General features: G+C 62.6%; 59 protein-coding genes and 1 pseudogene (2 of these 60 cut by a window edge). 43 read left to right on the top strand and 17 right to left on the bottom strand.

Annotation, left to right across the window (positions count from 1 at the left end; all coding sequences use genetic code 11):
* The 16 genes from trpS to V8P77_RS04955 form a co-directional block, all read left to right on the top strand.
* Nucleotides 1-84, top strand: the 3' end of a protein-coding gene (trpS, locus tag V8P77_RS05030; protein WP_335911090.1) for a tryptophan--tRNA ligase. It extends 981 nt beyond the left edge of the window; the window shows 84 of its 1065 coding nt (coding positions 982-1065); the start codon falls outside the window, past its left edge; its stop codon occupies nt 82-84.
* A 129-nt stretch (nt 85-213) separates the two neighbouring features.
* A complete protein-coding gene (locus tag V8P77_RS05025) occupies nt 214-705 on the top strand; it encodes a universal stress protein (RefSeq protein WP_003544884.1) in 492 nt (163 codons plus the stop codon).
* 162 nt (nt 706-867) lie between these two features.
* The gene (locus V8P77_RS05020) at nt 868-1434 is read left to right on the top strand and encodes a NifU family protein (protein WP_012755783.1); all 567 of its coding nucleotides are present in this window, start codon (nt 868-870) and stop codon (nt 1432-1434) included.
* A gap of 87 nt (nt 1435-1521) precedes the next feature.
* On the top strand, nt 1522-2184 hold the full coding sequence (gene tsaB, locus V8P77_RS05015) for a tRNA (adenosine(37)-N6)-threonylcarbamoyltransferase complex dimerization subunit type 1 TsaB (protein WP_335911082.1): 663 nt from the start codon (nt 1522-1524) through the stop codon (nt 2182-2184).
* Nucleotides 2181-2681, top strand: coding sequence for a GNAT family N-acetyltransferase (locus V8P77_RS05010; RefSeq protein ID WP_335911080.1), 501 nt, complete (start codon nt 2181-2183; stop codon nt 2679-2681). Before tsaB ends, V8P77_RS05010 begins: the two co-directional genes overlap by 4 nt.
* An 83-nt stretch (nt 2682-2764) precedes the next feature.
* Nucleotides 2765-3193 carry a Fur family transcriptional regulator gene (locus tag V8P77_RS05005; RefSeq protein WP_003544875.1) on the top strand — a complete coding sequence of 143 codons (429 nt, stop codon included), beginning with the start codon at nt 2765-2767 and terminating at the stop codon, nt 3191-3193.
* Nucleotides 3194-3220: 27 nt separating this feature from the next.
* Nucleotides 3221-4018, top strand: a complete 798-nt coding sequence (olsA, locus tag V8P77_RS05000; protein ID WP_335911078.1) for a lyso-ornithine lipid O-acyltransferase — start codon at nt 3221-3223, stop codon at nt 4016-4018.
* 60 nt (nt 4019-4078) lie between these two features.
* The gene (gene miaB, locus V8P77_RS04995) at nt 4079-5500 is read left to right on the top strand and encodes a tRNA (N6-isopentenyl adenosine(37)-C2)-methylthiotransferase MiaB (protein WP_335911077.1); all 1422 of its coding nucleotides are present in this window, start codon (nt 4079-4081) and stop codon (nt 5498-5500) included.
* 18 nt (nt 5501-5518) lie between these two features.
* Entirely contained in the window at nt 5519-6568 is a 1050-nt protein-coding gene (locus V8P77_RS04990) for a PhoH family protein (protein WP_335911075.1), read from the top strand.
* Nucleotides 6568-7083 carry an rRNA maturation RNase YbeY gene (gene ybeY / locus V8P77_RS04985; protein WP_335911073.1) on the top strand — a complete coding sequence of 172 codons (516 nt, stop codon included), beginning with the start codon at nt 6568-6570 and terminating at the stop codon, nt 7081-7083. The genes V8P77_RS04990 and ybeY overlap by 1 nt, the downstream gene beginning before the upstream one ends.
* Nucleotides 7080-8225, top strand: a complete 1146-nt coding sequence (locus tag V8P77_RS04980; RefSeq protein ID WP_335911071.1) for a hemolysin family protein — start codon at nt 7080-7082, stop codon at nt 8223-8225. The genes ybeY and V8P77_RS04980 overlap by 4 nt, the downstream gene beginning before the upstream one ends.
* 80 nt (nt 8226-8305) lie before the next feature.
* A complete protein-coding gene (lnt, locus tag V8P77_RS04975) occupies nt 8306-9910 on the top strand; it encodes an apolipoprotein N-acyltransferase (RefSeq protein WP_335911069.1) in 1605 nt (534 codons plus the stop codon).
* 152 nt (nt 9911-10062) lie between these two features.
* Complete coding sequence (locus V8P77_RS04970) at nt 10063-10479, top strand: helix-turn-helix domain-containing protein (protein WP_020048186.1); 417 nt, start codon at nt 10063-10065, stop codon at nt 10477-10479.
* 177 nt (nt 10480-10656) lie between these two features.
* Complete coding sequence (gene metK / locus V8P77_RS04965; RefSeq protein ID WP_335911065.1) at nt 10657-11910, top strand: methionine adenosyltransferase; 1254 nt, start codon at nt 10657-10659, stop codon at nt 11908-11910.
* Nucleotides 11907-12608: a tRNA (guanine(46)-N(7))-methyltransferase TrmB gene (gene trmB / locus V8P77_RS04960; RefSeq protein ID WP_335911064.1), complete on the top strand. Its 702-nt coding sequence runs from the start codon at nt 11907-11909 to the stop codon at nt 12606-12608. Before metK ends, trmB begins: the two co-directional genes overlap by 4 nt.
* Nucleotides 12609-12842: 234 nt before the next feature.
* A complete protein-coding gene (locus V8P77_RS04955) occupies nt 12843-13109 on the top strand; it encodes a DUF2277 domain-containing protein (protein ID WP_335911063.1) in 267 nt (88 codons plus the stop codon).
* A 54-nt stretch (nt 13110-13163) separates the two neighbouring features.
* On the opposite strand, the gene V8P77_RS04950 is transcribed toward V8P77_RS04955, so the two are convergent.
* Together V8P77_RS04950 and V8P77_RS04945 are read right to left on the bottom strand one after the other, a co-directional pair.
* A complete protein-coding gene (locus V8P77_RS04950) occupies nt 13164-13421 on the bottom strand; it encodes a BQ00720 family protein (RefSeq protein ID WP_003544838.1) in 258 nt (85 codons plus the stop codon).
* Nucleotides 13422-13468: 47 nt separating this feature from the next.
* Nucleotides 13469-13894, bottom strand: a complete 426-nt coding sequence (locus tag V8P77_RS04945) for an Hsp20 family protein (protein ID WP_335911061.1) — start codon at nt 13892-13894, stop codon at nt 13469-13471.
* A gap of 280 nt (nt 13895-14174) precedes the next feature.
* Between V8P77_RS04945 and V8P77_RS04940 the strand changes: the two genes are divergently transcribed.
* On the top strand, nt 14175-15119 hold the full coding sequence (locus V8P77_RS04940; RefSeq protein ID WP_335911059.1) for a nucleoside hydrolase: 945 nt from the start codon (nt 14175-14177) through the stop codon (nt 15117-15119).
* A gap of 41 nt (nt 15120-15160) precedes the next feature.
* Here the strand turns inward: V8P77_RS04940 and grpE are convergent, their stop codons facing one another.
* Nucleotides 15161-15793, bottom strand: a complete 633-nt coding sequence (gene grpE, locus V8P77_RS04935; RefSeq protein ID WP_018244488.1) for a nucleotide exchange factor GrpE — start codon at nt 15791-15793, stop codon at nt 15161-15163.
* 111 nt (nt 15794-15904) lie between these two features.
* Nucleotides 15905-16993 carry a heat-inducible transcriptional repressor HrcA gene (gene hrcA, locus V8P77_RS04930; protein ID WP_012755759.1) on the bottom strand — a complete coding sequence of 363 codons (1089 nt, stop codon included), beginning with the start codon at nt 16991-16993 and terminating at the stop codon, nt 15905-15907.
* A gap of 128 nt (nt 16994-17121) precedes the next feature.
* Here hrcA and rph point away from each other — a divergent pair, with 128 nt between their 5' ends.
* From rph to hemW, 4 genes are read left to right on the top strand one after another with little or no spacing between them, the layout of a single operon-like run.
* Nucleotides 17122-17841, top strand: coding sequence for a ribonuclease PH (gene rph, locus V8P77_RS04925; RefSeq protein WP_011650181.1), 720 nt, complete (start codon nt 17122-17124; stop codon nt 17839-17841).
* Nucleotides 17838-18263 (top strand): VOC family protein, encoded by a 426-nt coding sequence (locus V8P77_RS04920; protein WP_335911048.1) that lies wholly within the window; start codon nt 17838-17840, stop codon nt 18261-18263. Before rph ends, V8P77_RS04920 begins: the two co-directional genes overlap by 4 nt.
* Nucleotides 18264-18908 (top strand): RdgB/HAM1 family non-canonical purine NTP pyrophosphatase, encoded by a 645-nt coding sequence (rdgB, locus tag V8P77_RS04915; protein ID WP_335911047.1) that lies wholly within the window; start codon nt 18264-18266, stop codon nt 18906-18908.
* Nucleotides 18909-18917: 9 nt separating this feature from the next.
* Nucleotides 18918-20120 (top strand): radical SAM family heme chaperone HemW, encoded by a 1203-nt coding sequence (hemW, locus tag V8P77_RS04910; RefSeq protein WP_335911046.1) that lies wholly within the window; start codon nt 18918-18920, stop codon nt 20118-20120.
* Nucleotides 20121-20177: 57 nt separating this feature from the next.
* Here the strand turns inward: hemW and V8P77_RS04905 are convergent, their stop codons facing one another.
* From V8P77_RS04905 to mutM, 5 genes are all read right to left on the bottom strand, one after another.
* Nucleotides 20178-21260 (bottom strand): saccharopine dehydrogenase family protein, encoded by a 1083-nt coding sequence (locus V8P77_RS04905; protein ID WP_335911045.1) that lies wholly within the window; start codon nt 21258-21260, stop codon nt 20178-20180.
* Between the two features lie 137 nt (nt 21261-21397).
* Complete coding sequence (gene dnaA / locus V8P77_RS04900; RefSeq protein ID WP_017958684.1) at nt 21398-22948, bottom strand: chromosomal replication initiator protein DnaA; 1551 nt, start codon at nt 22946-22948, stop codon at nt 21398-21400.
* A gap of 859 nt (nt 22949-23807) precedes the next feature.
* Nucleotides 23808-24086, bottom strand: a complete 279-nt coding sequence (rpsT, locus tag V8P77_RS04895) for a 30S ribosomal protein S20 (RefSeq protein ID WP_003544819.1) — start codon at nt 24084-24086, stop codon at nt 23808-23810.
* A gap of 192 nt (nt 24087-24278) precedes the next feature.
* Entirely contained in the window at nt 24279-25052 is a 774-nt protein-coding gene (locus V8P77_RS04890; RefSeq protein WP_335911042.1) for an enoyl-CoA hydratase, read from the bottom strand.
* A 39-nt stretch (nt 25053-25091) separates the two neighbouring features.
* The gene (gene mutM / locus V8P77_RS04885; RefSeq protein WP_335911040.1) at nt 25092-26012 is read right to left on the bottom strand and encodes a bifunctional DNA-formamidopyrimidine glycosylase/DNA-(apurinic or apyrimidinic site) lyase; all 921 of its coding nucleotides are present in this window, start codon (nt 26010-26012) and stop codon (nt 25092-25094) included.
* Nucleotides 26013-26161: 149 nt separating this feature from the next.
* On the opposite strand from mutM, the gene ubiE reads away from it, so the two are divergent.
* The 10 genes from ubiE (at nt 26162) to V8P77_RS04835 (ending at nt 36792) form a co-directional block, all read left to right on the top strand.
* Nucleotides 26162-26938, top strand: coding sequence for a bifunctional demethylmenaquinone methyltransferase/2-methoxy-6-polyprenyl-1,4-benzoquinol methylase UbiE (ubiE, locus tag V8P77_RS04880; RefSeq protein ID WP_335911038.1), 777 nt, complete (start codon nt 26162-26164; stop codon nt 26936-26938).
* Between the two features lie 71 nt (nt 26939-27009).
* On the top strand, nt 27010-28584 hold the full coding sequence (ubiB, locus tag V8P77_RS04875; RefSeq protein ID WP_335911036.1) for a 2-polyprenylphenol 6-hydroxylase: 1575 nt from the start codon (nt 27010-27012) through the stop codon (nt 28582-28584).
* Nucleotides 28585-28735: 151 nt separating this feature from the next.
* Nucleotides 28736-30322: an aromatic amino acid lyase gene (locus V8P77_RS04870; RefSeq protein WP_131639896.1), complete on the top strand. Its 1587-nt coding sequence runs from the start codon at nt 28736-28738 to the stop codon at nt 30320-30322.
* Between the two features lie 22 nt (nt 30323-30344).
* Nucleotides 30345-31724 carry a hydantoin-5-propionate amidohydrolase gene (ertD, locus tag V8P77_RS04865; protein ID WP_335911031.1) on the top strand — a complete coding sequence of 460 codons (1380 nt, stop codon included), beginning with the start codon at nt 30345-30347 and terminating at the stop codon, nt 31722-31724.
* Entirely contained in the window at nt 31721-33001 is a 1281-nt protein-coding gene (locus V8P77_RS04860) for a Zn-dependent hydrolase (RefSeq protein ID WP_335911029.1), read from the top strand. Before ertD ends, V8P77_RS04860 begins: the two co-directional genes overlap by 4 nt.
* Entirely contained in the window at nt 32982-34079 is a 1098-nt protein-coding gene (gene ertC, locus V8P77_RS04855; RefSeq protein WP_335911027.1) for a thiohydantoin desulfurase, read from the top strand. The genes V8P77_RS04860 and ertC overlap by 20 nt, the downstream gene beginning before the upstream one ends.
* A gap of 3 nt (nt 34080-34082) precedes the next feature.
* A complete protein-coding gene (locus tag V8P77_RS04850; RefSeq protein ID WP_182208931.1) occupies nt 34083-34412 on the top strand; it encodes a TfoX/Sxy family protein in 330 nt (109 codons plus the stop codon).
* A gap of 33 nt (nt 34413-34445) precedes the next feature.
* A complete protein-coding gene (ertB, locus tag V8P77_RS04845) occupies nt 34446-36107 on the top strand; it encodes a thiourocanate hydratase (RefSeq protein ID WP_335911025.1) in 1662 nt (553 codons plus the stop codon).
* Nucleotides 36108-36160: 53 nt separating this feature from the next.
* Complete coding sequence (locus V8P77_RS04840) at nt 36161-36403, top strand: AbrB/MazE/SpoVT family DNA-binding domain-containing protein (RefSeq protein ID WP_018495663.1); 243 nt, start codon at nt 36161-36163, stop codon at nt 36401-36403.
* Between the two features lie 56 nt (nt 36404-36459).
* A complete protein-coding gene (locus V8P77_RS04835; protein WP_335911198.1) occupies nt 36460-36792 on the top strand; it encodes a type II toxin-antitoxin system VapC family toxin in 333 nt (110 codons plus the stop codon).
* A gap of 27 nt (nt 36793-36819) precedes the next feature.
* Here V8P77_RS04835 and V8P77_RS04830 read toward each other — a convergent pair whose 3' ends face one another.
* Both V8P77_RS04830 and V8P77_RS04825 read right to left on the bottom strand, forming a co-directional pair.
* Nucleotides 36820-37206, bottom strand: coding sequence for a VOC family protein (locus tag V8P77_RS04830; RefSeq protein ID WP_335911024.1), 387 nt, complete (start codon nt 37204-37206; stop codon nt 36820-36822).
* The gene (locus V8P77_RS04825; protein ID WP_335911023.1) at nt 37203-38453 is read right to left on the bottom strand and encodes an MFS transporter; all 1251 of its coding nucleotides are present in this window, start codon (nt 38451-38453) and stop codon (nt 37203-37205) included. The genes V8P77_RS04830 and V8P77_RS04825 overlap by 4 nt, the downstream gene beginning before the upstream one ends.
* 90 nt (nt 38454-38543) lie before the next feature.
* On the opposite strand from V8P77_RS04825, the gene V8P77_RS04820 reads away from it, so the two are divergent.
* Nucleotides 38544-39422 carry a LysR family transcriptional regulator gene (locus V8P77_RS04820; protein ID WP_335911021.1) on the top strand — a complete coding sequence of 293 codons (879 nt, stop codon included), beginning with the start codon at nt 38544-38546 and terminating at the stop codon, nt 39420-39422.
* Between the two features lies 1 nt (nt 39423).
* Here V8P77_RS04820 and V8P77_RS04815 read toward each other — a convergent pair whose 3' ends face one another.
* Nucleotides 39424-40329 (bottom strand): LysR family transcriptional regulator, encoded by a 906-nt coding sequence (locus V8P77_RS04815; protein WP_335911020.1) that lies wholly within the window; start codon nt 40327-40329, stop codon nt 39424-39426.
* A gap of 126 nt (nt 40330-40455) precedes the next feature.
* Between V8P77_RS04815 and V8P77_RS04810 the strand changes: the two genes are divergently transcribed.
* A complete protein-coding gene (locus V8P77_RS04810; protein WP_335911018.1) occupies nt 40456-41220 on the top strand; it encodes an SDR family oxidoreductase in 765 nt (254 codons plus the stop codon).
* Nucleotides 41221-41579: 359 nt separating this feature from the next.
* Entirely contained in the window at nt 41580-42785 is a 1206-nt protein-coding gene (gene coaBC / locus V8P77_RS04805) for a bifunctional phosphopantothenoylcysteine decarboxylase/phosphopantothenate--cysteine ligase CoaBC (protein ID WP_335911017.1), read from the top strand.
* 30 nt (nt 42786-42815) lie between these two features.
* On the opposite strand, the gene V8P77_RS04800 is transcribed toward coaBC, so the two are convergent.
* A complete protein-coding gene (locus tag V8P77_RS04800) occupies nt 42816-43628 on the bottom strand; it encodes a class II glutamine amidotransferase (protein ID WP_335911016.1) in 813 nt (270 codons plus the stop codon).
* A gap of 504 nt (nt 43629-44132) precedes the next feature.
* On the opposite strand from V8P77_RS04800, the gene V8P77_RS04795 reads away from it, so the two are divergent.
* The 4 genes and pseudogenes from V8P77_RS04795 (at nt 44133) to V8P77_RS04780 (ending at nt 48197) form a co-directional block, all read left to right on the top strand.
* On the top strand, nt 44133-44810 hold the full coding sequence (locus tag V8P77_RS04795) for a FadR/GntR family transcriptional regulator (protein ID WP_335911014.1): 678 nt from the start codon (nt 44133-44135) through the stop codon (nt 44808-44810).
* Nucleotides 44807-46098 (top strand): annotated as a pseudogene (locus tag V8P77_RS04790) (CynX/NimT family MFS transporter). Before V8P77_RS04795 ends, V8P77_RS04790 begins: the two are co-directional and overlap by 4 nt.
* 101 nt (nt 46099-46199) lie before the next feature.
* On the top strand, nt 46200-47732 hold the full coding sequence (locus tag V8P77_RS04785) for a S10 family peptidase (RefSeq protein ID WP_335911012.1): 1533 nt from the start codon (nt 46200-46202) through the stop codon (nt 47730-47732).
* 63 nt (nt 47733-47795) lie between these two features.
* On the top strand, nt 47796-48197 hold the full coding sequence (locus tag V8P77_RS04780; RefSeq protein ID WP_335911011.1) for a GFA family protein: 402 nt from the start codon (nt 47796-47798) through the stop codon (nt 48195-48197).
* Nucleotides 48198-48493: 296 nt separating this feature from the next.
* On the opposite strand, the gene V8P77_RS04775 is transcribed toward V8P77_RS04780, so the two are convergent.
* Nucleotides 48494-49075, bottom strand: a complete 582-nt coding sequence (locus V8P77_RS04775; protein ID WP_335911010.1) for an Lrp/AsnC family transcriptional regulator — start codon at nt 49073-49075, stop codon at nt 48494-48496.
* 27 nt (nt 49076-49102) lie between these two features.
* Here V8P77_RS04775 and V8P77_RS04770 point away from each other — a divergent pair, with 27 nt between their 5' ends.
* On the top strand, nt 49103-49489 hold the full coding sequence (locus tag V8P77_RS04770) for a RidA family protein (protein ID WP_335911009.1): 387 nt from the start codon (nt 49103-49105) through the stop codon (nt 49487-49489).
* A 45-nt stretch (nt 49490-49534) separates the two neighbouring features.
* Here the strand turns inward: V8P77_RS04770 and V8P77_RS04765 are convergent, their stop codons facing one another.
* Nucleotides 49535-50242: a glutathione S-transferase family protein gene (locus V8P77_RS04765; protein ID WP_335911008.1), complete on the bottom strand. Its 708-nt coding sequence runs from the start codon at nt 50240-50242 to the stop codon at nt 49535-49537.
* A gap of 114 nt (nt 50243-50356) precedes the next feature.
* Between V8P77_RS04765 and V8P77_RS04760 the strand changes: the two genes are divergently transcribed.
* Nucleotides 50357-51247: a LysR family transcriptional regulator gene (locus V8P77_RS04760; RefSeq protein WP_335911007.1), complete on the top strand. Its 891-nt coding sequence runs from the start codon at nt 50357-50359 to the stop codon at nt 51245-51247.
* A gap of 30 nt (nt 51248-51277) precedes the next feature.
* Here the strand turns inward: V8P77_RS04760 and V8P77_RS04755 are convergent, their stop codons facing one another.
* A complete protein-coding gene (locus V8P77_RS04755; RefSeq protein WP_335911006.1) occupies nt 51278-52861 on the bottom strand; it encodes a peptide chain release factor 3 in 1584 nt (527 codons plus the stop codon).
* A gap of 91 nt (nt 52862-52952) precedes the next feature.
* On the opposite strand from V8P77_RS04755, the gene dut reads away from it, so the two are divergent.
* The 3 genes from dut to V8P77_RS04740 are packed head-to-tail and all read left to right on the top strand — an operon-like array spanning nt 52953 to nt 55141.
* Nucleotides 52953-53423 carry a dUTP diphosphatase gene (gene dut / locus V8P77_RS04750; protein ID WP_335911004.1) on the top strand — a complete coding sequence of 157 codons (471 nt, stop codon included), beginning with the start codon at nt 52953-52955 and terminating at the stop codon, nt 53421-53423.
* Nucleotides 53423-54322: a GNAT family N-acetyltransferase gene (locus tag V8P77_RS04745; protein WP_335911002.1), complete on the top strand. Its 900-nt coding sequence runs from the start codon at nt 53423-53425 to the stop codon at nt 54320-54322. Before dut ends, V8P77_RS04745 begins: the two co-directional genes overlap by 1 nt.
* 48 nt (nt 54323-54370) lie before the next feature.
* Nucleotides 54371-55141, top strand: coding sequence for a hypothetical protein (locus V8P77_RS04740; protein ID WP_335911000.1), 771 nt, complete (start codon nt 54371-54373; stop codon nt 55139-55141).
* 84 nt (nt 55142-55225) lie between these two features.
* Here the strand turns inward: V8P77_RS04740 and V8P77_RS04735 are convergent, their stop codons facing one another.
* Nucleotides 55226-55607: the 3' portion of an Lrp/AsnC family transcriptional regulator gene (locus V8P77_RS04735; protein WP_017990051.1), read on the bottom strand. Its footprint extends 83 nt past the window's final position; the window shows 382 of its 465 coding nt (coding positions 84-465); its start codon lies beyond the right edge, outside the window; its stop codon occupies nt 55226-55228.

Genomic DNA, 55607 nt, shown 5'->3' with positions numbered 1-55607 from the left:
CTGCGCAAGGGCGGCGAGCGCGCAAGGGGCCGTGCCGAGGTGACGATGCAACAGGTGCGCGACGTCATCGGCTTCCTCTATTGAGATAAATCTCCCCTTTTCCCCGCCAGGGGAGAAGGGGACCTTCCCCTGGGGAGAAGGGGATTTCTTCTGGGGCATCAGGGCAAAAACTGGGCTTGCAAATTTTCCGCTTCGGGTGTCAGAGTCCGCGCTATGGTATCGAAGCGACTCTCACGGCTCGAAGGTCACCGCCGCAAATTCATGGCGGTAATCGACGGTACACCCGAATGCCAACGCGCCGTTCATTATGCCGGCCGGCGCGCGAAGAATTCCAATGGCGGGCTGGTGCTGCTCTATGTGATCCCCGATGGGGATTTCCAGCAATGGCTAGGTGTCGAAGAAATCATGCGGGCCGAAGCGCGTGAAGAGGCCGAGGCGGTCGTGGCCAAGATCGCCCAGATCGTACGCGAGACCATCGGCATCGAGCCAGAGGTCGTCATCCGCGAGGGCGGTGCTGCCGAACAGATCAACGCCGTGATCGAGGAAGACCGCGATGTGGCGATCCTGGTTCTGGCCGCCGGTTCGGCGAAGGAAGGTCCAGGGCCGCTGGTCTCCTCGGTTGCCGGTCGCGCAGCGGCGTTTCCGATCCCAGTCACCGTGCTGCCGGATACGCTGACCAACGAGGAAATCGACGCTCTCTGCTAGAGCATGATGCCGAAAACTGTGAGCGGTTTTCGGACGACATCATGCTCTAACTCTAGCATTTCTTGAGTACAAGTCTCTTGATTAGAGCCGTCAATCGGCTTATCTTCTTTTGAAGAATTCTAAAGACGGCCGAAACCATGGGCCGGCCGCATGGAGAATCAGATGTTCATTCAGACCGAAGCCACGCCGAATCCCGCCACGCAGAAGTTCCTGCCGGGCAAGGTGGTGATGGAAAACGGCACGGCCGAGTTCCGCAGCACTGAGGAGGCTCAGGCCTCGCCGCTCGCTGCCCGCCTGTTCGAAATATCGGGCGTCACCGGCGTCTATTTCGGCTATGATTTCATTTCCGTCTCCAAGGATAATGCCGACTGGCAGCATCTTAAGCCGGCTATATTAGGCTCGATCATGGAGCACTTCATGTCCGGCAAGCCGGTCATGGGCGATGCCTCCATCCTTTCCGAAGACGCCGATGCCGGTGACGAATTCTTCGACGAAGGCGATGAATCGATCGTGCTGACCATCAAGGAGCTTCTGGAGACCCGCGTGCGCCCGGCCGTTGCCCAGGATGGCGGCGACATCACCTTCCGCGGCTTCAAGGATGGCAAGGTCTATCTGAACATGAAGGGTTCCTGCGCCGGCTGCCCCTCTTCGACGGCAACGCTGAAGCACGGCGTCCAGAACCTGCTGCGCCATTTCGTTCCGGAAGTGCAGGAAGTGATTGCCGCTTAAAATCCTGAATCCGTCCCGCCGTTCATCTCAGGTTCGGCCGAACGGATTTATCGATAGGCGACACTGGTTTATTCGGAAATTGATGGCATGATCATTCTGGCGCTCGACACGGCAGGTGTGGACTGTGCTGCCGCCGTCTATGACAGCGGCAGGGATACGGTGCTGGGGGAGGCATCGGACATGATCGGCAAGGGGCATGCTGAACATCTGATTGGTATCGTCGATCGCGCACTCGATCAGGCGGGGCTGCCCCTTTCGGATGTCGACCGCCTTGCCGTCACCATCGGTCCCGGCTCCTTTACCGGTATCCGCGTCGGCGTTGCCGCAGCCCGCGGTTTTGCGCTTTCCCTCAATGTACCCGCCGTCGGCGTCACCACGCTCGAAGTCATGGCATCAGCCCAGCGCGACAAGACGCCTCATCGCGCCGTGCTGGCGGCGATGGATGCCAAGCGGGACGAAATCTATCTCCAGTCCTTCGCCGCCGACGGTTCGTCTCTCGACGCGCCACGGGCAGTCAGCGTTGCGGAAGCGCAGGCTTTTGCCGCCGGCTTCGACGGCGAGATTACCGGCTCGGCGACGCCCCTGCTCAAGGCCGACGCCGGCGGCGATCACACCAACAGGTTCCCGATCTCCGTCGTGGCGCGCCTGGGCGCTGCCGCCTCCCCCGATGCCGGAAAGCCGAAGCCCCTTTATCTGCGCGGACCCGATGCCAAGCCGCAGGCCGGGTACGCGATTGCGCGACGAGTATGACGATGCTGGAAGCCTATCTGACGCTGAAACCGGAATTCGAGATCATCGCCATGGAGCGCGAGGATTGCCGCGATGTTGCCGCCCTGCACGGCGAGCGGTTCGCCCGGCCCTGGGGCGACGGCGAATTTCACGGCCTGCTGATGCAGGATACCGTCTTCGGCTTCGTCGCGCGCCAGACCAATGCCATCCTGAAAAAGCCGCTTCCGGGGTTCATTCTCGCCCGCCATGTCGCCGGCGAGGCGGAGATCCTGACGATTGCCGTGCAGGCGAAGGTCGCCCGTGCCGGACTTGGTTGGCGGCTGATGCAGGCGGCGATGCGGGAAGCGCGCTCGCGCGGCGGCGAGAGCATGTTTCTTGAGGTCGACAACGGCAATACGGCAGCGCTTGGCCTCTACCGCAAGCTTGGCTTCGAAAAGGTCGGCGAACGTCAGGGTTACTACAAACAAGAAAACGGCGCCCTCTCCACGGCGCTTGTCATGAAGCGCGTTCTTCGGTAGTTCCCTGGCAGCGAGATGACATGCAGGCCGGCGCAAATGCCCCAGCGGCGTTGTCGAAACACGAATATCTCTATAGGCCGGCGATGACTGATGTAGCCAAGACGCTTGAGGAGCTTTGCACCGAACGCGGCATGCGCATGACCGAGCAGCGCCGCGTGATCGCGCGCATCCTGGAAGATTCGGAAGACCATCCCGACGTCGAAGAACTCTACCGCCGCTCGGTGAAAGTCGATGCGAAGATCTCGATCTCGACCGTCTATCGCACCGTGAAACTGTTCGAGGATGCCGGCATCATCGCCCGCCACGACTTCCGCGATGGGCGCTCGCGTTACGAAACGGTGCCGGAAGAACACCACGACCATCTCATCGACCTGAAGACCGGCACGGTCATCGAATTCCGCTCGCCGGAGATCGAGGCGCTGCAGGAGCGCATCGCCCGCGAGCACGGCTTCCGGCTGGTCGATCACCGGCTGGAGCTCTACGGCGTCCCGTTGAAGAAAGAAGACCTCTGAAGCAATGGCCGCCCGGGAGACCAGCATTTGATCGCCTGGCTGCGCATCGCCTTCGCCGCGATCGTCATCCTTGCGGTCAGCATCGTGCTCATGCCGCTCCAGCTGCTGGCGCTGCGCTTCGACTGGCGGCTGCGCCGCCGGCTGCCGCGCGCCTGGCACCGGATCGTCTGCTATTGCCTCGGCATCCGCGTCCACGTGACGGGCAGGCTGGAAGACCGCCGGCCGCTGATGCTCTGCTCCAACCATTCCTCCTGGCTTGATATCATGGTGCTGTCTGCCGTTGCCGACGTCGCCTTCATCGCCAAGATCGAGGTGAGCGACTGGCCGATCTTCGGCACGCTCGCCAAGCTGCAGAAGAGCGTCTTCGTGGTGCGCGAGGAGCGGCGCAAGACCGGCCATCAGGCAAACGAGATCGCCGGGCGCATGGCCGACGGCGAGATCGTCGTGCTCTTCCCCGAGGGCACGACCTCGGACGGCAACCGGCTGCTGGAGGTCAAGTCCTCGCTGTTCGGCGCCGCCGCGATGGCCGTGCCTTATTCGCCGACGGGAACCGTCGTGGTGCAGCCGGTGGCGGTTGCCTATACCAGGGTGCACGGCATCGCCATGGGGCGTTATCACCGGCCGCTCGCCGCCTGGCCGGGTGATATCGAGCTGCTGCCGCACCTCCTCGACATCGTGCGCTGCGGCGCCATCGACGCCGAGGTTTCCTTCGGCGAGGCGGTGGATTACCGCGCCGAGACCAGCCGCAAGGAGGTGAGCGCGACGATCGCCTTGCGCATCCGCAACCTCCTGAACAGCCGCCTGCGCGGGCGGGAAATCTCCTAGCAGGCTGCTAAAACAAGATTTCGATTTTCTCCGGCGGCAAAAACCACTAAATAGCGCGCCATGACACAGGACAGCGCCCTTCTCCACGCCCCCGAGGCAATTCCCAGCGAGAGCCTCCGCGACGGCAGCAACAGCCGCAAGGTCTTCATCAAGACCTATGGCTGTCAGATGAACGTCTACGATTCCATGCGCATGAGCGATGCGCTCGCCCGCGACGGCTATGAGCCGACTGAGGATATGGAAGAGGCGGACCTCGTTCTCCTCAACACCTGCCATATCCGCGAGAAGGCGGCCGAGAAGGTCTATTCGGCGCTCGGGCGGCTGCGCGAGATGAAAAAGAAGAAGGCGGCGGACGGACGGGAGATGATGATCGGCGTTGCCGGCTGCGTCGCCCAGGCCGAAGGCGAGGAGATCCTGCGCCGCGCACCCGCCGTCGACGTCGTCATCGGCCCGCAGACCTATCATCGCCTGCCGGAGGCGCTGCGCCTGGCCAAACAAGGCCAGCGCGTCGTCGATACGGAATATGCGATCGAGGACAAATTCGAGCATCTGCCGATCGCCGAGAGCCGAAGGATCCGCGCCCGCGGCGTCACCGCCTTCCTGACGGTGCAGGAGGGCTGCGACAAATTCTGCACCTTCTGCGTCGTGCCCTATACACGCGGCTCGGAAGTGTCGCGGCCGGTTTCCCAGATCGTCGAGGAAGCCGAAAAGCTCGCCGGCAGCGGGGTGCGCGAGATAACCCTGCTCGGGCAGAACGTCAACGCCTGGCACGGCGCCGGCAGCCAAGGCGAGGCATGGAGCCTCGGCGACCTGCTCTACCGGCTTGCCGAGATCCCCGGCCTTGCCCGCCTGCGCTATACCACAAGCCATCCGCGCGACATGGACGACCGGCTGATCAATGCCCATCGCGACCTCAGCGCACTGATGCCCTATCTGCACCTGCCGGTGCAATCGGGCTCCGACCGCATCCTGAAAGCGATGAACCGGCGTCACACGGCGGCCGAATATCTGGCGCTGATCGAGCGCATCCGCACCGTGCGGCCGGATATCGCCTTGTCGGGCGATTTCATCACCGGCTTTCCGGGGGAGACAGACAAGGATTTTGAGGATACACTCAGGCTTGTGGAGGAGGTCCGTTATGCACAGGCCTTCTCGTTCAAATACTCGACACGGCCGGGCACGCCCGGCGCGGAGCTGAAAGACCAGGTGCCGGAAGAGATCAAGGCAGAACGGCTGGAACGCCTGCAAATGCTTCTCCTGAAGCAGCAGCAGGAATTTGCCGAATCCTGCATCGGTAAAGAGATCGACCTGTTGCTCGAAAAGCCCGGTCGCATGCCGGAACAACTAATCGGACGTTCTCCCTGGCTTCAATCCGTGAATGTTGATGCAAAAGCATCGCAAATCGGTGACATTATTAAAGTGCGAATCACAGGGACCGGAACAAACAGCCTGTTTGCCGAACGCGCAGAGGCTGCGGTCTAACCCAAGGAGCCTGACCGCTTGAACGGACAAGAATTGGTTTCTTCTTCACCGCGCCACCCCCGCACGCCGAGCGATACCAATCACTTCGTCCTGACGTTCGAGAACAACCGGTTCGCCAGCGAGCTCTTCGGTCAATTCGACCAAAACCTCAAGCTGCTCGAGCAACGGCTGAACATCGATGCGCGGGCACGCGGCAATTCGGTCGTCATCACCGGCGATGTCGTGACCACCAATCAGGCGCGGCGCACACTCGACTATCTCTATGAAAAGCTTCAGAAAGGCGGCAGCGTGGAACGATCCGACGTCGAGGGTGCAATCCGCATGGCGGTCGCCGCCGACGATCAGCTCAGCCTGCCGACCATGGAGCGCAAGGCCAAGCTGACGATGGCGCAGGTGTCCACCCGCAAGAAGACGATCATCGCCCGCACGCCGATGCAGGACGCCTATATAAGGGCGCTGGAACGCGCCGAGCTTGTCTTCGGCGTCGGCCCGGCCGGCACCGGCAAGACCTATCTCGCCGTCGCCCATGCCGCCCAGCTGCTGGAGCGCGGTGCTGTCGAAAAGATCATCCTGTCGCGCCCGGCCGTCGAGGCCGGCGAGCGCCTCGGCTTCCTGCCCGGGGACATGAAGGAAAAGGTCGATCCCTATCTTCGCCCGCTCTATGATGCGCTCTACGACATGATCCCTGCCGACAAGGTCGACCGGGCGATCACCGCCGGCGTCATCGAAATCGCGCCGCTCGCCTTCATGCGCGGCCGCACGCTCGCCAATGCCGCCATCATCCTCGACGAAGCGCAGAACACGACGTCGATGCAGATGAAGATGTTCCTGACGCGTCTCGGCGAAAATGCGCGCATGATCGTCACCGGCGACCCGAGCCAGATCGACCTGCCGCGCGGCGTTAAATCCGGCCTCGTCGAGGCCCTGCAGCTTCTGAACGGCGTCGAGGGCATCTCGATCGTGCGCTTCACGGATACCGACGTTGTCCGCCACCCGCTGGTCGGGCGCATCGTCAGGGCCTATGATTCCACCTATGCCGTCGCCGAAGACGTCAGCCGGCAGGGCTAATGGCTGAACTCGACATCCAGATCAGCGTCGAGGACATCGGCTGGCCCGGCGAGGAGACGCTGCTGTCGTTTTGCGAACGTGTGCTCGGTGCCGCCACGGTCTATTTACGCGACAGCGAGAAGCAGCCATTCCCGACGATGCCGCCCGAGGTTTCGCTTGTTTTCACCGACGATGCCTCGATCCAGGACATCAACGCCGAATGGCGCGGCAAGGATAAGGCGACCAACGTGCTCTCCTTTCCGGCCTTTCCGGTTCAGCCCGGCAAGATGCCCGGCCCGATGCTCGGCGACATCATCATCGCCCGGGAGACGCTGGAGCGGGAAGCGGCCGAGCTCGAAAAGAGTTTCGACGACCACCTGACCCATCTTCTGGTGCACGGTTTCTTGCATCTTCTCGGCTACGACCATATGAATAGTGCCGAAGCCGAAATTATGGAGGGGTTGGAGACTCGCATTTTGGCGCAGCTCGGCCTATCTGATCCCTACGAGGGTCAAGACCTTAAAATGGAACCATGAGCGACTTTACGACGAAGCCGGCGGCAGACGCCAAGGACTCCGAGCCATCCTCCTCTTCGGACGAGGCAGGCAGTAGTAGTCGGCCATCCGGCCGTTCCCAATCCTTCTGGTCGCGCGCCGCGCGCATCCTTCGCCCGCAGCAGGGCTCGCGATTGCGCGAGGATCTCGCCGACGCGCTGATGACCGATGCGGCCGGCGACGACGCCTTTTCGCCCGACGAACGGGCGATGCTCAACAATATCCTGCGCTTTCGCGAGGTCCGCGTCGCCGACGTGATGGTGCCGCGCGCCGATATCGAGGCGGTCGACCAGAACATCACCATCGGCGAGCTGATGATCCTCTTCGAGGAATCCGGCCGCTCGCGCATGCCTGTCTATGCCGATACGCTCGACGATCCGCGCGGCATGGTGCATATCCGCGACCTGCTCTCCTATGTCGCCAAGCAGGCGCGCAACAAGCGCCGAGGCCCGACGAAACCGGCCGCTGTCGTGCCGGCGATCGAGGTTGCGCCCGAAAACATCCAGAAGACCACGCGTTCGGCCAAGCAGAATTTCGATCTCGCCCGCGTCGACCTGCAAAAGACGCTGGCCGAGGCCGGCATCATCCGCAAGATCCTGTTCGTGCCGCCGTCGATGCTGGCGTCAGACCTGTTGCGCCGGATGCAGGTGAACCGCACGCAGATGGCCCTCGTCATCGACGAATATGGCGGCACCGACGGGCTTGCCTCGCATGAAGACATCGTCGAAATGGTGGTCGGCGACATCGACGATGAACATGACGACGAAGAGGTGATGTTCAAGCGCGTCGCCGAGGACATGTTCATCGCCGACGCCCGCGTCGAGCTGGAAGAGATCGCCCAAGCGATCGGGCCAGATTTCGACATCAGCGAGCAGGTCGACGAGGTCGATACGCTGGGCGGCCTGATCTTCTCCGCACTCGGCCGCATCCCGGTGCGCGGCGAGGTCGTCCAGGCGCTGCCGGGCTTCGAATTCCACATCCTCGACGCCGATCCGCGCCGCATCAAGCGGCTGCGCATCACCCGCAAGCGCCACGCGATCCGCCGCCGCGCCAAGGCGGATGGCGACTCCGCCCCCGGCTCCGAGGTCGGCGACGACCGGCCGGCGGAATCGACCGCCAACTGACAGAACCCAACTGACGGGACAAAGAGCCGCTTTTTTGAAAGACTGCGAACGGGTTGATTCGCGGTTTGATGGGAGTGCGCATGGAGCGGCTTGCGGACAGGGTTATCCTCGTCTGGGGTTTCAAACGGTCGCTGCTGGCTATCGCCGCCGGGGCATTCGCGGTTCTGGCGCTGCCGCCCATCGGCTTTTTCGCGGCGATGTTCGTTTCCTTCACGCTGCTCGTCTGGCTGATCGACGGGGCGGCGGCTTCGCCCGAAAGCGGCCTGATCGGCAGGCTGTGGCCGGCGTTTGCCACCGGCTGGCTGTTCGGCTTCGGCTATTTCGTCGCCGGCCTCTGGTGGCTCGGCCATGCGCTGCTGATCGATCAGGAAGAATTCGCCTGGGCGCTGCCGCTGGCAATCCTCGGGCTGCCGGCCTGTCTTGCGATCTTCTACGGCCTGGCGGCCGCCCTTGCCCGCATCGTCTGGTCTGATGGCATGGGGCGGATCCCCGCGCTTGCGGCAGGCTTCGGGCTGATGGAATGGCTTCGAAGCTTCGTCCTCACCGGCTTCCCCTGGAACGCCATCGGCTACGGCATCATGCCAGTTCCGCTGATGATGCAGTCGGCGCATGTGATCGGGGCGATGGGGGTGACGGCCCTTGCCGTCTTCGTCTTTTCTGCGCCTGCCCTTGCCGGGACACGGCAAGGGGCACGAACGGGCATCGCCATCGCCGCCCTCTTCTTTGCCGCCCATCTCGGTTATGGCGCTTACGCTCTCCATCTCGCGCCGCGGCCGGACACATTGCCTGAGGACAAGCGGCCGGTGGTGCGGCTGGTGCAGCCGGCGATCGACCAGACAGCGAAAATGGATAACGACGTCGACCGCGCCGCGATCTTCGAGACGCATCTGAAGCTGTCGGCCGAAGCGCCTGAGAATGGCGGGCGCAAGCCCGATATCGTCGTCTGGCCGGAAACCTCGATCCCCTTCATCCTGACCGACAATCAGGATGCGCTGACGCGGATTGCCGACACGCTCGACGACAATCAGATCCTGATCGCCGGCGCCGTACGCGCCGAGGAGATGGGACCAGGCACGCCACCGCGCTACTATAATTCCATCTACGTGATCGATGGCCGCGGGCAGATCATCGCCGCATCCGACAAGGTGCATCTGGTGCCCTTCGGCGAATATCTGCCCTTCGAGGACGTGCTCACCGAATTCGGTATCCAGAACGTCGTCGAGATTCCGGGCGGCTTTTCGGCCGCCGCAAGCCGGCACCTGCTGGCGCTGCCCGGCGGGCTCAATCTCTATCCGCTGATCTGCTACGAGATCATTTTTCCCGGCGAAATGACCGGTGACATAAAAGACGCCAGCGCGATCCTCAATATCACCAATGATGCCTGGTTCGGCGTGACGCCCGGCCCCTACCAGCATTTCCAGCAGGCGCGGGTACGGGCTGTTGAAACCGGCCTGCCGCTGATTCGCGACGCCAATAGCGGCATTTCAGCGCTGGTGAATGCACATGGGGAAATTATTGCGGGCCTCGGTCTTGGAGAAACCGGTTTCGTCGATGCAACGCTCGATAGCATCCGCGATGGAGCCGGAACGACATTCCCCCGGCAAACATACTTCTGGTTGATCGAGGCGCTGCTGATTTTGATTGCGCTAATTTCTCGCAGAGGTTTTATTTCCGGGTTGAATTGACCAAAAACCCCTAAAATTGCATAGTGATGTCAATCGGCGTTCTTAACGTATGTTTGAAGGTGGGTTCCTCACCGCTTGCAACGTGGCGTTTTGGGATGGATCAGGGGCATGCCGGTTAGAAACAGGTTGAAATTCTTAGCTAGGGCACGACCATGATTGAAAACAAGAAGAAGCCGAATCCGATCGACATCCATGTTGGCAGCCGTATTCGCCTCCGCCGTACGATGCTGGGCATGAGCCAGGAAAAGCTTGGCGAAAGCCTTGGCATCACCTTCCAGCAGATCCAGAAATACGAAAAGGGCACCAACCGCGTCGGCGCAAGCCGTCTGCAGAACATCTCGAACATCCTCAATGTTCCGGTGTCGTTTTTCTTCGAGGACGCGCCGGGCGAACATTCCAGCGGCGGCGGCGGCATGGAAGCCTCCAGCTCGAATTATGTCGTCGATTTCCTGTCGTCCTCGGAAGGACTGCAGCTCAATCGCGCCTTCGTCAAGATTTCCGATCCCAAGGTTCGCCGCAAGGTCGTGGAGCTGGTGAAAGCTCTGGCCGCTGAAGCCGACGCCGACTGAATCAAGACCAGTGCAGAATTCGAGAGGCGGTCGAAAGGCCGCCTTTTTTGCGTTTTTGGGGCAAAATTTGTCACTTTGCCGCAGATATAAAGATATATTTATGTCCTTCTGCGCTTGTCATCAGGCCTCGAACTGAGTACCTACTAGCTGGCTTTATTCTTTGAGGGGAATCCCGAAATGCGCGCAAATTATTTCTTTACCAGCGAATCTGTTGCCGAAGGTCATCCGGACAAGGTCTGTGACCGCATCTCCGACGAGATCGTCGATCTGGTCTACCGCGAAGCGGCCAAGACCGGCGTCAATCCGTGGGGCGTGCGCATTGCCTGCGAAACGCTGGCGACGACCAACCGCGTCGTCATCGCCGGCGAGGTCCGCCTGCCGCCGAGCCTGATGAAGAAGGACAAGGATGGCAAGGACGTCATCAATCCTTCGAAGTTCAAGGCCGCAGCGCGGCGCGCCATCAAGGATATCGGCTACGAGCAGGACGGCTTCCACTGGAAGACGGCAAAGATCGACGTGCTCCTGCACTCGCAGTCGGCCGATATCGCGCAGGGCGTCGACAGCGCCGCCGACCAGCAGGGCGACGAGGGCGCCGGCGACCAGGGCATCATGTTCGGTTACGCCTGCCGCGAAACGCCGGACCTGATGCCGGCCCCGATCTATTATTCCCACAAGATCCTGCAGCTGCTCGCAGTTGCCCGCAAGAAGGGCGACGGCGAAGTCGCCAAGCTCGGCCCCGACGCCAAGAGCCAGGTGACCGTGCGTTACGTCGACGGCAAGCCGTCGGAAGCAACCTCGATCGTGCTTTCGACCCAGCATCTCGACGAGAGCTGGGATTCGAAGAAGGTCCGCGCCGTCGTCGAGCCCTATATCCGCGAAGCGCTCGGCGAGCTGAAGATCGCCGACGATTGCAAGTGGTACATCAACCCGACCGGCAAGTTCGTCATCGGCGGACCGGACGGCGATGCGGGCCTCACCGGCCGCAAGATCATCGTCGACACCTACGGCGGTGCCGCTCCGCATGGCGGCGGCGCATTCTCCGGCAAGGACACGACCAAGGTCGACCGTTCGGCTGCCTATGCTGCCCGCTACCTCGCCAAGAACGTCGTCGCTGCCGGCCTTGCCGACCGTTGCACGATCCAGCTCTCTTACGCCATCGGTGTTGCTCAGCCGCTGTCGATCTATGTCGACCTGCACGGCACCGGCAAGGGTGTTTTCGAGGATCAGGTCGAAGCCGCGATCCGCCAGAACATGGACCTGTCGCCGTCGGGCATCCGCCGTCATCTCGACCTCAACAAGCCGATCTACGCCAAGACCTCGGCTTATGGCCATTTCGGCCGCAAGGCCGGCCGCGACGGCTCGTTCTCCTGGGAGCGCACCGACCTCGTGAAGGCGCTCAAGGAATCCGTTAAGACCAAAGCCGCTGCATGACGGATATGGAACGCCGGGGGCGGGCGACCGAAGCCTTCTTCGGTCGCCGCAAGGGCAAGGCCCTGCGCGAACAGCAGGCCGAGACGCTGAACAGTCTCCTGCCGGCATTCCTGATTGATCTTGCAGCGGCTCCCCCTGAGCCGCTGACTTCCCTCTTCCCGGTTCCGGTCGAAAGATTACGGCTGGAAATCGGTTTCGGCGGCGGCGAGCACCTGATCCACCGCGCGCTGGAGACGCCTTCGACCGGCTTCATCGGTGTCGAACCCTTCGTCAATTCCATGCAGAAGCTGCTGTCGCGCATCGGCGAGACGGGTGCCGCCAATATCCGCGTCTATAATGACGATGCGACGCAACTGCTCGACTGGCTGCCGGACGGCGCACTCGATCAGATAGATCTGTTCTATCCCGATCCTTGGCCGAAACGGAAGCACTGGAAGCGGCGTTTCGTCTCGAAAACCAATCTCGACCGTTTTCATCGCGTGCTGAAGCCCGGCGGCCTGTTCTGCTTCGCCTCCGACATCGATACCTATGTAAACTGGACGCTGATCAAGTGCCGCGACCATGGCGGTTTCGACTGGATAGCCGACAATGCAGCCGATTGGCTGACGCCCTATGAGGGCTGGCCGAGCACACGTTACGAGGCCAAGGCGCGGCGCGAGGGCCGGTCTTCGGCCTATCTGACATTCAGGAAAATCTGAGGCAGCCGGCAAGTCGGCGAACACGCCTGTGATGTTCTTCGCGAGAGCAATCGCGTGGGACGGTGGCCTGATGGTTTCCGACAGCGACAAAAAACCGAACTGAAGGAGTTGCGCTCTGCCTTGCGACGCGTAGCGTCCCGCCTTTGGACCGGTTGCCATTAGCGCTCACGCGACTATTTTCTGTGCTGGCCACCCTCCTCTCAATGGAAGAGAGACAATGACCTGGAGCAAGTCATGTGCCGAAATATAAAACCCCTGTTCAATTTCGATCCGCCAGCGACGGACGACGAAATCCGAGATGCGGCGCTCCAGTTCGTGCGCAAGGTGAGCGGAACGACCAAACCGTCGAAGCGCAATGAGGCCGCATTCGAGCACGCGGTCAATTCCATCGCGGCATGTGCCCGCGAGTTGCTCGATTCGCTGGAAACGTCTCAACCTCCTCGTGATCGCGAAGAGGTAGCGGCAAAGGCGCGCGCGAGAACGGCGGTCCGGTTCGCATAAGAGAGCCCTGTCACGCACAGGAGATCTCAATCAAGGCTCAAATGGCCTTGACGGTCAGTGCAGGCTGACCGTCTTCAATTCGTCCTCCGCAGCCTTGAAGAAGGTGCTGGAGCGGTTGTCCGTCAAAAGGATCGGCGTGCCGTCGGCGCCGAAAAGTGCCCAGAGATCGACGTTCGGATCGATATCCGGCGCCTCGGGAAAGCACTTGGCGACCTCATCGGTCCGCATTTTTCTGATATAGGCGACCTCGCCGTTGCCGATGTGGGCAAGCTCGGATTTGGTCAAGTGAGACGTGGCTTCTTTCATCAACATTCCTGTTCCTCCGGGAGAAGGGACCAACGGTTCGACAAACCGTTGTGCTACTGTGAGACCGAAATGTTAATTTTCTTGACCATGCGCGCCGGTTCCGGACGAATTAGATCGACGGAGAGCAGACCGTTCTTCAGGGCCGCACCCAGCACCTGCATGCCGTCGGCAAGAACGAAAGTACGCTGGAACTGACGGGCGGCGATACCGCGATAAAGATAGTCCCGCTCGCCCTGTTCGACCTGGCGGCCGCGGATCAGAAGCTGGTTCTCCTCAATGGAGACATCGAGTTCCTCCTCGCTGAAGCCGGCCACGGCAAGGGTGATGCGCAGACGTTCCGGCGCGCCGCTGTCGGCGGCGATGCGTTCGATATTATAGGGCGGATATCCGTCGCTCGCCTTGGAAATGCGCTCCAGCGTCTTTTCCATGGCATCGAAGCCCAGAAGCAGCGGACTGGCGAAAGGGGTAATGCGGCTCATCTGTTTTCAAGTCCTTGATGCAAGCGACCATCCCGGACCTCAAGCGCAGCATCCGGATGCGGTTAATATGGGGACAGGAGCCCGGCGCTGCAAGGCATGGGGCGCGACGTGCCAGTGCCACACTCATTTTAAAGATGGCGGCGTCAGGCTGCTTGCTTGACAAAGCGCCTGCTGCCTCGCATCAAAATGGGCCCGCGCGAAATGTGCTGATTTGTGACGGGAAATGAAGAAAATCGGTGCATGCCGAGGCAATGGCACCCGCGAGGATGGAACGGTCGGAATGGCAAGCGCAAGAAAGATCATCATCGACACGGATCCCGGCCAGGACGACGCGGCCGCCATCATGCTTGCCTTCGGCAGCCCTGATGAGCTGGAGGTGCTGGGGATCACGACGGTCGCCGGCAATGTGCCGCTTTCGCTCACCAGCCGCAATGCGCGCATTGTCTGCGAGCTCTGCGGCCGGACGGAGACGAAGGTTTTCGCCGGCGCCGACGCGCCGATCGCCCGCAAGCTGGTGACCGCCGAACATGTGCATGGCAAAACCGGCCTCGACGGTCCGGATCTCGACGAGCCGACGATGGCGCTGCAGTCCGGCCATGCCGTCGACTTCATCATCGAGACGCTGCGCCGCGAGCCGGAAGGTACGGTGACGCTGTGTACGCTCGGGCCGCTCACCAATATCGGCATGGCCTTCCAGAAGGCGCCCGACATCGTCCCCCGCATCCGCGAGTTGGTGATGATGGGCGGTGGCTTCTTCGAGGGCGGCAACATCACGCCGGCGGCCGAATTCAACATCTATGTCGACCCAGAGGCCGCCGATATCGTCTTCCGCTCAGGCATTCCCATCGTGATGATGCCGCTCGACGTGACGCATCAATTGCTGACCCGCAAGGACCGGGTGAAACGCATGGCCGAGATCGGCACGGCGCCGGCAAAGGCCATGGTCGAGATGCTGGAATTCTTCGAACGCTTCGACATCGAGAAATACGGTTCCGACGGCGGGCCGCTGCACGACCCGACCGTCGTCGCCTACCTGCTGAAGCCGGAGCTTTTCAAGGGCCGGGACTGCAATGTCGAGGTCGAGGTCCAATCCGAACTCACGGTCGGCATGACCGTCGTCGACTGGTGGCATGTGACCGAGCGCAAGCGCAATGCAAGGGTCATGCGCCATGTCGATGCGGACGGCTTCTTCGATCTGCTGATCGAACGCTTCGCCCGCATCTAAAGCTTCGGTTTCCCTTCCTCGCGAGGAGGAAGGAAGAGATATCAGGCGTCCTTCTCGTCGAAGACGGAGTTGGTTTCGGCTTCGGCCGGCTTCGGACCGCCCTTGGCGACGCCGACCATGGCCGGGCGCAGCACGCGCTCGCCGATGGTGAAGCCTGCCTGCACGACCTGGACGACCGTGTTGTTCGGCACGTCCGGGTTCGGCACCTCGAACATCGCCTGATGGAAATTCGGATCGAACTTCTGGCCAACCGGCTCCAGCTTGCGAACGCCGTGGCGCTCGAGAGCCGACAGCATGGCGCGCTCGGTCATCTCGACACCCTCGATCAGCGTGCTCAGGCCGGCGTCTGCTGCAGCCTTGGTCTCCGGAGAGATGGCATCAAGCGCGCGGCGCAGATTGTCGGAGACGGCGAGCATATCGCGCGCGAAACCCGCGACGGAATAGGACTTGGCATCCTTTACCTCGCGCTCGGTGCGCCGGCGCAGATTGTCCATTTCGGCAGCAAGGCGCAAATAGCGGTCGCGCAGCTCGCCGTTTTCGGCTTTCAGAAGCTCGATCGGGTCCGGCTGGGCGGGCTCTTGCTGCGCAGTTTCGTTCTCGACGTAGGCGGCGGCGTCGGCTGCGGCATCGGCCGCAGTTGCGTCAGGTCCGTTTTTCGTCGTGTCATCGGTCATGACGGTCTCCGGTTGGTGTCTTCAGATGCGCCCGATATCGAGGTTTGACCGAAAAAAATCAAGTCTGCGTGACAAAGAAGCGAAAATTCCGCGTGCCTGGCAGTTGCGGCGTCAAAGCTGATTGCGCGAGAGGCGGGAGACGAGTTGGGCTGTATAGTCCACCATCGGCACGATGCGGGAATAATTGAGCCGCGTCGGGCCAATGACGCCGACGGCACCGACGATGCGATCGTCATCGTCGCGATACGGCGCGACGATGAGCGACGAGCCGGAGAGCGAAAAGAGCTTGTTTTCCGAACCGATGAAGATGCGCACGCCCGAACCGCTTTCGGCGAGATTGAGGATCTCGATCAGGCTGTCCTTCTTCTCGAGATCGTCGAACAGCAGGCGCAGCCGGTCGAGATCCTCGGCACCGGCGAGGCCTTCGAGCAGGTTGGCGCGGCCGCGGATGATCAGCTGCGTCGGCTTTCCCTCGTCCGGGCTGCCGGCCCAGACAGCGATGCCGCGCTCGACCAGATCGCGCGACAGGGCATCAAGCTCATGACGGACGTCGTCTTTCAGCCGGCTTAATTGTTTGCGAAGCTCCGGCAGGGTCTGGCCGGACATATGGGCATTGAGAAAATTCGCCGCTTCCGTCAGCTGCGAGGAGGTGACGCCCGCCGGCAGCTCGATGATGCGGTTTTCCACCTGATCGTGATCACCGACGAGCACGGCCAGCGCCTTTGTCGGTTCGAGCCGGATGAATTCGACATGTTTCAGCACCGGATCGCTTTTCGAGGTGATGACGAGGCCGGCGCCGCGCGAAATGCCGGATAACATGCGGCTTGCCTCGTTCATCATCGATTCGACGGGATTGCCGCCGCTTTCGGCCCGCACCTGGCGGTCGATGCTGGCGCGCTCCTCGGCGGAGAGGTCGCCGACCTGCATGAAGGCATCGACGAAGAAGCGCAAGCCAATCTGGGTCGGCAACCGGCCGGCGCTAACATGCGGCGAATAGATCAGGCCGAGCTCTTCGAGATCGCTCATGACGTTGCGCACTGAGGCCGGCGACAGCGACATCGGCAGGATACGGGACAGGTTGCGCGAACCGAGCGGCTCGCCGCTTTCCAGATAACCTTCGACGATGCGCCGAAAAATTTCCCTGGAACGTTCGTCCAGCGCAGCTACGGCATCCGAAACCGACGTCGACCTGATGCCCATGAAGCTTTCGAACCCGTGCTGATGATACTTCCCGAAAATATAGTCAAACTAACACCCGTGGCAAAAGGGAATTTGCAAATGAGCGCCGCCAATCGTAGAAGCGGTCAAATAAACCCCAGGAGATAAGAATGCGGCCTTCAGGCAGAAAAATCGACCAGATGCGCAAGGTCTCGTTCGAGCGCAATTTTTCCAAGCATGCGGAAGGCTCCTGCCTGGTGAAGTTCGGCGATACGCATGTGCTCTGCACGGCGAGCCTCGAAGAGAAGACACCGCCTTGGCTGCGCAATACCGGCAAGGGCTGGGTGACCGCCGAATACGGCATGCTGCCGCGGGCGACCGGCGAGCGCATGAAGCGCGAGGCTGCCGCCGGCAAGCAGGGCGGCCGCACCCAGGAAATCCAGCGGCTGATCGGCCGGTCGCTGCGCGCCGTCGTCGACCTGCAGGCGCTCGGCGAACGGCAGATCACGCTCGATTGCGACGTCATCCAGGCCGATGGCGGCACGCGGACCGCCTCGATCACCGGCGGCTGGATCGCGCTTTACGACTGCCTGAAGTGGATGGAAAGCCGCAACATGATCAAGGTTGACCGGGTCCTGAAGGATCATGTCGCCGCCATCTCCTGCGGTATCTTCGCCAGCCAGCCGGTGATCGATCTCGATTACCTCGAGGATTCCTCGGCCGAGACCGATGCGAACTTCGTCATGACCGGCACCGGCGGGATTGTCGAGATTCAGGGCACGGCCGAAGGCACGCCGTTCAGCGAAGGCGAATTCACCTCGCTGATGCAGCTTGCCAGAAACGGCATCGGCGAACTCGTGGCGCTGCAGAAGCAAGCCGTCGAAGGATGAACCCCATGCTGGAAGCCATGTTGGAAACGGCGCTCTATGCGCGGGATCTCGACCAGGCCGAGACGTTCTACGAAGACGTTCTCGGGCTTGAAAAGATCGCTCGCGCCGCCAACCGGCATGTCTTCTTCCGCTGCGGGCCTGGCGTTCTCCTGATCTTCAATCCTAAGGAAACGATGAAGCCGCCGGCGCCTGAAGCACTGCAGGTGCCGCCGCACGGCACCAGCGGCCAGGGCCATGCCTGTTTCCGGGTGTCCGGCCGCAATATCGATGCCATGGCCGAACGGCTGAAGGCGGCCGGCGTGGCGATCGAATCCGAGGTGCGCTGGCCGAACGGCGGCCGCTCGATCTATTTCCGCGATCCTGATGGCAACAGCCTGGAATGCGCGGAGGCTAAAATCTGGGGCATCGAACAGGACATCTGAATGCGCAAGCTTGAAACCAAGACCATCGTCGTCGCCAGCCACAATGCCGGCAAGATCCGCGAGATCCAGGAATTGATCGGGCCGCTCGGCTTCACCGCCAAATCGGCGGCCGAGCTGAATTTCGTCGAGCCGGATGAGACCGGCACGAGCTTCGAGGAGAATGCGACGATCAAGGCGGTCGCCTCGGCCAATGCCGCCGGCATGCCGGCGCTTTCGGACGATTCCGGGCTGGTGGTCGATGCGCTCGGCGGCGATCCCGGTGTCTTCACCGCCAATTGGGCGGAAAGGGCCGACGGCACGCGTGATTTCGACATGGCGATGGCCAAGGTGGAAAAGGCGCTGCAGGATGTGGGCGCGACACAGCCGGAACAGCGCACGGCGCGTTTCATCAGCGTGCTCTGCCTTGCCTGGCCGGATGGGCATACGGAGCTGTTTCGTGGCGAGGTGGAAGGCAGCGTCGTCTGGCCGCCGCGCGGCACGCAGGGCTTCGGCTACGACCCGGTCTTCAAGCCCGAGGGCTACGACATCACCTTCGGCGAAATGAGCGGCGAGGAAAAACACGGCTGGAACGTCGGCAAGCCGCAAGCGCTGTCGCACCGGGCCCGCGCTTTCAAACTCTTTGTTGAAACCTGCCTGGAGGCATAGGGTCGGTTCGTGGACAATTTCGACACGCCAAGCACCTCGCGCGACGCGGCTCTGCTGCCCGATACCGGCGAGCCGGGCTTCGGCGTCTATGTGCATTGGCCCTTCTGCGCGGCGAAGTGTCCCTATTGCGACTTCAACAGCCATGTGCGCCACCAGCCGGTGGATCAGGAGCGCTTTACTTCAGCCTTCCTGAAGGAGATGGCGGCGGTCCGGGCGATGAGCGGGCCGAAGACGGTGACGAGCATCTTCCTCGGCGGCGGCACGCCCTCGCTGATGAAGCCGGAAACGGTCTCGGCCATTCTCGACGGCATTGCGCGGCACTGGCATGTGCCAGATGGCATCGAGATCACCATGGAGGCCAACCCTTCGAGCGTCGAGGCAGACCGCTTCCGCGGCTACCGGGCAGCCGGCGTCAATCGCGTCTCGCTCGGCGTGCAGGCGCTGAACGACCGGGATCTGAAATTCCTCGGCCGGCTGCATGATGTCGCCGACGCTCTGAAGGCGATAAGGCTGGCGCGCGACATCTTTCCGCGCATGTCCTTCGACCTGATCTATGCCCGGCCGGAGCAGACGGTCGAGGAATGGGAAAAGGAGCTGAAGGAGGCGATCTCCTATGCGGTCGACCATCTTTCGCTCTATCAGCTGACCATCGAGGAGGGCACGCCCTTCTACGGCCTGCACAAGGCCGGCAAGCTGATCGTACCGGACGGGGAGCAATCGGCAGTGCTCTACGAGGCGACGCAGGAGATCACCGCGCGCGAGGGCATGCCGGCCTATGAGGTTTCCAATCATGCCCGGCCGGGGGCCGAAAGCCGGCATAACCTGACCTACTGGCGCTACGGCGATTATGCCGGCATCGGTCCGGGCGCCCACGGCCGGCTGACGCGTGGCCCGGAGAAGCTCGCGACGGCGACCGAGCGCAAGCCGGAAACCTGGCTCGACATGGTCGAGCGCGACGGGCACGGCATTCTCGACGAGGAGCGGCTCGGCTTCGAGGAACAGTCCGACGAGCTGCTGCTGATGGGGCTGCGGCTGAGAGAAGGCGTCGATCTCGCCCGCTGGCAGCAGCTTTCGGGCCGCGACCTCGACCCGAAACGCGAGGAATTCCTGCTCGAACACAAATTCATCGAGCGGATCGGTAATTCACGCCTGCGCTGCACGCCATCAGGCATGCTGATCCTCGATTCCGTCGTCGCCGATCTCGCCTGCTGACGCTGATTTCGTGAGTGGTTTTTCCCGCGCGGCGGTGTGTCGCCGCGCAGGCATGTCTCAGCCGTGGCTGGTGGCGCCGGCCTTGAAGAGGCTGCCGGTCGGCGTCTTCAGGAACATCTCCAACGGAATATGCTCCTGGTGCAGGAAGCCGGTCGCCGGCAGCAGGCCGTCGCGGACCATCTCGATGACGGCAACGACGGAGGCTGACGTCGTCCAGGCGATCGCCGTGCGGCGCGCGCCGGCAATCTCGATCGGGTAATAGGCGCGCACGAATTCCTTGCGGCGCAGACTGCCATTCTCGGTGCCTTCGGCGGCAACATGGACATAGACGACATCGTCTTCAACCGGCGGCTTGGCATTGGTCAGGATCTCGCCCGCGAGCTTGCGCTTGTCGCGCATCAACAGCTCGTGGAAAAAGAAGTTCATCAGCTCCATATGGCCGGGATAACGCATGGTCTTGTAATCGAGATTGTCGATCTTGCCGAGCATCGTGTCGCACATGGTGCCAAGACCACCCGACGTCGTGAAGGCTTCGAGCTTGACGCCGCCGACATAGACGGTCTCGTGCCATTCCATCGGCGAGACGAGCTTGCGCACACCGCCCTCGATGACCTCGCAGTCGTTCAGATATTCGTTGACGACGCCCTCAGGCGACCAGTTGAAGGCGTAGCCTAGCAGCCCGGTCGGATGCTGCGGCAGGGCGCCGACGCGCATGCGGATCGACCGGCAGCGATCGAAACCGTCGGCCAGGCTTGCGCCGACGATACCGACGAAACCCGGCGCCAGGCCGCATTGCGGCGCCATCAGGCCGCGTGATGTCTTCGACAGTTCGATGATGAAATTGGTTGTGGGAACGTCTTCGGTCAGATCGAAATAATGAATGCCGCCGAGATGGGCGGCGCGCGCCAGCTCGATGTTCAAATGATAGGGCAGGCAGGAAAGCACCGCCTCGACATTCGAGAGCAGTTCGCCGATCACCTGCGGGTCGGAGATATCGCCGGTGCGGCACTTGAAGGGGACGTCACTCAGGGGCAATTGCGCGTCGACGCCGATAACCTCGAAGCCGCCTTCATGCAAAAGCGTCGCCGCCAGTCGTCCGACCTTGCCCAGGCCGAGAACGGCGATCTTTTTAAAACTCATTCATTCCTCCCACGCGCCGTTTTGGCGCATCAGTCTTTGAGATGCACGTGATGCGCGGGAGGTATAGAATAAAAAACCTATAAAGGAAAACGGCCGGAATCGCTTCCGGCCGTCGAACTTCCAACGAAACCCGTCTATTATTCGTTGATCAGCCGCTTCAGAAGCTCGACTTCGTGCGAAAGCTTGGTGTCTCCCGAAATCAGCTCCTCGATCTTGCGCACGGCGTGCAGCACGGTCGTGTGATCGCGCCCGCCGAACCGACGGCCGATCTCCGGGAAGGAGCGCGGCGTCAGCGTCTTCGACAGATACATGGCGATCTGGCGCGGCTTGACGATGACGCGGGTACGGCGGTTGGACACCAGTTCCTGGCGCGAGACGTTGTAATGCCTTGCGACGATGCGCTGGATATCCTCGATGCGCACACGGCGGGGCTCGCCGGAGCCGACCAGATGGGCGAGCAGCTCGTCGACGCGTTCGATCGACAGGTTCGGCTCGAAGGAGCGGCGGAAGACCAGCTGGTTGAAGGCGCCTTCGAGTTCACGGCCGCTGGCCGTGACGTTGCGGGCGACATGCTGGAGCAGTTCGGCCGGTATATCGAGCGACGGATCTTCGAGCCGGGCGACAGCCAGGCGACGCTTGAGGATTTCGAGACGCATCTCGTAATCCGGCGCGTCGAATTCGATCGCCACACCGCCCTGCAGGCGCGAGCGAACGCGGGGGTCGAGCGACTCCAGCTCCCAGGGCGCACGGTCGGCGGCAACGACGACCTGCTTGGCGCTGTCGAGCAGCATGTTCAGGAGATGGCAGAATTCATGCTGGATCATCTTGCCCTGCAGGAACTGCATGTCGTCGATGATCAAGAGATCGATGTTGCGCAGCGAATCCTTCAGCGTCAGCGCATCATTGTCGCGGATCGCGGTGGCGAAGCGCCACATGAAATATTCGGCCGTCAGATAGACGACGCGCAGAGCTCGCGGGTTCTGCACCGCGGCATTGGCGACCGCCTGCAGCAGGTGGGTCTTGCCGAGGCCGACGGTCGAATGGATGAAGAGCGGGTTGAAGCGCACGGCGCCCTGACCAGCTTCCGCAATCGTCTTTGCAGCCGCAAGTGCGACCCGGTTCGAGCTGCCTTCGACGAAGGTGTCGAAGGTGAAGCGGCTATCGAGCGGCGAACCGAAGAGCGGCGAGCCGAAGCTTGCTGGCCTTGCGGCGGCAACAGCCGAAACCGCCTGCTGGACGGCCTGACCGGCCGGCTGCGCGCTTGTCGGGCGGCGCATCTGCGTGGGGGCGGCTGGTTCCGGCGCGACCGCCTCATCGAGCGCCTTCGTGCCGTGGCGCGTTGCCGTGCGCACCAGGACTTCGATTTTCAGAATTTCCGGATCCTCGGCCTGGAACAGGCCGGTGATGAGATCGAGATAACGATTGTTGATCCACGACTTCAGGAAGGTCGTGGGAACCGAAAGGCGAACCACGCTCTTCGAGACCGAATGCAGCTTCAGCCTGGCAAACCAGCTGGCATAGACGTCAGGACCGACCTGGGCCTTCAAGCGCGCGCTGACGCGCTCAAACAAAATGCTCTGCTTCATTTCCGCCTTTGCTTCGCCCACTTCGAGGCGAATGGAGCCGAACGTCTGCGGTGCCGCATCCCCATTGTCGAGCCCGCCCGTCGTCATCGTATTCATCTGCATAATGCCGCCTTTCAATTCCACCGGGCGGCATCCGCTAAAACAGCCGCCCGATCAATCCCCGCTTTGGCGGGCTGACGGATCCTCATGAGCCGCTCGCCTGCCGGTTCACTCAAAAACACTGGCCCCTCAACGGGACCGACGCAGAACTCCGTTGCAGGGGCCGCATTCATGCGGCAACCTTCATCGGCCTTCCGTGTCAGGCTGGCGATCGAACCTCGTTTTCGGCCGACCAGCCCGAACCCAATATTACTTTACCTTCTCCGGCGGCCTCGCCTTAAACGTGTGGCCACTGAAGGCACAAAACATCCCCGCTCCGTAACAGCCACGTTACGGCTCAAATCCGTCGAGTGCTTGAAAAGACGGAAGCGCAAGGCTCCGTAACAAAAGGCACAAACTCATCGCCCTGCCGACGTGGCAGTTAAAACCGAGCCTCTGCAGGTGATGTCCGCGCCCTCTGTTGGAAGCCATTTAGGCAGGATCAAAGGGCAATATCAACGATGAATTTTACGCAAAATTAACAAGCGGCCATTGACTCCGCCTGCCCTTTTCGGGCGTCACACCAGCGTCAAAAAAGAATCGCAGTTGAATCAAAGAGATTCCCCCGTTCGGGCTATTTTGACACGCATTGAAAGAAAAAAAATAAAATCCTCTTGACTCCCCTGTGGTCCCGGAAGCTCGGGGGAGAGTCGCGCAGTGCAAAAGCATCCTTCCGCAAGCCTTTGTTTTTTAACAATTTTTCCTGTCATGGCGCTGACACGAAACAGTCGTGAGATTAACCATGCAGGGGCTGATCGGTTGAATCGAAAAAGCCCGGTAAAATTACCGGGCTAATCATAAAGAAGAAGTCGTTAACGGAAGATTACGCGGTCGTGGTGACCGAAAGAGCCTTCACACGAGCGGCCAGGCGCGAGACCTTGCGCGATGCCGTGTTGGAATGCAGCACACCCTTGCTGGCGGCGCGGGCAAGCTCGGGCTGAGCAGCCAGGAAAGCTTCCTTCGCCTTGGCGGCGTCACCGGATGCGATGGCCTCTTCGACCTGGCGAACGAAAGTACGAACGCGCGAGCGACGAGCCTTATTGACGTCGGTACGGCGGGCGATCTTGCGGGTCGCTTTTTTCGCCGAAGTTGTATTGGCCATGGATGCCTCTCTCAAGAATTCGAACAAACTCCGCCATTACCGCGGGCCCTGCGGCCACAAAATCCAGCAATGCGGGAGCAATCGCGGAAAACCAAACCGGCTTTCCGAACCGTGGGCGGGCATATAACTCTAAAGCCGGCCCACGTCAACGCGGATTTTCAAGCTTTACCACCGGCAAGCGCCTAAAAGCATTCAACGGTGCGTAAAAGCCGGTTTGCGCTTCTCGACGAAGGCCGCCATGCCTTCTTTCTGGTCGTCCGTGGCAAAGAGACTGTGAAACAGGCGGCGTTCGAAACGCAAGCCCTCCTCCAGCGTCGTCTCGAATGCGCGGTTGACCGCCTCCTTGGCCATCATCACCGAGGGACGCGAAAGCGAAGCGATCTTTTCGGCTGCCGCCAGCGCCTCGTCGATGAGACGCTCGGGCGCCACCACACGCGAAACGAGTCCTGATCGTTCGGCTTCCGCCGCATCCATCATGCGGCCGGTCAGGATGAGATCCATTGCCTTCGCCTTGCCGACGGCGCGCGTCAGCCGCTGCGAGCCGCCCATGCCGGGAATGACGCCGAGGGTGATTTCCGGCTGGCCGAACTTCGCCGTCTCCGAGGCGATGATGAAATCGCACATCATGGCGAGCTCGCAGCCGCCGCCGAGCGCAAAGCCGCTGACGGCGGCGATCACCGGCTTGCGCGCCTTGGCGACCTCATCCCAGCCGCTGATGAAATCACTCTTATAGATATCGGGGAACTCAAGCGGCTGCATCTCCTTGATATCGGCGCCAGCAGCAAAGGCGCGCTCGGAACCGGTCAGCACGATCGCCCCGACCGCCTCGTCGGCGTGGAAGGCGGCATAGGCCTCCTTCAGTTCCTTCAGGACGGTGGAATTCAGCGCATTCAGCGCCTGCGGGCGGTTCAGCGTGACGAGGCCGACATTGCCTCGGGTTTCGACGATCAGGGTCTCATAGGCCATGCTGTTCTCCCGGTTTCTCACTCTTAACTTCTGGCAGGCTTACTTCTGGCAGGTGGCGCAATAGAAGGTGGAGCGACCCGCCTGGACGATGCGGGTGACCGTACCGCCGCAGCCGGGCGTGCGGCAAGCCTGACTTTCGCGATCATAGACGGAGAAGGAATGCTGGAAATAGCCGAGCGATCCGTCGGTCTGGATGTGGTCGCGCAGCGATGATCCGCCGGCGGCGATCGCATCGGCGATGACGTCGCGGATCGAGGCGACGAGCAGGTCGAGCTGCGCCTTCGGCCGGCCAGTCGCCGTCACCAGCGTACCGGCGGCGCGGATCGGCGAAAGATGCGCGCGCCACAGCGCCTCGCAGACATATATATTGCCGAGACCGGCAATGTTCTTCTGGTCAAGCAGCGCACTCTTCAGCGGCTGCGCCTTGTCGCGAAAGCGTTCGGCCAGATAGGCGGCGCTGAGTTCGTTTCCCGTCGGCTCCGGGCCGAGATCGCGGAAGAAGGGATGGGTGGCGAGATCGGCGCGTCCCACCATATCCATAAAGCCGAAACGGCGCGGATCGTTATAGACGACGCGGCGCGGGCCGCTTGTGCCTTCCAAATGGAAGACGACGTGATCGTGCTTCTCGTCCTTCGAGCGGGCATGGTGGAATTCGCCGGGCATGCCGGAGGCGGCTCCCTCCTCGATGCGGCCCTCCTCGATGCGGCCCTCTTCAATGCGGAAGGAACCGGACATGCCGAGATGCGAAATCAGCGTGTTGCCGTCGTCGAGATCGACCAGCAGATATTTGGCGCGGCGGCCAAGGCCGACGATGGTGCGGCCGGAAACCCTGTCGGCGAAAGCGTCGGGAAAGGGGAAGCGCAGATCGCCGCGGCGCAGCTCCAGCCTGATGACGCGCGTGCCCTCCATCGCCGGCGTCAGGCCGCGTTTCACCGTTTCGACTTCTGGCAATTCCGGCATCTTAACCCATCTATCTGTAACGTGTTTCAACCGACGACGATGTGCGCTATAGCGCCAGTGTGCCGCGGAAAACGCGGCCCATAGATAACGTCGCGCGCGGTCTTTCGCTATGGCCGTCGCGCCCGAATCGTCAGGAACGGAGCAGTCTGATGTCAGAAAGCCGCACTTCCGCCGATGGCGGCATGGAGACCTCCTATGGCTTCCGCCAAGTGGCTGACGGCGAGAAGCAGGGCCTGGTCAACCAGGTGTTCCACAAGGTCGCCAAGCGCTACGACATCATGAACGACGTCATGTCGATGGGCATGCATCGCGCCTGGAAGGATGCGATGATCTCGGCGCTGAGCCCGCGCAAGGAGTCGGGTTACAAGGTGCTGGACGTTGCCGGCGGCACGGGTGATATCGCCTTCCGCATCGTCGAGGCCTCGGGCCGACAGGCGCATGCCACCGTACTCGACATCAACGGCTCGATGCTCGGCGTCGGCGCCGAGCGGGCGGAAAAGAAGAAACTTTCCGGCAATCTTACTTTCGTCGAGGCGAATGCCGAGGAACTGCCTTTCGAGGCAGGCAGCTTCGACGCCTATACGATCGCCTTCGGCATCCGCAACGTGCCGAGGATCGATGCGGCGCTGTCTGAGGCCTATCGCGTCTTGAAGCGCGGCGGGCGGCTGCTGGTGCTGGAATTTTCCGAAGTCGATATGCCGCTTCTCGACAAGATCTACGACGCCTGGTCGTTCAACGCCATTCCCCAATTCGGCAAGGCGATCACCGGCGATGCCGAACCCTACCAATATCTGGTGGAATCGATCCGCAAGTTCCCGAACCAGGAGAATTTCGCGGCAATGATCCGCCAGGCCGGCTTTTCGCGCGTCACCTTCACCAATTATACCGGCGGCATCGCCGCACTCCATTCCGGCTGGAAGCTCTGAGGGATGATGCAGGCTACACGCTTTCCTTCATTCCTGTCCGTGGCCGCCCCTTCGCAAGCAGGCCAGCCTGCATGAGTACTTTCGGCGCCTATTTCCGCCTTTGGCGCGTCGGCTGGGTGCTCGTGCGTGAGGGTGTCGTGTCAGCCCTTCCTTCCGAAGGGCTGCCGCCTCCGGTCGCGCTCGCCAAATCCTTCGTCACGATTTTCGAGCGAAGCAAGGCGCGGCATCAGAAGCGCAGCGACCGGTTGGCCCAGGCTGTCGAGCGGCTCGGTCCTTCCTATGTGAAGATCGGTCAGTTCCTGGCGACGCGACCGGATGTCGTCGGCGTCGAATTCGCCAACGACCTGTCGCAGCTTCAGGACCGCATGGCCTTCTTTCCCTCGGCGGCCGCCAAGGCCAATATCGAAGGCTCGCTCGGACGGCCGATCGGCGAACTCTATGCGAGCTTCGGCGATCCGATCGCCGCCGCCTCGATCGCGCAGGTACATCCGGCCGAGGTCGAGAGTGCCGAGGGCCGGAAGAAGGTCGCCGTCAAGATCGTGCGGCCCGGCGTGCGCCAGCGCTTTGCCCATGACATCGAGGCGATGTATCTCGTTGCCCGTATGCAGGAGCGTTTCCTGCCGTCCAGCCGGCGGCTGCGGCCGGTCGAGGTGACGAAGACGCTGGAGCAGACGACCAAGGTGGAGATGGACCTTCGCCTGGAGGCGGCCGCTCTTTCCGAGATCGCCGAGAATACCGAACGGGATCCCGGCTTCCGCGTGCCGAAGGTCGATTGGGAACGCACCGGGCGCGACGTCATCACCATGGAGTGGATCGACGGCACGAGGATGTCCGATGTCGACGGCCTGCGCGCGGCGGGCCACGATCTCAACCTGCTTGCCGATACGCTGATCCAGTCGTTCCTGCGCCACACGCTGCGCGACGGCTTCTTCCATGCCGACATGCATCCGGGCAATCTATTCGTCGACGCAGACGGCATGATCGTCGCCGTCGACATGGGCATCGTCGGGCGGCTGGGCAAGAAGGAGCGGCGGTTCCTCGCCGAAATCCTCTATGGCTTCATCACCCGCGACTATATCCGGGTTGCCGAAGTGCACTTCGAGGCCGGCTATGTGCCCAGCCACCACAATGTCGAAAGCTTCGCCCAGGCGATCCGGGCAATCGGCGAGCCGATCCATGGACAGCCGGCCGAGACGATCTCGATGGGCAAGCTGCTGACGCTGCTGTTCGAAGTGACCGAACTCTTCGACATGGCGACGCGGCCGGAGCTGGTGATGCTGCAGAAGACCATGGTCGTGGTCGAAGGCGTGTCGCGCATGCTCAATCCGCGCTTCAACATGTGGAAGGCCTCCGAGCCTGTCGTCGGCGACTGGATCCGCACCAATCTCGGTCCGAAACGGATCGCCACCGATCTCAAGGACGGGCTGAAGGCGGCAGTCAAGCTCGCCGAAGCCGTGCCGGAAATCGCGGCAAAGACCGAAAAATTCCACCATCAGCTGCTGCATATGAGCGAGCACGGCTTACGTTTCGACGCTGAGACGGCGGAGGCGATCGGCAAGGCCGAAGCGCGGCACAACCGCTCGGGCAGGATTGCGCTGTGGATCATTGCATTGACGCTTGTCTATATTGCCTGGATGCTGAGCTGATCGCCTGTCAAAAACATGCTGTGTTCGGCATTTGGGATATCCCATGTGGCGGAGGGCTCGCTTAGTCTCGCAGTCAGAGCATGATGCCGAACAGTGTGAACGGTTTTCGGGCGACATCATGCTCTGCATCCTGTTCTAGGGAGATAGGCACATGAAGCACGAACGCCTTGGCATCGAACTTTCCGGACGCCCCCTCGGTTTTGCCGAGATGGTGACGATCGGGGCGGGCAAGGCTGCCGTTTCGGCTTCGGCGACAGGCATGGCCCGCATCGCGATCGCCCGCGAGATCGTCGAGGATGCGATTGCTTCCGGCATGCCGGTTTACGGCTCGACGACCGGCGTCGGCGCCATGAAAGATGTGGAGTGGTCGGCCGACGAGCTCGACACCTTCAATCTCGGCCTGGTACGCGCCCATCATTTCGGCACCGGGACACCCTTTTCCTGCAATATCGTGCGCAATGCCATGGCGATCCGTATCAACACGGCGCTGACCGGCCAGGTCGGCTGCACGCCGGAGCTGATCCAAGCCTATATCAGGATGCTCGAGGCCGATCTCATCCCGGTCGTGCGCCGTACCGGCTCGATCGGCTGTGCGGATATCGGGTTGATGGGGCAGATCGGCGCGGTGCTGACCGGCGTCGGCGAAGCAATCTATCGCGGCAACCGGATGCAGGCGGCCGAGGCTTTCCAGGCGGCCGGGCTGGAACCGATGCGGATGGCGCCGCGCGACAGCCTTGCCTCGCTCAGCATCAATGCGGTGAGCTTTGCCTCGGCAGCGGAAACGACGCGCAACGCCGCGGCCTCGATCCGCGTCCTGCTGGCGACGGCGATGATGGCAGCCGGCGCGCTTGGCGCTTCCCGCGATCCCTGGAAGGCGGTCCGGCATGTCGGAACGGCGCGTGAGGCGCTGATCGGCGCCTGGCTCTGCAATGCCTCTGACGAGTGGAACTGGCCTGTGGCAACGCATGTGCAGGATCCGCTCAGCCTGCGCATGATCGCGCAGGTGTTCGGCGCGGTGATCGAAAACCTCTTATCGACCGGCCACAAGATCCTTGCCGCCACCGGGCGCTCCGACGACAATCCCGTCGTGGTCGAAGGCCGAGTGATGACGTCGGGCGGCTCGCTGCCGCTCGATGTGACGATCCTGCTCGAATCGGCAGCACTCTGCATGGCGCATGCGGCGCGCAACGCCTTCAACCGCTGCGTCATTCTCGGCAACGGCCAGCGGCGCGACCTGCCGGTCAATCTCGTGCCGCCGGGGCGGATCGCCACCGGTTTCGGGCCGATTATCAAGCTTGCCGGCGAGATCTTCTCGCGCGTGCTGTCGATGTCCAATCCCGTGTCGGCCCAGTCGCTGGTCGTCGCAGCCGGGCTGGAGGACGAGGCAGCCTTCCTGCCGCTCGTCATCGAACGCTTCGACCGGCAGATGCGGGCGCTGAAGCGTCTCGCAGCGCTCGAGGCGCTGCTGTCGGCCCAGGCGATCGATATTCTCGGCGATGAACCGAAGGGTGTCGCCGCCATGCTCTACGAGGTCGTGCGCAAACATGCGGATTTCTATACGATCGACCGGCCGCTTTCAGCGGAGGTGGAGGCGATCGAGGAGGAGCTCGGTTCAGACGACTTCGTCTCGAAGCTGACCGAGCAGGTTCCAATCGCCTCCTTCGACGATTTCTTCGCCCTCGGCTCGCTGGTGCGTATCGAGGAGCGGCTGGCAGGTCAGGAACCGGCAACAGTCTGATCTGGTTTAGGGAGGAAGCGGCATGGACTTCGATCTCGTTTTGCAGGGCACGGTGGTGCTGCCGGACCGCATTCTCGACGAGGGCTATGTCGCCGTGCGCGACGGCAAGATCGCCGAGATCGGCCTCGGCGTGCCGCCTGCGGGCCGCGAACGGCACCTGTTCGGAAAAGCGCTGATCCTGCCCGGCGCGATCGACGCGCAGGTGCATTCGCTTTCGCAGAAGGACCAGGAAGATTTCATCTGGTCGACGCGCTCGGCGGCAGCCGGCGGCGTGACAACGATCGTCGACATGCCCTATGACGAGGGCAATCTCGTCTGCTCGGCAGCGGCGGTGAAGCGGAAGATCGACCATGCCAGTCCGCAGGCGCGCGTCGATTTCGCGCTGTACGGCACCGTCGATCCGGAAGAAGGCCCGGCGCGCATCCGCGAAATGGTGGAGGCAGGCGTTGCAGCCTTCAAATTCTCGACATTCGGTACCGACCCGAAGCGCTTTCCGCGCATTCCACCGGCCCTGCTCGACGCCTGCTTTGCGGCAATCGCGCCGACGGGGCTGACGGCGGGCGTACACAATGAAGACGACGAGGCGGTGCGCGCTTACATCGAACAGGTGAAGGCGAGCAGCATCACCGATTGGCGGGCGCACGGCCTGTCGCGGCCGCCGATCACCGAGCTGCTGGCGATGCATACGATCTTCGAAACGGGTGCTCATACCGGCTGCCCGGCGCATGTGGTGCACTGCTCGCTCGAGCGCGGCTACGATATCGCGCGCGCCTATCGCCGCGACGGCTTTGGAGCGACGGTCGAATGCTGCATCCACTATCTGACGCTCGACGAGGAAAACGACGTGAAGCGCCTCGGCGGCAAGGCGAAGATCAATCCGCCCGTGCGGCCGCGCGCCGAGGTGGAGAGGCTCTGGCGGAAGGTGGCCGAGGGCGATGTCTGGCTGGTCTCGACCGATCACGTCAGCTGGTCGGAAAACCGCAAGACCAATCCGGACATGCTTGCCAATGCCTCCGGCGTTCCCGGTCTCGAGGTGATGGTGCCGCTGTTTGTCAAAGGCGCCGTCGAACGCGGCATTCCGCTGACATGGGCAGCCAGGCTGATGGCGGAGAACCCGGCGAAGCATTTCCGGCTCGACCATATCAAGGGCGCGCTGACCCCGGGCAAGGATGCCGATATCGTCGTGCTGGAGCCGCGCGACAGTGTCTATGACGCCGCCGTGAGCGGCAACAACGTCGTCGGCTGGAGCCCCTATAACGGCATCCGCCTGCCCTGGACCGTCTCGGCCACCTATCTGCGCGGCGAAAAGATTGCCGAGGGCGCGAAGGTGCTGGCCGAGCCCGGCGCCGGCCGCTTCGTACGGCCTTTGCCGCGCCAGGTCATTGCGGGAGCTGAAACATGAGCCGCAATCTTCCCGTCAATGCCAGCCGGATCGCTGACGATATCGATACGCTGGCCGGGATCACCGAGCCGGGGCATCCCTGGACGCGGCGGGCCTTCTCGCCGCTCTTTCTCGATGGCCGGGCCTATATCGAAGCGCGGATGAAGGCGGCGGGGCTGGAAACGCGGATCGATGCAGCCGGCAATCTGATCGGAAGGCGGACAGGCCGAAAACCGTGGCTCGGCACGATCATGGTCGGCTCGCATTCCGACACGGTGCCGGATGGCGGCCGCTTTGACGGCATCGCCGGCGTAATCTCGGCGCTGGAGGTGGCGCGGGCGCTGCGCGATCAGAATATCGAACTCGATCACGATCTCGAAATCGTCGATTTCCTTGCCGAGGAAGTGAGCATCTTCGGCGTCTCCTGCATCGGCAGTCGCGGCATGACCGGCCAACTGCCGGAAGCTTGGCTTTCGCGCGTCAGCGACGGGCGCGACCTGGCCGAGGGCATCGTCCAGGTCGGTGGCAGACCCGATGTGCTGATGCAGCAGAACAGGCCCGATATAGCAGGCTTTCTGGAGCTTCATATCGAACAAGGCCCGGTGCTCGAAGCTGAAAAGGAGGATATCGGCATCGTTACTGCGATCTCAGGCATCACCCGCATCGAGATCACCGTCGAAGGGCGGGCCGACCATGCCGGCACGACGCCGATGGACCGGCGGGCGGATGCGCTGGTGGCGGCGGCGCAGCTGGTGCTCGACATCCGCAATGCCGCCGCCGAGCTTGCCAGAACGCCGGGGCACTTCGCCGCCACCGTCGGCGAATTCAGGATCGAGCCGAATGCCGCCAATGTCGTGCCGTCGAAGGTGGTGCTGCTGATCGATGGCCGTGCCGAAATCCGCGCCGACATGGAGGCATTCTGCCGCTGGCTCGACGGCCATGTCGAAAAGCTGGCAGGCGCCTACGGCGTGACGATCAAGACGCCGAACCGGGTTTCCGACAATCAGCCGACGCCTGGCGATGCCGGACTGCTGTCGATCTTGGAGGCTGCCTGCGAACGGGTCGGCGCAAAACATCGGCGCATGGCCTCCGGTGCGGGACACGATACCGCTTGGATCGCCAAGGTGGCGCCGGCGGCGATGATCTTCGTGCCTTGCCGGGACGGCCGCAGCCATTCGGCCGACGAGTGGGCTGAAAACGACGATATCGCGCTCGGAGCGGCCGTGCTGTTCGAGGCGGTGCGCGAGATGGACACGAGCTTGAATCAGGAGAGGACCGATGGGACGCATACTCGTTGAGAAGGACGTGGAAGCTGCCGTCAAAGGCGGCTCCGTCTATGCCGCCGGCGGCGGCGGCTGGGCCGATCACGGACGGATGCTCGGGCTTGCCGCCGTCAATGTCGGCAAGCCGGAGCTGGTCTCGATCGACGAGTTGAAGGACGAGGACTGGATTGCGACTGCGGCCGCGATCGGCGCACCGGCCTCCACCACCCCCTGGGAAATGCAGGGCATCGACTATGTGAAATCCGTGCAATTGCTGCAGGAGGCGCTGGGTGAAAAGCTTTCCGGGCTGATCATCGGCCAGAACGGCAAATCCTCGACGCTGAACGGCTGGCTGCCGTCGGCGATCCTCGGCACCAAGGTTGTCGACGCGGTCGGCGACATCCGCGCGCATCCGACGGGCGACATGGGTTCGATCGGTATGGCCGGTTCGCCCGAGCCGATGATCCAGACCGCTGTCGGCGGCAATCGCGCCGAGAACCGTTACATCGAACTGGTGGTGAAGGGGGCGACGGCGAAGATCTCGCCGGTGCTGCGCGCTGCTGCCGACCAATCCGGCGGCTTCATCGCCAGCTGCCGCAATCCGCTCCGCGCCTCCTATGTCCGCGCCCATGCGGCGCTCGGCGGCATCTCGATGGCGCTTGCGCTCGGCGAGGCGATTATCGCGGCGGAGAAGCGCGGCGGATCTGCCGTCATCGACGCGATCTGCAAGACGACGGGCGGCCATATCCTTGCCGAAGGCGTCATCACCCGCAAGGACGTCGTCTACACCAAGGAAGCCTTCGACATCGGCACGATCACTGTCGGCTCGGGCGGAACATCGGTGACGCTGCATGTCATGAACGAATATATGGCGGTGGACGATGCGGATGGCAAAAGGCTTGCCACCTTCCCCGCCGTCATCACCACGCTTTCACCGGAGGGCGAGCCGCTCAGCGTCGGCCAGCTTCAGGAGGGCATGCATGTCTTCATCCTGCATGTGCCGATGGAGATCATTCCGCTGTCGGCAAGCGTGCTCGATCCGACCGTCTATCCTGTCGTCGAAAAGGCGATGGGGATCGAGATCGCACGTTATGCACTGGCGACGAGGGCCTGAGCCATGGCGCGCGATCCCGGTCTTGAAGAATTGATGCGTGAGGAACTCGGCGATCGACCGGGCCTTGCCGAAAAACCCATGTTCGGCGGCCGGGCCTTCATGCTGAACGGCAATCTTCTCTGCTGCGCGCGCCATGACGGCATGCTGATCCGCCTCGGCAAGGGCAATGACGGCTGGGCGCTGGCGCTGCCGGGCGTGATCCAGATGCTGTCGGGCGAGCGGGTGATGCATGGCTGGGTGCGAGGCGGTGCCGAAGTTTACGGCGACGATGCTCTCAGACGGCGTTTGCTTGATGCGGCGCTCGCCTATGTGGAGTCGCTGCCAAGTAAATAACGAATGAAGGCGGAGCAAAACGAGGAACCCACGATGCCGAAGGCCAATCCACGTCATCCGAAATTTCCGATTCCCGGCGGACCGGAACTGCGCGCCAAGGGCTGGCGGCAGGAGGCGCTGCTGCGGCTCCTCGAAAATGTGCTCTCCGTCGGCGAGGACCCCGACAACCTGATCGTCTATGCCGCTCTCGGCAAGGCGGCCCGCAACTGGGCGGCGCACAGGGGCATCGTCAAAGCGCTGACCGAGATGGAGGAGGACCAGACGCTGCTCATCCAGTCCGGCAAGCCGATCGGGCTCGTTCGAACGCATGCCAAGGCACCGCTGGTCATCATGGCGAACTGCAATATCGTCGGGCAATGGGCAAAGGCCGAAGTGTTCTACGAGCTGCAGCGCAAGGGGCTGATCTGCTGGGGCGGGCTGACGGCCGGCGCCTGGCAATATATCGGCAGCCAGGGTGTCATCCAGGGCACGTATGAGATCTTCATGCGCATCGCCGAGCGGCGCTTCGGCGGCGACCTTCTCGGCCGGTTCGTGCTGACGGCCGGCCTCGGCGGCATGGGCGGAGCGCAGCCGCTTGCCGGCCGCATGGCAGGCGCTGCGATCCTCTGCGTCGACATCGATCCGGAGCGGGCCCGCAAGCGCCAGCAGATCGGTTATCTCCAGGAAATCGCGCCCGATCTCGACACCGCCCTTCAGATGATCTATGCGGCGGTGAAGGACAAGCGGGCGCTTTCCGTCGGCCTCGTCGGCAATGCGGCGGAGGTTTATCCGGAAATCGCCCGGCGCGGCATCGTGCCCGACATCGTCACCGACCAGACCTCGGCGCACGACCTCGTCTATGGTTACGTGCCGAAGGGCATGAGCCTCGAGCAGGTCAAGGGCCTGCGTGACGATGGCCAAGGGCAATTGATGGCGGCAAGCCGGGCCTCGATCGTCGAGCACGTGACGGCGATGCTGGAATTCCAGAAGCGTGGCTCGGAAGTCTTCGACAACGGCAATCTGATCCGCACGCAGGCCAAAGAGGGCGGCGTCGCCCACGCCTTCGACATTCCGATCTTCACCGAAGCCTATCTAAGGCCGTTGTTTGCCCGGGCGATCGGCCCATTCCGCTGGATGGCGCTTTCGGGCGAGGAGAGCGATATCGCTCGCATCGACGACCTGCTGCTTGAGATGTTCCCCGACAACAAGATCATCACCAACTGGATCCGGCTGGCGCGCGAGCACGTGCCCTTCGAGGGGCTGCCGGCCCGCATCGCCTGGCTCGGCCATGGCGAACGCACTGCACTCGCCCGCCGCGTCAATGCGCTCGTTGCGAGCGGCGAACTCAAAGGCCCGGTCGCATTCTCGCGCGACCATCTCGATGCCGGCGCCATGGCGCATCCGAACATCATGACTGAGGGGATGAAGGACGGATCCGACGCGATCGCCGACTGGCCGCTGATCGATGCGATGATGCTCTGCTCCTCGATGGCCGATCTCGTCGTCGTCCATTCCGGCGGCGGCGGCTATGCCGGCTACATGACGAGCTGCGGCGTCACCGTTATCGCCGACGGCACGGACGCCGCCGACGAACGGCTCGACCACGCGCTGACCAACGATACAGCGCTTGGCGTCATGCGTTACGCCGATGCCGGTTACGAGGAGGCGCTGGACGAGGTGGCGAAGAAGCACGTGCCCTATATCCGGCTTGGTTGAAATGGACCACGATCTGCTATATATCATTGTCATATCCTGCCGAGGACGATGACATGGAAACAGCAAAGATCTTTTGGTCGGGACGTTCCCAAGCCGTCCGACTGCCCAAGGAATTCCGCTTTGATGGCGATAGCGTCACCATTCGACGGCAGGGGCGTGCGATCATTCTCGAGCCGATTTCCGATGATTGGGACTGGCTTGCCGACGTGGCCGGTCCAGTTGATCAGGACTTTGCGACAGCTGCGGAAGAGAAACCTGCCGGGCAGGAGAGACCCGAACTCGACTTCTTCAAATGAAGTACCTGCTCGATGCGAATGCCGTCATTGCCCTGATGAAGGTCAATTAGCGCCTCATCGCCGAACTGCGCAAACACAGACCGCAAGATTTCGCCATACCGGCAATCGTTGCGCATGAACTCTTCTATGGCGCTTACAAAAGCCTCCGTATCGATGAGAATTTGGCGCGGATCGATGCGTTGCAATTCGATATCCTGGAATTCGACCGGAACGACGCGCGCAAGGCAGGGGAAATCCGCGCGGCGCTGCAGGCATTGGGAACGCCGATCGGGCCCTATGACGTCCTGATTGCCGGACAAGCCGCCGCACGCGGCCTCATCCTGATCACCCGCAATCTGCGTGAATTCGAGCGCGTGGCTGATTTACAAACCGAGAATTGGGAAGGTTAGCTTCGATCAAGTCGTTTGGGCGGCGCCTCAGGCGATCGGATTGGAGACTTCGAGGAGGTTGCCGTCGGGGTCCCTGAAATAGACTGAGCGTAGACGTCCGGTCGCACCGGTGCGCTCGACCGGGCCCTCTTCGATCGCAACGCCCGCGGCCTGTAGATCAGCGATGACATCGGCAAGCGGCGTCTCGGCGATGAAGCAGAGGTCGCCGGAGCCGGGTGTGGGATGTGCCGCCTTGGGATCGAATTCGCGGCCGGCCTGGTGCAGGTTGATCTTCTGGTCGCCGAATTTCAGCGCCTTGCGGCCTTTCGCGAAGGTTTCGACCGACATGCCGAGGATGCGGGAATAGAAATCGCAGGTGATGGCGATATCGGCGACGGTCAGCACGACATGGTCGAGGCGGTCTATGCGGATCATGCTTTTCTCCTCGCGAATTGCTGGGCAAAACAGGCGGAGACAAAGGCCAGCGCCAGCATAGCAAGCGTGAAGATAACGACGGCGACCCAGCCTTCAACCGCGAAGAACCAGCCGCCCGCCGAACCCATGAGACTGGAGCCGACATAATAGGCGAGCATATAGAGCGAAGAAGCGTGGCCCTTGGTGCCATGCGCCAGCTTGCCGACAAGGCCGCTGGCGATGGAATGGCTCATGAAGAAGCCGGTCGTCAGCACTGTTATACCGAGGATGATGACCGGGAGAGAGGCAAAGAGCGTCAGAGCGCTGCCGGCGGCGGTGAGCGCCAGACCGAAGAGAAGCACGGAAAAGTGCCCGATCCGGTCTCCCAGCAGGCCGCCGATCGAAGAGGCGCCGATGCCGAAGAGATAGACGGTGAAGATCAGGCCGAGTTCGGTCTGGTTGAGGTCGTAAGGCGGCGCCACGAGGCGGAAGCCGGCATAATTGTAGATGGTCACGAAGGAGCCCATCGCCAGGAAGGCGATGGCGAAGATGAAGGGCAGCGCCGGATTGGTAAGATGGCCGAACCAGGCCTTTGCATGAAAGCGCGGATCGAAGCCCGGCCGGCGGACGAAATTGCGTGACGGCGGCAAGAGGGCGATGAAGCCGATTGCGGCGGCAAGGCCAATGGCGCCGATGATGAAGAGCGCCGGGCGCCAGGTGAGATATTCGGCGAAGATGCCGGTCAACACGCGGCCGGACATGCCGCCGAAGGCCGTGCCGCCGACATAGAGGCCCATGGTGGCGCCAAGGCCGCGCGGGTCGATTTCCTCGGCGAGATAGGCCATGGCGACAGCAGGCACGCCGCCGAGAACGAGACCCTGGAGGGCACGGATGACGAGCAGCAGGTGCCAGTTCGGGGCGAAGGCCGTGGCGATGGTCAGCAATGCCGCGCCGACCAGCGATATCGACATCAGGCTTCGGCGGCCAAGGCCTTCCGAGACGGCGGCGGCGCATACAATCGCGACCGCGAGGAAGCCGGTGGAGAGCGAGAGGGACAGCGAGCTTTCGGCCGGGCTGACGGAGAATTGCTGTGAGAAGATCGGCAGCAGCGGCTGCACGCAATAGAGCAGCGAGAAGGTGGAGAAGCCGGACAGGAAGAGCGCCAGGCTGGCGCGGCGATAGGCGCCGGTCCCGCGGGTCAGATAGTGCTTCTGCCCTGGGATCGCGGCTGTCTCGGAGGTCTTCATTGCATGCACTGACGTCGGCATATTGTCATCCTTCCACCTCCGATCTAGTCAACCCCACTCCATTTGTCCAATATATGACACTGGCGATTTCGATAGGTTTTGGAGATGGCGATGGAGTTGCGGCACCTGAGATATTTCCTGGCAGTAGCGGAAGAAGGCAATTTCACCCGTGCCGCCGGCAAGCTCGGCATCGGGCAGCCGCCGCTCAGCCAGCAGATCCGCGATCTGGAGACGGAAGTGGGTGCGGCGCTGTTTCATCGCGTGCCGCACGGCGCCGAATTGACGGCGGCGGGCGCGGCCTTCCTCGGCGAGGCAAAGGCGTCGCTGGCGGCCGCGGAAAAGGCAAAGCTTGCGGCGCAAAGCGCCAATCGCGGCGAGACCGGCCGGCTATCGCTCGGTTTCACCGCGTCCTCCGCCTTCAACCCCGTGGTCAGCACGACGATCCGCCGCTTTCGCGCGCGATGGCCGGAGGTGCAGCTGTCGCTGACGGAAATGAATACGTTGGCGCTGATGCAGAAGCTCGAACGCGGCGAGCTCGACGCCACCTTCATGCGCCCCAGCCTGGACGATCCCACGGGCATCCGGCTGCGGCGGCTACCGGATGAGCCGATGGTGATCGCCCTGCCCGCCAGCCATCCCTTGGCACGGCATCCCAGCCTGCCGCTTGCGGCGCTGGCGGACAAGCCCTTCATCCTCTTTCCGCGGCTCGTGGGCTTGAGCCTCTACGACGATGTCGTGCTCGCCTGCCGCAAGGCGGGATTCGAGTTGACCGTGGCGCAGGAGGCGCCGCAGATTTCCTCGGTCGTCAATCTGGTGGCGGCCGATCTCGGCGTCTCGATCGTGCCGGCCTCGATTTCGCAGATCAAGCTCGAAGGTGTGGCCTACCGGCCGATCGAGGGGCCGCCGGCCGTGGCGCGCCTGGCGCTGGCAATCCTGAAAACACATCGCTCGCCCGTCACCGAGAACCTGATCAGCCTCCTGAGTACATGAGTTAACCCACGGGATCCCAATAGGGCGGATCACCAAAACTCTTCTTCAGATGATCGGCGATGGCGCGAAGCTTGGCGGAGGGATTTCGGCCTTCGGGATGGGCCATATAGATGAATTCGGTCTCCGGCCTATGGCCGACATCGATTTCGGCAAGCCGGCCCTCGCGGATGGCCGGGCCGGCGATGAAGGCAGGCAGCAGCGCAATGCCCAGACCAGCAATCGCGGCGTCGCGGAGCATGTCGCCATTGTTGATGCCGAGCGCCAGTTTCGCGCGCACAACGATCGCACCGTCGGGCGTCTGGAAGCGCCAGTCGGCAACGCCGCGATTGGTGTAGAAGATGCCGCGATGGCTGTTGAGATCAGCCAGCGACGACGGAATTCCCTCGCGGGCGAGATAATCCGGCGAGGCGCAGAGAAGGCGGCGGCTATGCGCGAGCTTCCAGGCGACCAGCCGGCTATCGGCGATCGCACCATTGCGGATGATGGCATCATAACCGTCCGAGGCGGCATCGACGCGCCGGTCATCGATATCGAGGGTCAGTTCGATCTCGGGATGTTCGGCAAGAAAAGGGTAGAGCGCCGGGCCGAGATGCATGCGGCCGAAGGTGACGGGGGCGGCGATGCGGATCGGTCCAGATAGTGTTCCGCGCCGCTCGGCCATATCGGCCGCGGCTTCCTCGATCTCGCGCACGATGCGCGCGGCGCGCCCGAGGAAGACCGTGCCATCCTCCGTCAAATTGAGCTTGCGCGTTGTTCGATGCAGCAGAATGCCGCCTAACGACTTCTCCAGTTCCGCCAGCCTTTCGCTGACGACGGATTTGGACAGCCGCAGGCGCCGGGCCGCCTCGCTGACCGAGCCCGCCTCAACCACGGCGACGAAAGCCGCAATACCTTCGATCCTGATCATCGTTCGGCTTTTCCGAATTCGAATTCCCCAATCTGGAGACTAATCCGAACGAAAGGAAAATGCCATGTTCCCTTCATCGAAAGGGACGGCAGGGGCCGCCTCACCTTAAACGCAGGAGATGGAACCATGAACCGCTTGAACAACAAGGTCGCAATCGTCACCGGCGCAAGCTCCGGCATCGGCCGCGTCACGGCAAAGCTCTTCGCCGCCGAAGGCGCCAAGATCGTCGTCGGCGCCCGCCGCCAGGGTGAACTCGACAGTCTCGTCGCGGAAATCAAGGCAGAGGGCGGCGACGCCATCGCCATGGCCGGCGACGTGCGCTCGGAAGACTATCACAAGGCGCTGGTCGCCGCCGCCGTCACGAATTACGGCAAGCTCGACATCGCCTTCAACAATGCCGGCACGCTCGGCGAAGCCGGTCCGAGCACCGCCGTTTCGGAAGCAGGCTTCAGCGAGGCGCTGGCAATCAATCTGACGGCCTCCTTCCTCGCCGCCAAGCACCAGATCGGCGCAATGGTGGAAAGTGGCGGCGGCTCGGTGATCTTCACCTCAACCTTCGTCGGCTACAGCTTCGCCTTTCCCGGCGTCGCCGCCTATGCCGCCAGCAAATCCGGCCTGATCGGCCTGACGCAGGCGCTTGCCGCCGAATTCGGCCAGCAGGGCGTGCGCGTCAATGCCATCCTGCCGGGTGCTGTTGATACCGACATGTATCGGGACATGAACGATACGCCTGAGAAGCAGGCCTTCGTCACCAACCTGCATGCGCTGAAGCGTGTCGCAACCCCCGAGGAACTCGCCCGCTCGGTTCTCTATCTCGCCTCCGACGATGCGAGCTTCGTCACCGGCACGGCATCGCTGGTCGACGGCGGCGCTTCGATCACCCGCACCTGAGACGGCCCGGGGCGATTATCGGATTGGAGACCCTCCGATTGCCGACATCGACCCCTCATCCGGCTGCCGCCACCTTCTCCCCGCCTGCGGGGAGAAGGGATATGCCGCGCCGGCTTCCTCAATCTTAACGTCGCGTTTGGCACGTCCCCTCTCCCCGTTTTTACGGGGAGAGGGTTAGGGTGAGGGGCAGCCATTGGCGCAAACCGGACAGCAGTGCCAAACCCGACGGAATGTCGGCATGGCGACCTTCATGCAGCAACTACCCGAGCAGATCCTATGCATGTCGGCCGGGCGATTGCATGTTCTCCGCCAAAGGCTTAGGGTCGGGGGCGGTCAGAAAAGGCAACGGGTAGAAGGCCATGGCTCTCAGCGGCAAACGCATCCTCCTCATCATCTCGGGCGGCATCGCGGCCTATAAGAGCCTGGATCTGATCCGCCGGCTGCGCGAGCGGGGCGCGAGCGTGCGCCCTGTGATGACCAAAGGCGCGCAGGAATTCGTCACGCCGCTTGCCGTCGGCGCGCTGGCTGCGGACCATGTCTTTCTCGATCTGTTTTCGCGCCAGGACGAACAGGATGTCGGTCATATAAGGCTGGCGCGCGACTGCCACCTTGTGCTGATTGCCCCCGCCTCCGCCGACCTGATGGCGAAGATGGCGAACGGGCTTGCCGACGATCTCGCTTCGACCGTGCTTCTGGCGACGAACAGGCCGGTGCTGGCGGCACCGGCGATGAACCCGGCCATGTGGGCGCATCCGGCGACGCGGCGGAATGCGGCGATGCTGAGAGCCGACGGCATCCGCTTCATCGGACCGATGGCCGGCGAGATGGCGGAAAGTCGGGAGGCCGGGCTCGGCCGGATGGCGGAACCGCTGGAGATCGTCGCTGCGGCCGAAACCATGCTCGACGATGGAGAAAAGCCGCTCAAGGGACGCAAGGCGATCGTCACATCGGGACCGACGCACGAACCGATCGATCCGGTGCGTTATATCGCCAACCGCTCCTCCGGCCGGCAAGGACATGCGATCGCCGCAGCCCTGGCAAAGCTCGGTGCGGAGGTGACGCTCGTATCCGGGCCGGTGGCGATCGCCGACCCCGTCGGCGTGACCGTCGTGCATGTCGAGCGGGCGGAGGAAATGCGTGATGCCGTGCTTGCGGCGCTGCCGGCCGACATCGCCGTGATGGTCGCGGCGGTGGCGGACTGGCGCGTCGCCTCGGCGGCTGACCAGAAGCTGAAGAAACATCCGGGCGAATCCATTCCGACGCTGGCGCTGACCGAGAATCCGGACATCCTGAAAACAGTCGGCCATCACACGATGCGGCCGAGGCTGGTGATCGGTTTTGCCGCCGAGACGCAGGACGTCGAAAGCAATGCGAAGGCGAAACTCGAAAGGAAAGGCGCCGACATGATCGTCGCCAATGACGTTTCTCCTGCGACCGGCATCATGGGCGGCAGCCGCAACAGCGTCAAACTCGTTCGCCGCGACGGGGTCGAGCAATGGCCTGACCTGACGAAGGAAGAGGTTGCTGAAAGGCTGGCGGCGCTGATCGCCAAGCGGCTCAGCTAATCGCGAGCGGCTCAGTTGATCGCGAGCGGTTCAGGCAGGAATAGCCAGACGCTGCGGCTTGGCGGCACTGCGCTTCTCCGGCCGGAAGTCGGCGACGTCGATGCCGTCTTTGCCGACGGTGACGGCGCTGCCATCCGGAATTTCGGCCCAGGCATCGACATCGTCGTTCAACGGTTCCGACACAAGACAATAGCCAGCGCCCACGGGAGAAGCATAGAGCGTCGGCGCCTTGCGATCTGTGGCATAGCGGATCGCATAGAGCGTGCTGCCGTCGGAGAAGGCTGCGGTAAAACGCAGCAGGATCGAGCCGATGACGCTTTCGGCCAGATCCTCGATCACACCGATCATTTCCGCCATCGCGGCGACCGGCGCCTCACGCAGGCCGAACTGCAGCGCCAGCAGGAACATCAGCTCGGAATCGGTCGTGCCGCCGCGGGCATTGAACAACTCGTCGTCGAGCATCGCCTCCATCGGCCGTCGCAGGCGGTCGAAGCCGGAGATCTGGCCGTTGTGCATGAAAGACCAGATGCCATGGGTGAAGGGATGGCAGTTGTCGCGGCGCGTGCCGCCGCCTGTGGCAGCGCGGACATGGGCGAGAAAGAGCGGCGAACGGATCTGCCGCGCCAGGCTCTTCAGATTGCAATCCGACCATGCGGGCAGGATATCGCGGTAACGGCCGGGTTCGGGCCTGTCGCCATACCAGGCGATGCCGAAGCCATCGCCATTCGTCGCCGTCTTGGCGCGGGTGGCGCAATGCGACTGCTCGATCAGCGAGTGGGCGGGCGAAGATACCAGCTCCTCGAGATAGAGAGGGTCTCCGCGATAGGCTGCCCAGCGACACATGGCTCTTTGCTCCGGAACCCGCCGCCGCATCGGCGGGAATGCTGAAATTGTCGAACGACGCAGCTAACAACAGCTTAACGCGCGGCCGGTTTGCAAGCCGAACATGACGGTTTCTTGACGTATAGCTTCTTCAAATTCGGCAAAACACTGTGTTCTCTCGTGAACACCCGTATTCCCCAAAGCAGGGCATGCGTGCATTTCTGCTTGCATCTCGAAAGAATCAGCCTAACTTTAAGTCATCAGCAACAGAACGAAAGGAAGGTGATCCAATGTCTAATGAGATTTCGGACCTCGTAACGGGCATGGAAGAGGTGACGAAGGCGAGGCAGCCCTCGCTCTAATCCCCGCCTTCCTGGGGCTGCATAGACAGTCCGGGCCAGTTTGAGGCCAAACTCATGGAAAGGGTCGCTGAGGCGGCCCTTTTTTATTGCCCGGGTGACGCATTGACGCAAAAACAAAATCCCGATACTCATAAGGTCATCTGATGACTTTATGAGTATCGGGATGCGAGCGCTCAGCAAGACCAATCTCGCCGACGGGGCGATCGAGGCGATCCGCGGCGACATTCTCGGCAAACGCTGGGCGGTCGGCGAGAAATTGCCGAATGAAGCCTCGCTGTCGGCCATGCTGTCCGTCAGCCGTGGCACGGTGCGCGAGGCGGTGCGCGTTCTGGTCTCCCAGGGTTATCTCGAAACAAGGCAGGGTTCGGGAACCTATGTCCGCGCCACCAGCGATGCCGGCCGGCCGCTGACGATGGCGCGGCGCGCCAGCCTGCGTGATCAGTTCGAGGCGCGGTTGGCGCTCGACGTCGAGGCCGCCCGGCTGACGGCGATCCGCAAGACGCCGGAGACGGTTGCCGGGCTTCGGCGGCTGCTTGCCGAACATGGCAATCACGACGGCGGCAACGAGGCCGCCTTCATCGAACGCGACCTTGCCTTCCACAAGGCCGTCATCGCCGCTTCGGGCAACCGGGCGATGATCGAGATCTACGATTTCTTTTCGGCCTCGATCGCTGATACCATCGCGGCGACGCTCGGCAAGGATATTCCCGAGCCGGATATGCAGGCGCATGCCGATATCGTCGATGCCATCGAAACCGGCGATCCCGACAAGGCGGATGCGGCGGTGCGCCGTTTCATGGCACCGGTTCTTGCCGCACTCGAGCGGATGATCCTGTCATGAACACGCCTTCCAACAATGCCGCCAGCACGCTCGAGGCGGCCGACGAATTGCTTGTAGACGCCGAGGCCGGCAGCCTTCTACCGCCGCAGGCAACGCCGGTGCGGGGAGCTGCGCATCGTTTCCTGCTCGGCGCAAGCCTGGTGCTGATCGCCTTCAACCTGCGCCCGGTCTTCTCAAGCGCCTCGGCCCTGCTGCCGGAAATCCGCTCGGAACTCGGCCTGAGCGCGCTGGGCGCCAGCCTGCTGACGACGCTTCCGGTCGTCTGCCTCGGCGCCTTCTCGCCGCTTGCGCCTCGTCTTGCCCAGCGCCTCGGGACTGAACGCACGCTGCTCGGCGTTCTGCTGCTTCTCGCACTCGGCACAGGTTTGCGCGGGCTTTCCTCCGTTCCGCTGCTCTTCATCGGCACGGCCCTTGCAGGCGCCTGTATCGCTGTCGGCAATGTGCTGCTGCCGGGGCTGGTGAAGCGGGATTTCGCCGGGCGCGCGGCGCTGATGACCGGCTTCTACACGATGGCGCTCTGCGCCGGGGCGGCAAGTGCGGCCGGGCTGACACTGCCGATCGAGCACGCACTCGGCGGCTCTCTCGAGGGCGCGCTCGCTATCTGGGCGCTGCCGGCGCTTGCCGTCAGCCTGCTCTGGCTGCCTGAGGTTCTTCGCAGCGGCCGGCAGGCAAGACGAAATGGCTTCCACGTCAAAGGCTCTGGCGGGACCGGCTCGCCTGGGAGGTGACGCTGTTCATGGGGCTGCAATCGGCACTTGCCTATTGCGTCTTCGGCTGGCTGGTTCCGATCCTACGCGAACGCGGCCTCGACGGCGTCACCGCCGGGGCGATCGTTTCGCTGTCGGTGATGGTGCAGGCGGCATCCTGCCTGATCGTGCCGCATATCGCCGTGCGCGGCCGCGACCAGCGGCTGATCAATGCGAGCCTCTGCGGCGTTGCCGTCATTGCCCTTCTCGGCCTGCTCTTCGCGCCGCTTTCGACGGTCTGGCTGTGGGCCGTGCTGCAGGGCATCGGCCAGGGCGGGCTGATCGCGGCGGCGATGACGACGATCGTGCTGCGCTCGCGCGATCCCGATGTCGCCGCCCATCTTTCCGGCATGGCGCAATGTGTCGGTTACCTGCTCGCCGCCATCGGCCCGCTCATCGTCGGCCTCATCCGCGGCTGGACCGGCAGCTTTACCTGGTGCGCCGCCCTCTTCGTCGCACTCGGACTGGGCGCGGCAATCAATGGCTGGAAGGCGGGGCGGGCGGTGGAGATCAATGTCCATGCGGTCGAAAAGGACGGCTGAGCCCTTCGCTCACCTGTCCATCACCATCTCTTGATGCCGGTCGTCGGCCGCGGATGCTACGCTATCTCAGCCTCGCATTCCCCAACACCGGAGGAGATATCTTGCGCATACGAACCCTGTTTCTGCTCGCCGCGTTTATGGCGTCGCTGGCACCTGCCCTTTCCCATGCGCAGGAAAGCGATCCACCGAGGGCGAATAACCGGAGCGTCGCGCGCGACGGCGTGCTGAAACTGCTGCCGGCCGACTCCGTCACCGAGCACGTGCTGACGATCGGCGGCCGGAAGATTGCCTATACCGCTACTGCCGGGACGCTTGATCTCTTTGGCCAGGACGGGGCACAGACCGGCGCGATCTTCTACACCGCCTATGTCGCAAATGATGGCGGGGCGAACCGGCCTCTGACCTTTGCCTTTAACGGCGGGCCGGGTGCGGCCTCCGCCTTCCTGCATCTCGGGCTGGTCGGGCCGAGGGTGCTCGACTTCGGGCCGGATGGACGCGACGGCGCCAATGCGAAACTCGTCGACAACCCGCAAAGCTGGCTCGATTTCACGGACCTCGTGCTGATCGATCCGATCGGCACCGGCTGGAGCCGAACGGCAAAGGCGGACGACGCTTCAAATTACTACAACGTCAGTGCCGACGCCCAGAGCATTGCCAAGGCAATCGCGCTCTATGTCGCGCACAACAACCGTTCCAACTCGCCGAAATATCTTCTCGGCGAAAGTTATGGCGGCTTCCGCGCCGCCAAGGTCGCCTCAGCGCTTCAGGAAAGCCAGGGCATCATCGTCGCCGGTGCGGTGATGCTTTCTCCCTTGCTCGAGGGTCAGCTGATGTTCAATGCCGATCAGTTTCCGCTCGGCGCAGCGCTGGAGCTGCCGTCGCTCGCCGCAGCCGAACTCGACCGGCATAACGCCTTTGACGAAGAAAAGCAGAAGGAGGCCGAGACCTTCGCGCTAGGGGACTATCTAACGACGCTCGCTGGGCCGCCGCCAACTGGTGCCGAGGCCGCCGCCTTCTATGGCAAGATCGCTCGCCTGACGGGCATTCCCGAGGATATCGTCACCCGCAACCGCGGCTTCCTCGGCAGTTCGTTCGTCAAACATTCAGATGATGGCAGCGGCGAGGTAATGAGTTCCTATGACGCCTCCTTTGCAGCTCCCGATCCCTATCCGGAATCGGATTACGATCGCGGCGACGACGCCATCCTCGACGGCTTCACCCGCGCCTATGGCGGAGCCTTTGCCGATTACGCCCGCAACGAACTCGGTTTCAGGACCGAGATCACCTATTCGCTACTCGACGGCGATATCAGCCGGCGCTGGGAATGGGGCGGCGGGCGCGGCGGCGGATCGCGCTTCCAGGCGAGTGCCACCGACGATATCCGGCAGCTGCTCGCCGCGAACCCGACCTTCCATCTGCTGATCGCACATGGCTACAGCGATCTGGTGACGCCTTATGGCGTCAGCCGCTACGTGGTCGACCATCTGCCGCCCTCGCTCGCCGGCGGCCGTGTCGGACTGAAGCTTTATCGCGGCGGCCATATGTTCTATACAAGAGCTGAACAGCGGGCCGCTTTCACGGCGGATGCAAAGGCCTTCTACGCCACACATTTGGCCGCTCAGCCGGCGGACTAAAGCGTGGCGAGTCTTTGTCGCTAAACCGCTGTGCATTGCGCGACATGTTTTGGGGACTTGCCGATGCATATTACCGGAGGATGCCACTGCGGCGCGATCCGCTATCAGGCGGAGATCGACCCGGAGCGGGTGTCGATCTGCCATTGCACCGATTGCCAGCGGTTGACAGGCTCGGCCTATCGCATCACCGCACCGGCGCGACCGGGGAGTTTCACGCTCACGTCAGGCGAGCCGAGAGCCTATGCCAAATATGGCGACAGCGGTGGCCTCAGCCGGCAATTCTTCTGCCCGAACTGCGGATCGCCACTCTACCGCACGGACGGCGACGGCGGTGGGTTCGGCATCCGCCTCGGCGGCATCGACCAGCGGCGGGAACTGGTGCCGAAGAAACAGATATGGTGCCGCTCAGCCTTGCCCGGGGTGGAGAATATCGAAATGCTTCCGCGCTTCGAGGGCGAGGACTAGAGCCTTTCCGGGTTAGATTGCAGCATTCTGTTGGCTCAAACGGAGTCGGATGGTCGACCGGCCGGCGCGCGTCGTAGCCCGGCTCTACGGCCAAGCCGGCCGGTCGATCAGCCGGCCCGTTTCAGCCAACCCGAAGGGCCGGGCATCTTTCCGCCAGGGCAGAGGCGATCGGCTCGGACGTACCTTGGGGTATGCCCTTCGCCAATCGCCTCTGCCCTGACGAAAACCTGCTCCGGCAGAATGCTGCAATCTAACCCGGAAAGGCTCTAGGCTGACCTCGGCTTAACATCCCGCCTTTATTCCGGCAGCGGCATGTGCGGCCAGCTATCGGTGACGCCGGCCTGTACCGGACGCTCCAGATAGGTAGATAGGGCGATATAGCTGCGGGTGCCGGTGACACCGGGAACGGCATGGATCTGCGCCAGAAAAGCTTCCAGGGCCTGCGGGCTGGCGGTGCGGACCTTGAAGAGAACGCTGGCGTCGCCCGCGACCGAATGCATCTCCTCGACCTCGGGAAACTGCAGGACCTGCATCAGCCGCTCGCTCTTGCCCCAGCCGGCCGCCTCCACATGCACGAAGGCAAGTAGCGGTTTGCCGAGCGCCGCGCCATCTAGCGCGGCATGCACGCCCTTGATGGCGCCGGATTGTCTCAGGCGGCGCACCCGCTCATGCACAGCCGGCGCCGACAGGCCAACCGCTTCGCCAAGCCTGGCATAGCTCTGGCTGCTGTCGGCGGCGAGCGCGGCTAATATTCTTCGGTCGAATGCATCGATGACCGGCTGCTGCCTGCGTCCCTGCCGAAGATCGTCTGTATTTTTCGCCATTCCGCAAACTCCCCTTTCTGCCGAAGAATAATCGCCGATACTGGCATTCTTCAACAGAATATTCGGAAGAGAGGAAAACTCATGGAGATGATCGCGCATAATCCGGCAAACGGGATCTATGCAGCCAGCCCTGATTACATCCATGCGCTGGAGGTCAGGCATCCATCCCGGCTGCTCTTCGTCAGCGGCACCATGGGTCTCGATCGACAGGGAATGGCGGCGACCGATCTGGAAGGCCAGTTGAACCTCATCTGGTCCAATCTGCGCGCCATCCTCACCTCCGCTGATATGACAGTGGATAATATCGTGCGACTGACGAGCTATCTCAGCGACGGCGCCTTTATGGAAGCGAACCAGAATGCCCGTCTTCGGGCGCTTGGCGGCCGCGCCGTGCCGACCACGGCGATCATCGTCGAAACGCTGCGCGACGACTGGCTGGTCGAGATCGAGATCATCGCCGCCGGCTGACGGCAAATCGGCCGTCGCGCCGCAGGGGCGCGACGGCCGCGGCGATCAGGCCGCCTCTTTCAACAGGCCGAGCGCCTCGGCCAGATCGACCTCACCGCGGAAACCGCCGCTGCTTTTCGCCTCCTGCCGATGCTCGATCGCATGAGCAAAACGCACGGCCGGCTCCTGCTGCATGCGCTCATAGAGGCGATGCAGGCCGGGAAACTGCCGGCGGTCGACGACCTTGTGGAAATCGTTCCAACGGGCGATGCCGACGAAATAGGCTTCCGCCAGGCTTGGCCCATTGCCGAGAAGCCATTTGCGGCCATCGAGCAGACGCTCCAGCCTATGATGCGCCTTTTCCACCGCGGCGATGCCATAGGCCGTGAGGGCCTGCTTCTCTTCCGGCTCCAGCGGATGCTCGATCGCATACCAGAGCGGGCCGAAGGCCTGGAAGAAGGTGGTGTTGAGAAAGGCGAGCATCTGGTTCAGCCGATCGAAATCTGCCGAGCCCTGCGCGAAACCCAGACCGTTGCCGATCGTGCGGGCGCCGATATGGTGGAGGATCGCCATGCTTTCGCTGATCGTCCTGCCATCCTCGAGCAGCAGCGACGGCGTTTCGCCGACCATGTTGATCCGCTTGTATTCTTCGCTGGAGACTATTTCCGGCATCTCGACGCGGCAGAGCCGATAAGGCAGGCCGGACCATTCCAGCGCGACGATCGAGCCGAAGGAGCAGCCCTCCGGCACGCCGTAAAACAATATGGGTGACATCAATCGTTCCTTTCAGAATTGAACCCGTTTGGACACGATGAATGTGAGGATGTGGACGATCTTGCGCTAGAGGCTATAAATGCACCGCAATGTCCACATATCTGGAAGCTGGCGATGGCACTTTTCAACCTCAACGACCTTCATCTCTTCGTACAGGCCGTCGACAGCGGCAGTTTTACCGCCGCCGCCAGGCATCTCGGCATTCCGAAATCGACGGTGAGCAAACGGGTTGCCGAACTGGAGGCACGGCTCGGCGTCCGGCTGATCCAGCGCACGTCGCGAAGCTTCGCGCTGACCGAGCTCGGCCGGGAATTCTTTCAGCATGCCCGGGCCTCGATCATCGAGGCGGATATGGCCGAGGGCATCGTGCGGCGGCATCTGGCCGAACCCGCCGGCAGCGTTCGCCTGACCGCATCGGTGCCGACGGCGCAGTTTACCTTGACGGAACATCTGCCGGCGCTGGCTATGCGCTATCCGAAGCTCCGGCTTTCCGTGCATGTGACGGACCGTTTCGTCGATATCGTCCAGGAAGGTTTCGACATCGCGCTGCGCAGCCACCGCGGGCCACTGCCGGATTCGGCGCTGGTGCAGCGGAAGCTCGCCAGCCACCCCTTCTTCATTCTCGCGTCGCCGGATTATGTGAATGCCCATGGGCAACCGCGCCGCCCGGAGGATCTGGCACAGCACGCGACGATCATGACCAGCCTGATGGAGGACCAGTGGCGGCTTTATTCGGGCGGCGACGAGGTTCTCGTCACGCTGCATTCCGTCATGGCCGCGGATGAGCCTTATGTCTTGATGGAAATGGCCATGTCGGGGCTCGGCATCACCTGCCTGCCGACATCCGTCTGCCGCAAGGCGCTGGCCGACGGGCGGCTGGTGCGGGTGCTGCCGGAATGGACGGCCGGCAGCATCGAGACGACCATCCTGATGCCGCACCGGCGCGGCCAGCTGCCGGCGGTGCGCGCCGTCGTCGATTTCCTGGCCGAGCGGCTCGCAGGGTAGAGCCGCTTCGTACTTCCTCAAGTTTGGCGATCACGCCGCCTTGGCGGCGTGATATTCCTTGATCGCGACCATCTTGATCGCCGGATGGCGCTCGGATTCGTAGCGCAGCGAGAAACCGTCCTGGGCGAGGAAGACCGGATCGCCGTCGAGATCGCGGGCGATATCGCCGCGCTTGTCGGTGAGGAATTTTTCGAGATCGGCCGGCTGCTCGGCCGAGATCCAGCGGCAGACTGAGAAACGCGACATTTCGAAGGAGACCGGCAGGCCGTATTCGGCCATCAGCCGCTCCTTCAAGACGTCGAGCTGCAGGGCGCCGACGACGCCGACGATCGCCGGCGAGCCGTCTTCCGGCGAAAACAGCTGGACGACGCCCTCTTCGGCCATCTGCTGCAGGGCTTCCTTCAGCTTCTTCGCCTTCATCGCATCTTCCAGACGCACACGACGCAGGATCTCCGGCGAGAAGTTCGGCACGCCCTGGAAGACCAGCGATTCACCTTCGGTCAGCGTATCGCCGATCCGGAGCGTGCCGTGGTTCGGAATGCCGACGACATCGCCGGCATAGGCGGTGTCGGCGAGCTGGCGCTGCGAGGCGAAAAAGAATTGCGGCGCCGTCAGGCCGAGCTGCTTGCCGGTGCGCGCAAGCCTTGCCTTCATGCCGCGCTCGAGCTTGCCGGAGCAGATGCGGGCAAAGGCGATGCGGTCGCGGTGGTTGGGATCCATGTTGGCCTGGATCTTGAAGACGAAGGCCGTCATCTTGTCGTCGGTCGCGTGCACGGTCCTGGTGTCGGCGACCTGGTCACGCGGCGGCGGCGCAAAATCGCCGAGCGCGTTGATGAGGTCGCGAACGCCGTAATTGCGCAGCGCCGAGCCGAAGAAAACCGGCGTCATATGGCCTTCCAGGAAGGCTTGGCGGTCGAAGGGACGGCAGGCCTCGATCGCCAGCTCGGTCTCCTCGACGAAGACCTGGCGCTCGTTTTCCGGCAGCCTGCCGGCGACGCTTTGCGGACCATTGACCGGCGTTCCCTCGATTTCGGTATCCGAACCTCGCACCGTGTTGGCGGCGATATTGTAGGAGCCGCAAAAGGTCTTCGAGCGGCCGATCGGCCAGGTGATCGGCGCGGTATCCAGCGCCAGCTTCTCTTCCACCTCGTCGAGGATCTCGAAGGGATCGCGGCTTTCGCGGTCCATCTTGTTGATGAAGGTGATGATCGGGATATCGCGCATGCGGCAGACTTCGAAAAGCTTCAGCGTGCGCGGCTCGATGCCCTTGGCGGCATCGATGACCATGACGGCGGCGTCGACGGCCGTCAGCGTGCGATAGGTGTCGTCGGCGAAATCCTCGTGACCCGGCGTATCGAGGATGTTGAAGACATTGTCGTTATATTCGAAGGTCATCACCGAGGTGACGACGGAGATGCCGCGCTCGCGCTCGATCTTCATCCAGTCGGAACGCGTCTGCATGCGATCCTTCTTGGCCTTGACTTCGCCGGCAAGCTGAATGGCGCCGCCGAACAGCAGCAGCTTTTCGGTGAGCGTCGTCTTGCCCGCATCCGGGTGGGCGATAATAGCGAATGTGCGGCGGCGGGAGACCGCCTCGGCGAGACTTTCGGCCATACTTGTAAATCCTGTGGAATTGCCGCGTATCTAGCGACTAAAGCCCGGCTTTGCAATTGACCTCGGGCCTTCGGGCGCAAAGTAATGGGCCATGACCATTCATCACGATACGCGCCCGACGCTGAACCTGATCCGCTTAGCCAATGGCGAGGGCCTCGACCTGCCTGCCTATGAAAGCAAGGGAGCAGCCGGCATGGACCTGCGTGCCGCCGTCGACGAGGCAGCACCACTGACGCTTCTGCCCGGCAAGCGGGCGCTGGTGCCGACCGGCTTCATCTTCGAGATCCCCGAAGGTTTCGAGGGACAGGTGCGGCCGCGCTCCGGCCTGGCCTTCAAAAACGGCATCACCTGCCTGAATTCACCGGGCACCGTCGACAGCGACTATCGCGGCGAGGTGAAGGTGCTGCTCATCAATCTCGGCGACGAGCCCATCGTCATCTCGCGCGGCATGCGCATCGCCCAGATGGTGATCGCATCCGTTACCCAGACGCGGGTGGCGGAGATCACCGCGGCCAGCGAAACGGTGCGCGGCGCAGGCGGCTTCGGCTCCACCGGCGTCTGATGGCACAACGCCTCGACAGCGCTGGCCTGACCTTCCGGCAGGACCATTTCGGCGACCCTGCCGGCTGGGCGGCGCTGGTCTGCCTGCTCAAGGATATTTTCGGCATCGATATCGGACCGCTGCAACAGCTCGGCGGACCCGATCCAACAAGCATGCCCTTCGGCTGGTTTGATGCCGAAGGTAAGCTTGCGGGCAATATCTCGGCCTTTGCACTGCCCTTCGTCCTCAACGGCAGGATCGTCCATGCCGCCGGGCTGCAATCCGGCGCAGTGCGGCCGCCGTGGCGCGGCCGCGGCCTCTATCGCGACGTCACGGTGAAAGCGCTCGACTGGTGCGAGAAGCAACGTTTTGAAGCCGTCATCCTCTATACCGACAAGCCGTCGCTCTACGAAGCCTACGGTTTCCGCGCGATACCGCTGCATCGATACGAGGGAGCGGCACCCGACCCTTCGTCTTCCGCCGCACCCGCCCAGCCGCTTTTGCCGACGAATGCGGACGATCTTGCCCTGCTGCAATCGCTGCTGAAAAGACGAAGCCCGGTTTCGACCTCGCTGGCGGTCACAGTCAATGCGGCGATGTTTCTGATCAACACCCAGCTCGATCCGGATGTCCGCATCAGCTTCCTCGAAGACAAACAGGCGGTGATCGCCTGGAAGATCGATGAGGCGGGCCGCTTCAGCCTCCTCGACGTCGTGGCGGCTGAGATACCGCCGCTTGCAGCGATCCTTAGCGGGCTTAAGATCGCACCCGTCTCCGTCGAGGTGCTTTTCCGTCCCGACAAGCTCGGCTGGGAGGGTGTTCCGCAACCGTTGGAAAGCGGCACGAGGCTGATGCTGCGCGGCCTCGGCGATGCCATCCCGAACTTTCCGGCGATGCTGTCGCCGATGGCGGAATTCTAGAGCAGTTCGGTTGATGAACGGCGGGAGCGGTGTTTGTTGGAGGCGCTTATGTCATTTAGGAAAGCGCCATGGCGCTTGATTGCGGGACTAGCCACAGCGTTGATAGCGACACCGACGCTTGCGATCGATTCTACAAAGCTTCAGTCGATTCGCTCATCATTGTCTTTGGAAGAGATCGTCGCGTTTGCGGTTTCGAAATCAACAGCGCCGATTCTCGACATCGACAATCCAATCGACGTGAACATCGTCATCAATGTGAAGGGCATGGAGAGGAGCGATATTCAAGCTTTGCAGCTAGAGTTTTTCCGCGTGTTTTTTGGGCTGATGACTTACGCAGACGTTCGTCTCAATTTCAACGCCAGCCAGTCGATAGATTACTCAATTGGAGCGCCATATGCCCCTTTCGGTGATCAGAACCAGCCGTCAAACGCCCAGACCGTCGAAGTGTTCGTTGATCGTGATGCGCTCAAGCTGGCAAAATTGGGCCAGATAGCAGTGCACGATATAGACACGCTTCGAAGCAAGCCGGACACACTAGAATGTTACCACGAGCGCCGAAAAGGATACCCGGTTATCAACGTCGTCATCGACCGCGATATCAATCCGGTAGGCTGCCTTTACACAGTCCTGCTGCAGTCGATCGGGATTAAGGGACCCTTCGGTGGGGTTGCAGCAACATATCGCGCCGGGGACGTTCCCGGCTTCAGACGCAATGCTGAAATGGTGGCAGCATATGCCATTCGCGAATGCCGATCTGTCGTCGATAAAAAAGATCAGCTTGAGAAATGCCTGAGAGGAGTTCTCCAGGAAGGGAATTAAGGACCGCGGATTGGCCGATGCCGCCTAGAATTCCTGCGAGGCGCCGTCGATGGCAAATTTCTAGGACTCCTGCTCAGCCAATACCTACCTTTTCCGTGAAAGCGGTGGCAGGCGGCGTTTGACGGGCGAGGCTTTGATCATCGCGGTGTTGGTCTCCGCCCTTTCGGCGACCCGGTCGAGAATGCCGTCGAGGTCGGCCATCGAGCGGATGACCAGGCGGGCAATGAAGCAATCATCACCCGTCACCTTGTCGCATTCGATGATTTCGGGAATTTCCTGGATGATGCGCTCAACGATGTGCAGCTGCCCCGGCAGCGGACGCACCCTCACGATCGCCTGCAGGGGATAACCGACGGCGGCGGGATCGAGATCGATGGTGAAGGCCTTGATGACGCCGCGCTCCTCCAGCCGGCGCAGGCGCTCGGCAGCACTCGGCGAGGAGAGGCCAACCTGCTGCGCCAGCTCT

Origin of the sequence: Rhizobium aouanii (assembly GCF_037002925.1) — a bacterium.
Lineage (GTDB): Bacteria > Pseudomonadota > Alphaproteobacteria > Rhizobiales > Rhizobiaceae > Rhizobium > Rhizobium aouanii.
This window is presented reverse-complemented; position numbering and strand designations above follow the sequence as displayed.

Excerpts from the sequence above, each read along its gene's own strand:
- V8P77_RS04945 (WP_335911061.1), bottom strand. The coding sequence starts at position 13,894 with ATGAGCCGCATTACCCCTTTCGCCAGTCCGCTGCTTCTGGGCTTCGAT.
- V8P77_RS04860 (WP_335911029.1), top strand. The coding sequence starts at position 31,721 with ATGAGCCGCAATCTTCCCGTCAATGCCAGCCGGATCGCTGACGATATC.
- V8P77_RS04950 (WP_003544838.1), bottom strand. The coding sequence starts at position 13,421 with ATGTTGATGAAAGAAGCCACGTCTCACTTGACCAAATCCGAGCTTGCC.
- V8P77_RS04780 (WP_335911011.1), top strand. The coding sequence starts at position 47,796 with ATGCATATTACCGGAGGATGCCACTGCGGCGCGATCCGCTATCAGGCG.
- V8P77_RS04870 (WP_131639896.1), top strand. The coding sequence starts at position 28,736 with ATGAAGCACGAACGCCTTGGCATCGAACTTTCCGGACGCCCCCTCGGT.
- V8P77_RS04765 (WP_335911008.1), bottom strand. The coding sequence starts at position 50,242 with ATGTCACCCATATTGTTTTACGGCGTGCCGGAGGGCTGCTCCTTCGGC.
- V8P77_RS04980 (WP_335911071.1), top strand. The coding sequence starts at position 7,080 with ATGAGCGACTTTACGACGAAGCCGGCGGCAGACGCCAAGGACTCCGAG.
- dut (WP_335911004.1), top strand. The coding sequence starts at position 52,953 with ATGACCATTCATCACGATACGCGCCCGACGCTGAACCTGATCCGCTTA.
- rpsT (WP_003544819.1), bottom strand. The coding sequence starts at position 24,086 with ATGGCCAATACAACTTCGGCGAAAAAAGCGACCCGCAAGATCGCCCGC.
- V8P77_RS04940 (WP_335911059.1), top strand. The coding sequence starts at position 14,175 with ATGGCAAGCGCAAGAAAGATCATCATCGACACGGATCCCGGCCAGGAC.
- V8P77_RS04840 (WP_018495663.1), top strand. The coding sequence starts at position 36,161 with ATGGAAACAGCAAAGATCTTTTGGTCGGGACGTTCCCAAGCCGTCCGA.
- mutM (WP_335911040.1), bottom strand. The coding sequence starts at position 26,012 with ATGCCGGAATTGCCAGAAGTCGAAACGGTGAAACGCGGCCTGACGCCG.
- V8P77_RS04745 (WP_335911002.1), top strand. The coding sequence starts at position 53,423 with ATGGCACAACGCCTCGACAGCGCTGGCCTGACCTTCCGGCAGGACCAT.
- V8P77_RS04850 (WP_182208931.1), top strand. The coding sequence starts at position 34,083 with ATGGCGCGCGATCCCGGTCTTGAAGAATTGATGCGTGAGGAACTCGGC.
- ertB (WP_335911025.1), top strand. The coding sequence starts at position 34,446 with ATGCCGAAGGCCAATCCACGTCATCCGAAATTTCCGATTCCCGGCGGA.
- V8P77_RS05020 (WP_012755783.1), top strand. The coding sequence starts at position 868 with ATGTTCATTCAGACCGAAGCCACGCCGAATCCCGCCACGCAGAAGTTC.
- V8P77_RS05025 (WP_003544884.1), top strand. The coding sequence starts at position 214 with ATGGTATCGAAGCGACTCTCACGGCTCGAAGGTCACCGCCGCAAATTC.
- V8P77_RS04740 (WP_335911000.1), top strand. The coding sequence starts at position 54,371 with ATGTCATTTAGGAAAGCGCCATGGCGCTTGATTGCGGGACTAGCCACA.
- V8P77_RS04760 (WP_335911007.1), top strand. The coding sequence starts at position 50,357 with ATGGCACTTTTCAACCTCAACGACCTTCATCTCTTCGTACAGGCCGTC.
- V8P77_RS04890 (WP_335911042.1), bottom strand. The coding sequence starts at position 25,052 with ATGGCCTATGAGACCCTGATCGTCGAAACCCGAGGCAATGTCGGCCTC.
- lnt (WP_335911069.1), top strand. The coding sequence starts at position 8,306 with ATGGAGCGGCTTGCGGACAGGGTTATCCTCGTCTGGGGTTTCAAACGG.
- V8P77_RS04795 (WP_335911014.1), top strand. The coding sequence starts at position 44,133 with ATGCGAGCGCTCAGCAAGACCAATCTCGCCGACGGGGCGATCGAGGCG.
- rph (WP_011650181.1), top strand. The coding sequence starts at position 17,122 with ATGCGGCCTTCAGGCAGAAAAATCGACCAGATGCGCAAGGTCTCGTTC.
- V8P77_RS04825 (WP_335911023.1), bottom strand. The coding sequence starts at position 38,453 with ATGCCGACGTCAGTGCATGCAATGAAGACCTCCGAGACAGCCGCGATC.
- V8P77_RS05010 (WP_335911080.1), top strand. The coding sequence starts at position 2,181 with ATGACGATGCTGGAAGCCTATCTGACGCTGAAACCGGAATTCGAGATC.
- V8P77_RS04830 (WP_335911024.1), bottom strand. The coding sequence starts at position 37,206 with ATGATCCGCATAGACCGCCTCGACCATGTCGTGCTGACCGTCGCCGAT.
- miaB (WP_335911077.1), top strand. The coding sequence starts at position 4,079 with ATGACACAGGACAGCGCCCTTCTCCACGCCCCCGAGGCAATTCCCAGC.
- V8P77_RS04810 (WP_335911018.1), top strand. The coding sequence starts at position 40,456 with ATGAACCGCTTGAACAACAAGGTCGCAATCGTCACCGGCGCAAGCTCC.
- V8P77_RS04755 (WP_335911006.1), bottom strand. The coding sequence starts at position 52,861 with ATGGCCGAAAGTCTCGCCGAGGCGGTCTCCCGCCGCCGCACATTCGCT.
- V8P77_RS04955 (WP_335911063.1), top strand. The coding sequence starts at position 12,843 with ATGTGCCGAAATATAAAACCCCTGTTCAATTTCGATCCGCCAGCGACG.
- coaBC (WP_335911017.1), top strand. The coding sequence starts at position 41,580 with ATGGCTCTCAGCGGCAAACGCATCCTCCTCATCATCTCGGGCGGCATC.
- V8P77_RS04920 (WP_335911048.1), top strand. The coding sequence starts at position 17,838 with ATGAACCCCATGCTGGAAGCCATGTTGGAAACGGCGCTCTATGCGCGG.
- tsaB (WP_335911082.1), top strand. The coding sequence starts at position 1,522 with ATGATCATTCTGGCGCTCGACACGGCAGGTGTGGACTGTGCTGCCGCC.
- V8P77_RS04770 (WP_335911009.1), top strand. The coding sequence starts at position 49,103 with ATGGAGATGATCGCGCATAATCCGGCAAACGGGATCTATGCAGCCAGC.
- V8P77_RS04800 (WP_335911016.1), bottom strand. The coding sequence starts at position 43,628 with ATGTGTCGCTGGGCAGCCTATCGCGGAGACCCTCTCTATCTCGAGGAG.
- ertD (WP_335911031.1), top strand. The coding sequence starts at position 30,345 with ATGGACTTCGATCTCGTTTTGCAGGGCACGGTGGTGCTGCCGGACCGC.
- V8P77_RS04970 (WP_020048186.1), top strand. The coding sequence starts at position 10,063 with ATGATTGAAAACAAGAAGAAGCCGAATCCGATCGACATCCATGTTGGC.
- ertC (WP_335911027.1), top strand. The coding sequence starts at position 32,982 with ATGGGACGCATACTCGTTGAGAAGGACGTGGAAGCTGCCGTCAAAGGC.
- trmB (WP_335911064.1), top strand. The coding sequence starts at position 11,907 with ATGACGGATATGGAACGCCGGGGGCGGGCGACCGAAGCCTTCTTCGGT.
- metK (WP_335911065.1), top strand. The coding sequence starts at position 10,657 with ATGCGCGCAAATTATTTCTTTACCAGCGAATCTGTTGCCGAAGGTCAT.
- dnaA (WP_017958684.1), bottom strand. The coding sequence starts at position 22,948 with ATGCAGATGAATACGATGACGACGGGCGGGCTCGACAATGGGGATGCG.
- V8P77_RS04815 (WP_335911020.1), bottom strand. The coding sequence starts at position 40,329 with ATGATCAGGATCGAAGGTATTGCGGCTTTCGTCGCCGTGGTTGAGGCG.
- V8P77_RS04820 (WP_335911021.1), top strand. The coding sequence starts at position 38,544 with ATGGAGTTGCGGCACCTGAGATATTTCCTGGCAGTAGCGGAAGAAGGC.
- ubiE (WP_335911038.1), top strand. The coding sequence starts at position 26,162 with ATGTCAGAAAGCCGCACTTCCGCCGATGGCGGCATGGAGACCTCCTAT.
- ybeY (WP_335911073.1), top strand. The coding sequence starts at position 6,568 with ATGGCTGAACTCGACATCCAGATCAGCGTCGAGGACATCGGCTGGCCC.
- V8P77_RS04905 (WP_335911045.1), bottom strand. The coding sequence starts at position 21,260 with ATGAGTTTTAAAAAGATCGCCGTTCTCGGCCTGGGCAAGGTCGGACGA.
- hrcA (WP_012755759.1), bottom strand. The coding sequence starts at position 16,993 with ATGGGCATCAGGTCGACGTCGGTTTCGGATGCCGTAGCTGCGCTGGAC.
- rdgB (WP_335911047.1), top strand. The coding sequence starts at position 18,264 with ATGCGCAAGCTTGAAACCAAGACCATCGTCGTCGCCAGCCACAATGCC.
- grpE (WP_018244488.1), bottom strand. The coding sequence starts at position 15,793 with ATGACCGATGACACGACGAAAAACGGACCTGACGCAACTGCGGCCGAT.
- V8P77_RS05005 (WP_003544875.1), top strand. The coding sequence starts at position 2,765 with ATGACTGATGTAGCCAAGACGCTTGAGGAGCTTTGCACCGAACGCGGC.
- ubiB (WP_335911036.1), top strand. The coding sequence starts at position 27,010 with ATGAGTACTTTCGGCGCCTATTTCCGCCTTTGGCGCGTCGGCTGGGTG.